This is a genomic window from Polynucleobacter aenigmaticus, assembly GCF_002206635.1.
Taxonomy (GTDB): Bacteria; Pseudomonadota; Gammaproteobacteria; order Burkholderiales; family Burkholderiaceae; genus Polynucleobacter; species Polynucleobacter aenigmaticus.
This window is the reverse complement of record NZ_NGUO01000001.1, coordinates 1-57,671: the sequence shown is the minus strand read 5'-3', so window position 1 is coordinate 57,671 and position 57,671 is coordinate 1. Positions and strand designations below refer to the sequence as shown.

Genomic DNA, 57,671 nt, shown 5'->3' with positions numbered 1-57,671 from the left:
GCACGCCATCGAAATTACCGATGGTTAAGGCACAAGCTGGTCCAGCAGAAAACTGGGTAGGGCCACGGAATACGTTCACTAAATTGCTTTCAGGGTCGCTTTCGGGGTAACCATCAATTATATTGTGGGCATGCCATCAATCGTTACCTTAATCTCAGGCCGTGGATCCAATTTCGAGGCCATTGTCAAAACTGCCCAAAAAGAGGGCTGGCCCGTTAAATTTGCCGGGGTCATTGCTAATTATTCCGCTGCTAAAGGGCTTGATTTTGCACGCTCTCAGGGTATTCCATCCTTTGCCATTGAACATCGGGAGCATGCCACCCGTGAGTCCTTTGACGCCGCCCTGATTCAGAAAATTGATGAATTAGGGGCTGATTTGGTTGTTTTGGCGGGTTTCATGAGAATTCTCACCCCAGGCTTTATCCGTCATTTTGAGGGTCGCCTCATCAATATTCACCCAGCTTTACTGCCTGCTTTCCCAGGTTTACACACCCATGAGCGTGCTTTAGAGGCTGGGGTTACTGAGCATGGAGCTAGCGTGCACTTTGTCACTGAGGGGGTGGATGAGGGTCCGATCATTTGCCAGGCCTCGGTTCCAGTGCTCCCAGATGATGATGCCGACAGTTTGGCGGCCCGAGTTTTGGCTGCTGAGCATCAGATTTACCCGCGGGCCGTAAAATGGTTCCTTGATGGACGATTGCGAATAGAAGGTAATCAAGTTCAGGTACAACCACCGGAGTCGCAATTAATAAAATTATGAGTAAAGAACGTTCATCCCGCGGAGCCAGCACCGGATCAAGATCCGGATCCAGACTAGGCCCACAAAAAAGTTACGCTTCCAAATCAAAAGATCCTTTGCGTCGCCCAGAGCGTCGTAATGCGAGCGGCAATATCATTGCACTAGAAGGTCAAAAAAACTTTTCTAATGCCAAGGCTTTGCCTCAGCATGCCATTCATTTAGAACGATTACTTCCGGAGTTATTAACTTTCGAGCAGCCAGCCGATCGGGTTGTGAGTCGGTATTTCCGCTCTGAGCCACAGTTGGGCAATCGTGATCGCGCCTTGATCGCGGAGAGCGCTTTTGCTATTTTGCGTCGTAAAAATGAGTTCTCACAGTTTGCTTCCAGTGGCGAGGGCTCACAGGCTAGACGCTTAGCTCTATTGGGTTTGATGTCCGCGCTGACTGAAGGCGGTCTCGGTTCAGCTAACCGCGCAGAGAGTGCGATTGCTGATTTGGCTCATGTACTAAAGCCTGGTGAATATGAGTGGTTGCAACGTTTTGCTACCGTTGATCCAACAGCGCTCAATCCATTGGTTCGCAACAATTTGCCTGAATGGCTTTGGGATGCATTTGGAAAATATCCTGGCGAAGAAACGCGTGAAGCGCTAGCTAAATCATTGATGCACCCAGCCCTATTAGATCTACGTGCCAACACCATGAAGACGACTCGTGAGCAATTGCTTGCCGAGATGAATGCACTAGGTGGCCGCTATCAAGCTATCCCAACTCCTTACGCACCTGATGGTGTGCGCATTATGGGTAAACCTGCCTTGCAAAACACAGTTGGCTTTAAAGCGGGGATGTTCGAAGTTCAAGATGAGGGTAGTCAGCTCTTGGCTTACTTGCTTGCGCCTAAGCGTGGCGAGATGGTGGTGGACTTTTGTGCGGGTGCTGGTGGAAAGACCTTGGCGATTGGGGCGCTCATGCGCTCTACAGGGCGCTTGTACGCTCTTGATACGTCTGAGCGTCGCTTAGCCAATTTAAAGCCACGACAAGCCCGTAGTGGCCTCTCTAATGTCCACCCTGTATGGATCGATAGTGAGAATGATGCCAAGATCAAGCGTTTGGCTGGCAAGATCGATCGTGTCTTGGTAGACGCGCCTTGTAGTGGCATGGGAACTCTGCGACGCAATCCAGATCTGAAGTGGCGTCAGACCCCCCAAGGCGTTCTAGAGCTTAATCAAAAGCAGACAAATATTTTAGCCTCAGCAAGTCGCTTATTAAAACCAGGCGGACGCTTGGTTTATGCCACTTGCAGCCTTTTGCCCCAAGAAAATCAACAGATTGCAGAAGATTTTCTGGCAAAACACCCTAATTTTGAGGTGGTTCCAGCTGCCGAAGCTCTCAAGCCTCTATTTCCAAAGGATAAATTGCCTTTAGGTTGTAGTGCAGATAATCCATGGTGGCAGTTATGGCCCCATATCCACAGCACTGACGGTTTCTTTGCTGCGGTTTTCCAAAAGAAAGCTGCCGCACCTGTGGCAAAGGTTGATGATGAGGTTGGAAAAGACGAGGAAAAAGAGATCTATGTCAAAACCAAGAAAGCTGGGAAAGAACTAAAATAAGGGTTTAGACTTTCTAGGATGCCCTTTTGAATACAGCTTCAGCTTTTGAGTTATTCCTTAACTGGCTTTCCCATGGTTATTTAAGTTGGACTTGGTGGCAAATCCTCGTTTTTACTCTGGTTGTCACCCACATCACCATCGCTGGCGTCACGATTTTTTTTACATCGTTGCCAAGCGCATCGTGCTTTGGACTTACATCCCATCATGTCCCATTTTTTCCGTTTCTGGCTTTGGTTAACAACGGGCATGGTTACTAAAGAGTGGGCAGCCATTCATCGCAAGCATCACGCTAAGTGCGAGACGATTGATGATCCACACAGCCCACAAGTGTTGGGCATTGGCACAGTCCTTTCTCGCGGTGCTGAGCTGTATAAAACGGAATCACAAAATCAAGAGACTGTAGATAAGTTTGGTCATGGCACGCCAGATGACTGGCTCGAGCGCAAAATCTATTCCAGATGTTCTTGGCAGGGTCTTGCCTTAATGCTCGTTGTTGATGTGTTCTTGTTTGGTGCAATTGGTTTAACAGTATGGGCCGTCCAAATGCTGTGGATCCCGATTACAGCCGCTGGAATTATTAATGGCATCGGTCACTACTGGGGCTACCGTAATTACGATTGCGAAGATGCTTCAACCAATATTTTTCCTTGGGGAATTTTGATTGGTGGTGAAGAGTTACACAATAATCACCATACTTTCGCTACTAGCGCTAAGTTGTCTAGTAAATGGTATGAGTTCGATATTGGCTGGATGTACATTCAGATGATGAGTGCTGTAGGCTTGGCTAAAGTGAAGAAGACTTCTCCTAAGCCAGTTCTCAGTGACTTGCGTCCCGCAGATCAGGGAACGCTTGAAGCCATCATTGCTAACCGTTACGAAATCATGGCTCGCTACAGCAAGACTTTGCGTAGCTTCTTCAATAATGAAGTTCAGCATATGCAAGTGTTGGCCGCTCATCTTAATGATGCGCGCACTTGGTTGGGTAAGGATGAATCTCGTTTGACCGCAGAAGAAAAGATCAAGCTGGAAGAGTTGATGGCAACGAATTCTCAGTTACGTAAGATGATTGAGATGCGTCGTGATTTACAAGCGATCTGGAGTCGTTCTAATGCCACTGGCGATCAATTGCTATCTCAATTGCACTCATGGTGCCACCGCGCAGAAGATAGCGGCTTATCTAGTTTGCGTGACTTCTCCTTAAGATTGCGTCGTTACATTTAAGTCACTAGCTTCGGAATAACTAAGACAATAAAAAACCCGCTACTAGTAGCGGGTTTTTTATTTGCTGCGAATAAATATCGAATCGATAAATTATTTCAGCTTTGTTTCTTTGTAAGCAACGTGCTTGCGAATAGTGGGATCGAACTTCATAATCTCCATTTTCTCAGGCTTTGTACGCTTGTTTTTTGTAGTTGTATAGAAGTGACCAGTACCAGCTGATGACTCTAATTTGATTTTTTCTCTGCCGCCTTTAGCCATTTTTGTGCTCCTTAAATTTCGCCGCGTGCACGTAGATCAGTCAAAACAGCATCGATGCCGTTTTTGTCGATAACGCGCAAACCAGCATTGGTTAAGCGCAAGCTAATCCAACGGTTTTCAGATTCAACCCAGAAACGACGATTTTGCAAATTCGGCAAAAAGCGACGCTTCGTTTTATTGTTTGCATGGGATACATTGTTGCCAACCATCGGCTTCTTCCCAGTGACTTGGCAAACTTTTGCCATGACATAACTCCATTAATTGCGAAAAAAAAGATTGTATCAGCCTCAGCCCACTTTGATCTACCCCTATTTCGCTTTAGTTATGAGGATTTAGTCAGTAGAGGCTCAATTATGCTAAAAATATCCCACTAAGTTAGTAATCACTATCTTTTTTAGTCATTTTTCATAAGACCTGAATCGAAAAATGAGAAAAAACCACTGCCATTCACAATGCAATGATTTAAAAGCGGAATATCGACCAATTGCAAGGCTTTGGAGAGTGTCTTGGTTAATTCTTGATCGGCAAGGCTAGGAAGCGGGTTTCCACTGGGGTGGTTATGAACCACGATCAGGGCCTAGCATTCCTAAAGAAGGCTTCCTTGAGGATTTCTCGGGGGTAGACAGTCGTATGGGTCAGGGAGCCTCTAAAGAGCTCCTGGCGATCAATTAGGTGTAGGCGGGAGTCAAGGTAGAGACATGGAAAAACTTCATGCGGTAGACACCCAAATTTGGCTTACAGGAACTCTCTCACATAGCCGGGGGATGAAAAAATGGAATCCTGAGTAAGTATTTTCTCAAGACTGCGCTTCACTAGCTCATAGGCAGCCTGAATTTGAGACCACTTGGAAATACCCATGCTTTGAATCTGGGTTAATTTCTCTGGGGTGTTGGACAGTGGGCGCAGCAGATTGCCAAAATGGTGGAGAAGGTCCCCTCCTAAGGCCATGGCAGTTTTTTCTTTAATACCAACTCGCAAGAAGATGGTTAGTAATTCTGCATCGTTCAGAGCGCCTACCCCCTAGGGCACGCAGTTTTTCGCGGGGCTGATCCATTGTGGGCCATTCGGTAATGGGCGAGTGCACGCTGGCGTCAGGCCTAGATACAATTACCTTATGACTAAGATTACGGTTTTGCCTAACTCCTTCCTGACCCTCAACTATCGGCTGACTTTGCCCAGTGGGGATGATTACATCAATACTTTTATCGATCGCCCTGCGACGGTAATGATGGGTTCTGGACAATTTGCGCCTTGTTTTGAGAGGGTGTTGATTGGATTAAGTGTTGGGGAAAAGAAAAGTGCCTTAATGCCGCCTGAAGAGAGTTTTGGTGAGCGCAAAGAAGAGTTAATTCAGTGGGTTTCTCTAGGTGCGCTCAAAGAAGGTCGCGATGATGATGTGGAATTTAATCCGGGTGATGTGATTGAATTTAATGCGCCTGGTGGCGCCCAATACGCTGGTGTCTTGCAATCGATCAATGAAGAGGGCGCTTGGTTTGATTTCAACCACCCGCTTGCTGGAAGGCCTGTGACCTTCGAAGCTGAAATCGTGGCTATTCTCTAACTGATGAATACACCAGATTCTGCAGAAATATTGATGGCGCAACCCCGTGGGTTTTGCGCGGGTGTAGATCGGGCAATCAATATTGTGGATGAAGCGCTGATCCGTTTTGGTGCGCCGATTTATGTGCGTCATGAGATTGTTCACAATGCTTACGTTGTGAATGGCCTGCGTGAGAAGGGCGCGGTATTTGTTGAAGAGCTAGATGAGGTTCCTAAAGGTGGCATTGTGGTATTCAGTGCACATGGCGTCTCTCAAGAGGTTCGTAAAGATGCTGAGGAGCGCGGGCTGCAGGTGTATGACGCCACTTGCCCGTTGGTAACTAAAGTCCATCTTGAGGTAGTGAAGATGTGCAAAGAAGGTTTTACGGTCTTGATGATTGGTCATGCTGGGCATCCAGAAGTGGAAGGCACGATGGGGCAGGTAAATGAAGGCGTTTATCTGATTGAAAAAGTAGCTGATGTTGCTGGCCTGCCTTTTGCTGAGAATGAAAAAATTGCTTTTGTTACCCAAACTACACTCTCTGTCGATGAGACCAAAGAAATCGTTGAGGCCTTAACTCAAAAATTCCCGAATATTGTTCAGCCTCGTAAACAAGATATTTGCTACGCCACACAAAATCGCCAAGATGCTGTGAAATTCATGGCGCCCCAAGTGGAGGTGGTTATTGTGGTGGGAAGTAAGGCGAGCTCGAACTCGAATCGCTTGCGTGAATTGGCTGAAAAGCTGGGGGTACCTGCTTACATGGTGGATGCTCCCGAGCAGTTGCAGGCGGAATGGTTTGTTGGCAAGAGGCGGGTTGGACTTACGGCGGGCGCCTCAGCTCCTGAAAGCTTGGCGCAATCGATTGTCAGTAAGATTCAAGAATTTGGTCCGCGCAGCATTCGCAACCTAGAGGGTGTGGTGGAGGACGTTACATTCTCTTTACCGAAAAATTTGGTTGGTAAGTAAGCGCTTTGATTGATGCGATAAAAGATAAAGGGGCTCAAGGCCCCTTTATTGCATTACCTCTTGGTATTTTTAAGCAACTTGCTTGAGCAGATCTCTCAATGTTTTGCACATGTGACGGATTTCATCATCACTCACATTGAGTGCTGGCATAAAACGTAGCAGATTGGGTCTTGGTGAATTAATCAGCAAACCTTCTGGATTGCGATCACGAGCCAGCTCAACTAATTTGCCACCAATATCACTATTGAGTATGAGTGCGCGCAACAAACCTTTACCGCGCTCGCCATTTAAATTAAATTCTTCAGAGATGGAGAGTAATTCTTTGCTAAGTAACTCACCTTTTTCACGAACTGATTCTAGGAAGCCTGGCGCCAAGAGCTGTTCAATCACGCTGATCCCCACTGCAGTCATAAGTGGATTGCCGTTATAGGTTCCACCCTGATCGCCTGGTACGAAACAAGCAACAGCATCACTTGCCATCAGTGCGGCTAGTGGAACGCCACCACCAATACCTTTACCTAAAGTCATGATATCTGGCTCAATACCATAGTGCTGGTATGCAAAGAGCTTGCCGGTACGACCACAACCAGCTTGCACTTCATCCACGATCAACAGAATATTATTTTCTTTAGTGAATTTGCGCAGGCCTTGCATAAATTCTTTGGTGACTGGAATCACGCCGCCTTCACCTTGCACCGGCTCGAGCATCACTGCAACCGTCTTATCTGTCACGAGTTTCTTAACAGACTCTAAATCATTTAAATCTGCTTTTGGGAAGCCGGGAACTTGTGGGGCAAACATGGTATCCCAACCTGGCTTACCAGAGGCGCTCATGGTTGCTAAGGTTCGGCCATGGAAACTGTGATCAAAGGTAATGATTTCAAAAGCGCCGGATTTATTGAGCTGCCCCCATTTGCGCGCTAATTTAATCGCGCCTTCATTAGCCTCTGCGCCGCTATTGGCAAAAAAAACCTTATTGAAGCAACTATTGTCCGTGAGCAAATTCGATAAACGAATCATCGGCTCGTTATAAAAAGCAGGGCTTGGATTAATCAGCTTCTTGGCTTGCGCATTGAGTGCTTCAATCATCCCTGGATTGCTATGGCCTAGGCAGTTCACTGCCCAGCCTTGCAAGAAGTCCAAGTAGCGCTTGCCATTGTTATCTGTCAGCCACGAACCTTGACCCTCAACCATGACCACTTCTGGTCGTGGGGTAATAAACATCACTGAGTGAGCATCTACGGATTGGGCTGGCTTATTCATATTGTTTGCTTGGTGAGATCAAATCAGGTTTCTATTATCACGCTAACTAACTTAGTTAGTAACTGAGTTAGTTTGTTGCAAGGTCAGCGGCACTAGTAAAGGAGTCCGCATAGAATTCTTCCTCAGGCAGATGACATTCAGATGAAAAGTCCTGACGGGCCGCATTGACCATGACGGGAGCGCCACAAGCGTAGACCTGAAAACCTGCCATATTAGGGTGGTCAGCAATGACCGCTTGATGTACAAAGCCAGATCTTCCTGTCCATCGATCCTCTGGCAAAGCATTCGAAATCACTGGGATATAGGTAAGGCCGGGGATATCTTTTGCCCAAGCTTGGCAGAGTGCATCGAGGTAGAGATCGCTGGGACGACGTCCACCCCAGTACAAATAAATGGGACGCTGGATCTTCTTGATCTGCATTTGTTCCACGATGGACTTAATGGGTGCAAAACCGGTACCTGCGGCAACGAAAATAATCGGTTTCTTGGAGTCTTCTCTTAAGAAGAAGCTGCCCAGCGGCCCCTCAAAACGCAGAATATCTTTCTCTTTAAGCGCAGGCTCTTTTGCACCAAAGACGAAATCGGTAAACAGACCGCCCGGTAAATGACGCAGATGCAACTCGAGAGGGCCATCTTGATTAGGGGCGTTTGCAATGGAGTAGGCACGGCGCTGGCCATCTTTCAGTAGAAATTCTAAATACTGCCCAGCTAGAAATTGAAAGCGCTCCGTTGCCGGAAGCTGTAGCTTGAGAATCGCCACATCTTCACTGGGTTTTGAAATCGAATTCACGCGGCAGGGCACTTTACGGATAGCAATATCGCTAGCCCCCTGAACTTCACGAGCCTCTATGAGGAGATCGGATTTGGGGTGGGCACAGCAAAATAAAGCGCCACCAGAAGCCTCATCAGCTGGGCTAAGAGCAGTAGCGCTATGCTGGCCATGCTCAACCTGACCTTCCAATATTTTGCCCTTGCAGGATCCGCAGGCACCATTTTTACAGCCGTAGGGGAGCGTAATGCCTTGCTGTAGGGCGGCCTCTAGCAGGGTCTCATCCTTCTGGACAGTAAATTGTTTCCCGCTCGCTTTGAGCGTGACTTGGTAAGACACTCTCATTCCTTTCAATAAATCGTTACGATATGACCTATGCAATCTTTTGGTAAATCTCGAATCCTGATTATTGGTTGCGGTGACATTGGTCTGCGCGTGGCCAAGCAGCTTGCGAAAAGTTGCCGCGTTTACGCCTTAACTTCCCAGAAAACACGTTTTCAGGAGTTGAGAGCAGTTGGCGCGATTCCGATTTTGGGGGATCTGGATAAGCTCGACAGCTTGTGGCGCTTGAGTGGATTGGCAGAAACCGTAATTCACTTAGCACCACCCCAAAATGCAGGTCATCGCGATTGCCGAACTCGCAACCTCCTCCGAATTTTAGCCCAAGGCTCTGGTTCCGTCAGGCGCTTGATTTATGTGAGCACTACCGGCGTCTATGGAGATCATGCGGGTGGCAGGGTGAGCGAAGTTACCCCAGTAAATCCGCAAAGTGAGCGCGCTAAGCGACGGGTTGATGCTGAAAGTAGCCTACGTTTATGGGCGCCTGCCCATGGTGTGGCCCTCACCATTCTCCGTGTACCTGGCATCTATGCGGCAGACCGATTACCGGTGGAACGCATTCAGGCGGGTACCCCTGCATTAATTTCGGCTGAAGATGCGTACTCAAATCACATTCAAAGCGATGATTTGGCAAGGCTAGTATGTGCTGCCGTATATCACGGCAAGCCGCAGCGCATCATTAATACGTGTGACGGCGGTGAAACCAAGATGGGTGATTACTTTGATGAAGTGGCAGATGCCTTTGGTTTGGATCGACCGCCAAGATTGCCGAGTACAGAGTTACAGAAAATAGTTTCCCCCATGCTCTGGTCATTTATGCGGGAGTCACGGCGTGTAACGAATGCGCGACTACAAGAATTAAAAACCCCGCTACGCTATCCCAGCGTGGCAGAGTTTCTGAAAACTATTTCCAAGAATCCTTAAGACCAACTGTGCGGTTAAATACCGGCTTACCAGGGGTGGAGTCGTTTTGGTCGGCAACAAAGTAACCGTGACGTTCGAACTGAAAGCGATCCCCAGCCTTCACCTCTTTCATGCAAGGCTCTAAATAAGCTGTAATGGTTTGCTTGGAGTTTGGATTGATTGCTTCCAGGAAATTCTTATCGCCACCGTCGGGATGTGGGTCATTAAATAAGTGGTCATAGAGACGCACTTGCGCAGGCACAGCCTCTGCAGCGCTTACCCAATGAATATTCCCTTTAACTTTATAGTTATTTGAACCGGGGGTTCCGCTCTTGCTATCAGGGAAATGAGTAGCGTTGACTTGAGTCACATTACCATTGGCATCGACTTCAAAGCCAGTGCATTCAATAACGAAGCCATGACGCAAGCGTACTCGTCCACCAAGTTGATCGCCAATCGGTGGGTAGAGTCTGAAGAAGCCCTTAATTGGCTCTTTCATGAAGTCATCTTCTTCAATCCACAATTCTCTTGTGAAATGAAAATCGCGATTACCCCACTCGGGGTGCTGCGGATGACGTGGTGCAGAGCAAGACTCACTTGCAGAGGCATCAAAGTTTTCAATCACGAGCTTGAGTGGTTTGAGTACCGCAGTAGCGCGCGGTGCTTTTGCCTCCAGATCATCCCGCAAGGCTTGATCGAGAGTACTCATATCAATCCAGCTATCGGCCTTGGATACGCCAATGCGTTCACAGAATAGGCGAATACTCTCTGGTGTATATCCTCTACGGCGTATGCCTACGATGGTCGGCATACGGGGATCATCCCAGCCCTCAACATGCTTCTCTTCTACCAATTGCAGAAGCTTGCGCTTGCTGGTGATGGTGTAAGTCAAATTGAGGCGAGCGAATTCATACTGGTGGGGCACAGGATTTTTGAAGACTCCCAATTCAGCTAATGAAGCGACGATCCAGTCATACAGCGGACGATTATTCTCAAACTCCAAAGTGCAAATAGAGTGCGAGACATTCTCCAGCGCATCAGAAATGCAGTGCGTGAAATCATATAGAGGGTAGATGCACCACTTGCTGCCAGTGCGGTGATGATCGGTATGGCGAATACGGTAAACCACAGGATCGCGCATCACAATATTTGGATGCGCCATATCAATCTTCAGGCGAAGAACATGTTCACCATCTTTGTATTTGCCATCGCGCATCTCGCGAAAGAGCGCCAGATTTTCATCGGGGGTGCGGTCGCGATAGGGGCTATTTTTTCCCGCTTGACCAAAGTTACCGCGATTGGTGTGAATATCATCAGCACTTTGACTGTCGACATACGCTTTGCCATTCTGAATCAGAATCTCTGCAAACTCATAGAGTTGATCGAAGTAATCGCTCGCATGATAAAGATGCGTGCCCCAATCAAAACCAAGCCATTTAACTGCATCCAAAATGCTGTCTGCGTACTCGACATCCTCTTTAACGGGATTAGTGTCATCTAGGCGCATATTGCAACGCGCACCACCTGCTTGTTGGTTGTAGTCGGCAGCTAAGCCAAAGTTGAGGCAGATACTCTTAGCATGACCAATATGTAGATAGCCGTTTGGCTCAGGTGGAAAGCGCGTAATGATCGAGGGAATAGCTTCACCGTCTTGATTGCTGCGGTTCTGATATGCACCACTTGCCAGGTCGTGATCGATGATCTGGCGTAAAAAATTGGATGGCTCGGTAACTGCGCCGGGAGGTGTTTTGGATGGTTTGCTATCTTGGGACATGGCTCATTGTAGAGAAAACCCCGCCCATAAAGAAAAAAGCCCGCAAACTGCTGCGGGCTCGTTTCTGAGAAGCAATTGAGAATTAATCTTCTACAAAAGCCTCTTCACGGGTTTTCTTCACTGCAGGTAAGGCCACGATCACAACTAAAAGGGCTGCTGCGATGAGCAAACCTAAAGACAGTGGACGGGTTAAAAAGGTTGTGAAATCACCACGTGACAACAGTAGGGCGCGACGGAAGTTCTCTTCCATCATTGGTCCGAGCACGAAGCCGAGGAGCAATGGAGGGGGTTCGCAACCGAGTTTAAAGAAGAGGTAGCCAATCAAGCCAAAGGCTGCGGTGACATAAACGTCAAATACGGCGTTATTAACGGTGTACACACCGATACAGCAGAACACCAAAATGGCTGGGTACATAAATCGATAAGGAATCTTCAAGAGCTTTACCCAAATACCGATGAGTGGCAAGTTCAAGAGAATCAACATTACGTTACCAATCCACATCGAAGCGATCAGACCCCAGAACAAGGCTGGATTACTGGTCATTACTTGTGGGCCTGGCTGAATGTTGTGGATTGTCATCGCACCAACCATCAGAGCCATCACGGCATTTGGTGGGATGCCTAAGGTGAGCAATGGAATGAAGGATGTTTGAGCAGCAGCGTTGTTAGCTGCTTCAGGACCTGCTACACCCTCAATTGCGCCTTTACCAAACTCATGGCTGTACTTGGAGGATTTTTTCTCGACCGAGTAGGCGCCAAATGCCGCCAAAGCAGCGCCACCGCCTGGCAAGATCCCTAAAATCGAACCAATGGTTGTGCCGCGCAAGATTGAAGGAATCATGCGCTTCACGTCTTGCTTGGTTGGAATCATGGTGGTCATCTTGTTTAAGAAGCCCTCATCCTCCCCCTTTTTCTCGAGGTTACCCATGATTTCTGCAAAGCCGAAAACACCCATTGCTACGGCTACGAATCCAATGCCATCGCTTAATTCAGGAATATCAAAGGCATAGCGGGAAACGCCAGAGTTCACATCGGTACCAATCAAGCCCATCAACAGACCCAAAATGATCATGCCGATCGCTTTGATTAAGGAGCCTGATGCCAAGACAACTGCACCAATTAACCCTAGAATCATTAAGGAAAAGTATTCGGCTGGACCGAACTTAAACGCCAATTGCGAGAGGGGCGCAGCAAAAGCGGCTAATACCAAGGTAGCTACGCAACCAGCGAAGAAAGAGCCCATACCAGCGGTAAAGAGCGCTACACCTGCTCGACCATTTCGGGCCATTTGATAACCATCGATTGCGGTCACCACCGAGGACGTTTCTCCTGGGATGTTGAGCAAAATCGCGGTTGTAGATCCGCCATACTGTGAGCCGTAATAAATACCAGCCAACATAATCAAGGCGGCAATTGGAGGCAAGGCGTAGGTTGCTGGCAAAAGCATGGCAATCGTAGCGATTGGACCAAGACCTGGCAAAACACCAATGAGGGTACCCAAAATACAACCAATGAGGCAATAGAGCAGGTTTTGTAAAGTAAATGCGGTATCGAAACCGAGGGCTAAATTAGCAAATAAATCCATTTTTCAGTATCCCGGTCCGTTATTGAAGGAAGAAAGGCAGTAATGGGAACTGAAGCTTCAGTCCTAATACAAACACCGAGTAGGTAAATATAACCAAGAAGGTGGCATTGATTAAAGTGCCCTTCCAGTGAAACTCATGACTCGCGCTGGCCGACATGAAGACCAGAACAAATACCGCTACAACAAAGCCCATGGTTGGCAAAAGGATGCCGTAAAGGACTACGGAGCCAGTAATTAAGCCGATGATGCGCCAGTTAAATTTGGGAATGCTTTCAATTGCAGCTTTTGCCCCTAAAGATTTAATGAGCACCAGCAGACCTAAAAATGACATCAAGATGCCGAGGAAGAATGGGAAATAACCGGGCCCCATCTTGGCTGCAGTACCCATTGGGTATTGCGTGGCAACTATTGTGAAGAATAGGCCGATAACCATATACATGATTCCAGCGCCAAAATCCCGTTGATTGCGAATTTTCAACTTGAGCTCCTTGTGTATCGACTTAAATATGTCGATCTATTTATTAATGTTACGGGATTGTAAGGCAGGATTGGGGAGCTTTGCCTAGGGTTTGCCCCTGACTAGTGCCAATGCGATAATTATTCGCATGAAAGTCTCCCAAATTCGCCAGGCATACCTGGACTACTTCGCCCAAAAAGGCCACCAAATTGTCCCATCCAGCCCGGTAGTGCCTGGAGATGACCCAACCTTGCTATTTACTAATGCGGGGATGAATCAGTTTAAGGACGTTTTTCTAGGCTTTGATAAGCGTCCATATCACCGTGCTACTACAGCCCAGAAATGCATTCGGGCTGGCGGCAAACATAATGACCTGGATAACGTTGGCTATACAGCCCGACACCACACCTTCTTTGAGATGCTGGGTAACTTCTCCTTTGGGGATTACTTTAAGAAAGAGGCGATTCAGTTTGCATGGGAGTTATTGACTGAAGTTTTTAAGCTCCCCAAGGATAAGTTGCTCGTTACGGTTTATGCGGAAGATGATGAGGCATACGAGATTTGGAATAAGCAAATTGGTGTGCCTGCTGAACGCATTATTCGTATTGGTGATAACAAAGGGGCCCGCTACGCCTCAGATAATTTCTGGATGATGGGCGATACAGGGCCATGCGGTCCTTGTACTGAGATCTTCTATGACCATGGCCCTCATATTGCTGGAGGCCCTCCTGGTAGCCCAGACGAAGATGGCGATCGCTATATTGAGATCTGGAATAACGTCTTCATGCAATTTAATCGCGATGAAGCCGGCAATATGAATCCGCTGCCTAAACCTAGCGTTGATACAGGTATGGGTCTTGAGCGGATTGCCGCAGTCTTGCAGCATGTTCACTCTAACTATGAGATCGACCTCTTTGTTCATTTACTCAAAGCTGCCAAAGAAGCGGTTGATGCTGCTGGTGGTGAGAATTGCGACCCAGCGAGCCCATCGCTAAAGGTGATTGCAGACCATATCCGCGCTTGTAGCTTTATTGTGGTGGATGGCGTGATTCCTGGAAACGCTGGCCGCGGTTATGTGCTGCGTCGCATTGCTCGTCGCGCGATTCGTCACGGTTATAAATTAGGTGCCCGTAAGCCATTCTTCTATCAACTCGTTCCAGCCCTGGTGAAAGAGATGGGCACAGCTTATCCAGAATTACTGGCAGCGAAAGATAAAGTCAGTGAAGTGATTAAACAAGAGGAAGAACGCTTCTTTCAGACAATTGCCAATGGCATGGAGATTTTGGACGGTGCGCTTGCTGGTGGCGTCAAGACAGTTGACGGTGAAACCGCTTTCCGTTTACATGACACCTTTGGTTTCCCATTGGATCTGACCGCTGACGTTTGCCGTGAACGTGATGTCACAGTGGATGCTGAAGGTTTTGAATTGGCAATGCAAAAGCAACGTGATCAAGCAAGAGCGGCTGGTAAGTTCAAGGTAGCCCAAGGCTTGGAATACTCTGGCAAGCCAACGCAATTTCATGGCTATGACACCTTGAAGCATGAAGGCGCCAAAGTGACCGCGCTTTATGTGGATGGCTCTGCTGTGCAGTCCGTGAAGGCTGGCGATGCTGCAGTGATCGTATTAGATAACACGCCTTTTTATGCTGAGTCAGGCGGGCAGGTTGGTGATAAGGGCGAGTTGCGTAATGAGTCAGTTCGCTTTACTGTTGAAGATACTTTCAAGATTCAGGCGGATGTATTTGGCCATCAGGGCGAAGTTCATGAAGGCGAGCTTAAAGTGGGTGATGTACTTAATGCCTTGGTGGATGTTCAGCAAAGAACAGAAATTATGCGTAATCACAGCGCCACGCACATTTTGCATAAAGCATTGCGTGAAGTGCTTGGCGATCATGTACAGCAAAAGGGTTCTTTGGTAGATGCTAGCAAAACCCGTTTTGACTTCACTCACAATGCGCCCATTACTGCAGCTGAGATTCGTCGTGTGGAAGATATTGTGAATGCCGAGATCTTGGCCAATACCGCAACTTCTGGAAAAGTGATGTCATTAGATGATGCTCAGAAAACGGGCGCCATGATGCTCTTCGGTGAGAAGTATGGTGACGAGGTTCGTGTATTAGAAATCGGTAGCTCTAAAGAGCTCTGTGGCGGCACTCACGTAGGTCGCACAGGTGATATTGGTAGCTTGAAGATTGTTTCTGAAGGTGGCGTTGCTGCAGGTATTCGCCGTATTGAAGCGGTTACTGGTAGAAATGCATTGAACTTCTTACAGGGCCTAGAAGACAGGATTAATGAAGCAGCGGCGATTCTGAAAACCCATCCGGGTGATTTGGTGAATCGCGTTGCCCAACTACAAGAAAGCCTGCGTCAGGCTGAACGTGAGTTGGACAAAGTGAACTCCAAGTTCGCTGCAAGTCAGGGCGATGAGTTGGCAACCCAAGCAATTGATGTCAATGGCCTTAAAGTATTGGCTGCTCGCCTGGATGGCGCTGATGCGCAAGTATTGCGTGAGACCATGGATGCCCTGAAAGCGAAACTAAAAACTGCAGCCATTGTTTTAGCCTCAGTGCAGGGCGATAAAGTAAGTTTGATCGCTGGCGTGACTGCAGACTCGATTGCTAAAGTAAAGGCGGGTGACCTTGTGAACTTTGTTGCCCAACAGGTTGGCGGTAAGGGCGGGGGCAAGCCGGAGATGGCAATGGCTGGCGGTACTGATCCCAGTAAGTTGGGCGCGGCATTAGCTAGCGTTAAAGATTGGGTGGCATCTAAATGAGTGATGCCATTGAATTTAATCTCGAGGTAGATGCCATTGGTATGAATTGCCCACTCCCAATTTTGCGCACCAAGAAAGCCTTGGCTACCATGCAATCAGGCGAAATCCTCAAAATAAAAGCGACCGATGCAGGTGCAGCCCATGACTTCCCTGCGTTTGCTAAACAGACTGGTAATGAGCTCCTATCTAGCACTACCGAAGGTGATGTTTTGGTCTTCTTTATGAAGAGAAGATAAGGGTTAATCGGTCCAGGAAGTACAGGCAGATGCAGTGCTGAGTACTAAAAAGAAAAAGCGGAAATATTTCCGCTTTTTCTTTTTCATCTCTCAAGAGATCAAAGGGTCTAGGCCTAAAGTAAAGAGCGGCTCTTTAAATAGGCTGCAAACTCAGTATTGACTTCGGGGTGACGCAAAGCAAACTCAACAGAAGCCTTGAGATAGCCCAGCTTGCTGCCGCAGTCATAGCGCACACCATCGTATTCATAAGCGAAGACTGGTTCTTCTTTGAGCAAAGAGGCGATCGCATCTGTTAGTTGAATTTCACCGCCAGCACCAGGCTTGAGATTGCGAATATGTTTGAAGATGTCCGATGAAAGAACATAGCGGCCCACCACCGCTAAGTTAGAAGGGGCGTCTTTGGGTTGTGGTTTTTCCACAATCCCATTTAAGCGATAGATGCCCTTACTCACTTCAATACCATCAACAATTCCATAGGAACTACTTTTGGCAGGATCAATTTTTTCGACAGCCAAGACCGAACCATTTTGCTCGTCAAATACCTTGAGCATTTGTTTTAGTACTGGTGTCTTGCCGTCGAGCAAGTCATCTGCAAGAATGATGGCAAAGGGCTCATCACGTACGAGTTTTTCTGCACACAAGACAGCATGACCAAGACCTAATGCTTCGGGTTGGCGGACATAAACGCAATCCACATGACTTGGTTTAACGCTGCGCACAATCTCTAGCAAGGCAGTTTTATTTTTGGCTTCGAGCTCAGCCTCTAATTCATAGGCTTTATCAAAGTGATCCTCAATTGCACGTTTGCTGCGACCGGTAACGAAAATCATTTCGGTAATGCCGGCAGCAATCGCCTCTTCAACCGCATATTGGATGAGCGGCTTATCCACCACATTGAGCATCTCTTTCGGACTAGCCTTAGTGGCTGGCAGGAAGCGAGTTCCTAGTCCTGCAACCGGGAAGACGGCCTTGGTAACGGCTTTAGTGCTTAATTGCATGGAAATTCCGATCGCTTTAGACTTTACTTTAGTTGGCTATTTTTATTTGAGTCGCTCTAATTGTGCAACAAGCTTCTCATGATTTTGCTCAAAGCCAGCAAGGCGTTGCTTTTCCTGAGCTACAACCTCTTCTGGAGCTCTAGCCACAAAGCTTTCATTACCCAGCTTACTGCGTGCCTTTGTGATTTCATTGGCCAAGCGCTCAATTTCCTTGCTCAGGCGAATTCTTTCAGTCGCAACATCCACTTCAATTTTGAGTAATAACTTCAAGTTACCAACCAGAGCCATTGGTGCGTCAGGCGCATCTTTCTCTAGAGCGGATTCATCATCATAGATTTTGACTTCTGAAAGCTTAGCCAATGCCGTGAGGTAAGGGCTTGCCTTATTTAGGAAATCCTGTGGTCCGCTAATCCACAAAGGCACCTTGAGCGCAGGGGAAACTTGCATCTCGCCACGTAGATTACGGCAGGCATCCACGATGGATTTAATTTGAGCAACCCAGGCCTCGCTTTGCTCGTCAATCTTGTCGAGTTGAGCAACAGGGTAAGGTTGAAGTGCAATGGTTTGTTTATCTTGCTTTGCCAATTCTTTACCAACCTTTGGTCCAACAGTCTGCCAAAGTGTTTCAGTGATAAATGGAATCAGTGGGTGAGCCATGCGCAAGATGGTTTCTAAAACGCGCAAGAGCGTACGGCGGGTAGCTCGTTGCTGTGCGGGGGTCCCAGTCTGCAATTGAACCTTTGCAAGTTCTAGGTACCAATCGCAATACTCATCCCAAACAAATTGATAAATGCTGGTGGCGATATTATCAAAGCGGTAGTTCTGGAAGCCCTTGGCTATATCAGCCTCCGTTCTTTGCAGTAGCGAAACAATCCATCTGTCTGCAGGAGAAAAGTCTAACTGGCCCTCAGGACCACATTCGTTATCGCACGGTGCAAAGCCATTTTCTTCATTGGTGCCTGGGCAGTTCATTAGAACAAAGCGCGTTGCATTCCACAGCTTGTTACAGAAATTGCGATAGCCTTCGCAGCGCTTCTGATCAAAGTTAATATTGCGACCGAGTGAGGCGAGTGAGGCGAAGGTAAAACGCAGCGCATCTGTACCAAACGCTGGAATGCCATCCGGAAACTCTTTCTTGGTTTTCTTACCAATGCTTTCAGCTTGCTTGGGATTCATCAAGCCGGTTGTACGCTTGGCAACTAAGTCCTCAATCTGGATGCCATCAATCAAATCGATTGGATCTAAAGTATTGCCTTTGGACTTACTCATCTTCTGGCCTTCGGCATCACGCACTAAGCCGTGTACATATACCGTATTAAATGGTACCTTGCCCGTGAAGTGGCAAGTCATCATCACCATGCGGGCAACCCAGAAGAAGATGATGTCAAATCCAGTCACCAATACTGATGAAGGTAAGAAGTGCTTGAGCGCAGGCGTCTCTTCAGGCCAGCCTAAAGAGCTAAATGGCACTAGTGCTGAGCTAAACCAAGTGTCTAAGACATCGGGATCACGATTGAGTTGGCCTGTATAGCCAGCGGTTGATGCTTTGACTTTGGCTTCTTCTTCAGAGCGCGCTACAAAGATTTGGCCGTCATCGCCATACCAGGCGGGGATTTGATGGCCCCACCAGAGTTGTCGAGAGATGCACCAGTCCTGAATATTTTCAAGCCATTGGGTGTAGGTGCTAATCCAGTTTTCCGGAACAAGTTTGATATCACCCTTAGTCACGGCTTCTAAAGCGGCGCCGGCAATGGATGAGCCAGGTTGATATTTGTTATCAGGACTTGGTTTGGATACTGCAACAAACCACTGATCAGTGAGCATAGGCTCAATGATAGTTTGAGTGCGATCGCCGCGCGGCACCATTAATTTGTGAGGCTGTACTTTATCTAACAGTCCTGCAGTCTCTAAATCAGCAACTACTTGCTTGCGCGCCACAAAACGCTCTAAGCCTTGATATACAGCGGGTGCGTTCTCATTGATCTTCGCATCGAGAGTCAGAATATTAATGAGCGGTAATTGATGTCGCTGGCCAACGGCATAGTCATTGAAATCATGTGCTGGCGTGACTTTAACAACGCCGGTACCAAAATCTAAATCCACATAATCATCTGCAATGATAGGGATCTCACGATTACAAAGTGGTAGTTGTACGGACTTGCCGATGAGATGTTTGTAGCGTTCGTCATCTGGGTTGACCATGACAGCAACGTCACCCAATAAAGTTTCTGGGCGAGTCGTGGCAACGGTCAGGTGTCCAGAGCCATCGGCTAAGGGGTAGCGGATGTGCCACATCGAGCCATCTTCTTCTTCGCTTACCACTTCTAAATCTGAAACCGCAGTGCCAAGGACTGGATCCCAGTTCACCAGACGTTTGCCGCGGTAGATTAAACCTTGCTCATGCAGGCGTACAAATACTTCCACAACGGCCTTGGACATTTTGCTGTCCATGGTGAAATATTCTTTACCCCAATCAATCGATGCACCTAAGCGACGAATCTGACGGGTAATGGTGGAGCCTGAAGTTTCTTTCCATTCCCAGACTTTTTCTAAGAATTTCTCGCGACCTAGATCATGGCGAGAAACTTTTTTCGCATCGAGTTGGCGTTCAACAACAATTTGCGTGGCGATACCGGCATGATCTGTGCCCGGTACCCACAAGGTATTTTTCCCAGACATGCGAGCGTGACGTACCAAACCATCCATGATGGTTTGGTTGAAGGCATGACCCATATGCAAGGTGCCGGTCACGTTCGGTGGGGGCAACTGGATGGAGAAATCCACTTTGCCTTCATCTAGAGTGGCATCGGCAATGCCTCGGCGCTCCCATTCCAGGCCCCAATAAGCTTCAATTGGAGCGGGTTCGTAGGATTTGGCTAGTTCGTCTAAAGAACTGGCTAATTGAGAATTGGGTAAATTAGGGGTATTCGAAGCATTTGGCATAAGAGGCAAATTATAATTGGGGCGATGTACTCAGACCTCCTCGCAAACCTTAATCCAGAACAACGCGAGGCAGTGACCCTCCCGCCCGTCAATCAACATGCTCAGGCCCAGTCCGCCCTGATCCTGGCTGGCGCTGGTAGCGGAAAGACCCGCGTACTCACTACCCGTATAGCTTGGCTGATCCAAACAGGCCAGGTTTCACCTATTGGGGTCTTAGCGGTCACCTTCACTAATAAGGCTGCCAAGGAGATGATGCTGCGCTTAAGCGCCATGTTGCCCATCAATACCCGCGGCATGTGGATCGGCACTTTTCATGGTCTTTGTAACCGTTTATTGCGTGCGCACCATAAAGAAGCTGGTTTGCCGTCTACTTTTCAGATTTTGGATACCCAAGATCAGTTATCTGCCATTAAGCGTCTTTTAAAGGGTTTAAAGGTCGATGATGAGAAATATCCCCCTAAGCAGCTGCAATACTTCATTGCGCATGCCAAAGAGCGTGGTCAGCGTGCTCGTGAACTATCCGTAGGGGATGATTTCCAGGCCAAGATGGCTCAGCTATACGAAGCCTACGATGAGCAGTGCCAGCGTGAAGGCGTAGTCGACTTTGCGGAACTCTTATTGCGCAGCTATGAATTGCTCAAGCATAACGAAGCGATTCGCACGCATTACCAAGAGCGTTTCCGTCACATCTTGATTGATGAGTTCCAAGACACCAATGCCTTGCAGTACGCTTGGCTCAAATTGCTTTCTGGGCACGATGCCAGTCGCGTCAATGTCAGCAGTGCTGGCAGTAGTGCAGTCTTCGCAGTGGGCGATGACGATCAAAGTATTTATGCCTTCCGTGGTGCTGACGTCGAAAACATGCGTCTCTACGAAAAGCAATACCACCCGATGATGGTCAAGCTCGAGCAGAACTATCGCTCGCATGGCCACATCTTAGATACTGCGAACTACCTGATTTCGAATAACACTGATCGCCTTGGGAAAAACCTTCGCACTGATGCGGGGCATGGCGAGCCAGTCCGCATCTACGATGCGCCAAGCGATCACGCTGAAGCAGCTTGGCTCGTTGATGAAATCAAAGCGCTAGTCAATAGCGGTATCAAGCGTACTGAAATCGCCTTACTTTATCGAAGCAATGCGCAGTCACGCATCATTGAGCACGCCTTATTTTCTGCAGCGATTCCCTATCGTGTTTATGGTGGATTACGCTTTTTTGAGCGCGCTGAGATCAAGCATGCCTTAGCTTACTTACGTCTTTTGGAAAACCCCAACGACGACACCTCATTCTCACGAGTGGTCAATTTCCCGACACGCGGTATTGGTGCGAGATCCATTGAGGCTGTGCAAGATGCGGCTCGCGCTCAGAATAGCTCCTTGTATTTAGCAGCATCGACTCTGGATGGCAAAGCAGGTGCAGCGCTCGGCGGCTTTGTGCGTTTGGTTGATCACATGCGCGAAGCAACTCGCCACAACACCTTACCCGAGACGGTGGAGTTCGTGATTCAGCATAGTGGCCTCATTCAGCACTACCTCTCAGAGCGTGAAGGTCAAGACCGGGTAGAGAACTTACAAGAATTGATTAATGCGGCCACTGCATTTATTGCAGAAGAGGGTTATGGTCAAGATGCAAGTGCTGCTACTCTGCCGGGTGAGAATGCCCCTGGTATGGTGGAGGTATCACCCTTAGCAGCATTCCTCTCACATGCATCATTGGAGGCTGGCGACAACCAAGCGCAAGCAGGTCAAGACGCCGTTCAACTCATGACTGTTCACTCTGCCAAGGGCTTGGAGTTCACGGCAGTATTTATTACTGGCCTAGAAGAGGGCTTGTTTCCGCATGAGAACAGCATTAATGAGCAGAACGGCTTAGAAGAAGAGCGCCGCTTGATGTACGTAGCGATTACCCGCGCCAAAGAGCGCCTCTATCTCTCTCATACCCAATCCAGAATGCTGCATGGTCAGGTGCGCTACAACATGCCATCTCGCTTCTTGGAAGAGTTGCCATCCGATTCATTGAAGTGGCTCACTCCGAAGGTGAAAGATGCTCGCTGGAATGGCGGTAATAGTTACGGTAATGCCGGTCGTTCAGGATCCGCCTGGCAAGATGGCTATACCCGTCAGCGTGACTCAGAGACTAATGATTTTTTTGACTCTGGTAGTGATCGTCAGCGACCTGCTAAGCAGCTTGGGCGTGTTGGCTCTGCCTCTACAACCGTGACCAGAATGGCTTCGCCGCCACGAGGCAATTACCCATTCACTATTGGTCAAAATGTTTTCCACACCAAGTTTGGTGAGGGGCGCGTGACAGGTTTAGAGGGTAATGATGCAGATGCCCGAGCTCAAGTGAACTTCAAGCGTCATGGTGTGAAGTGGCTGCAGCTCAGTATTGCCAAGCTTGCAGCGATAGACTGATCGGCTAACTAAGCAATCAGAGTTGCTGACTCTTTTTCGGCAAAGCACGCTTTCCAGGTCGCAAAGAAAGAGCAGTGCATTACTGTTAGTCCGGCCATTGACAGTGGGGCGATGATGAAGGATGCGGCTTGACCTAAATCCAGTGCATCAAGGATAGATCCAATCGTTAAGGGAATGGCGATCAAGATCGCACCCCAAATAGCGATATACAAAAAGAACGCACCACGGTTTGCCCAGCAAGCAATTGCGCTTGAAAAGAGCGCTTGCGGTACAGACATCTCGGCCCAAGCAATTAGCACCGGTGAGAACCACATCAACATGGCTACGGGTACGTAGAGCAAACCACCAAAAAATAGAATCAGGTAGATCTCGCGCACCGCTTCAGGCGTAATCGGCTTATCACCAGTCATAAGTGGTAGAAGTAACTCAAAATCCACCAACATGCTTAAGATAAAGCTGAGAGCCAGAATAAGGGCCGAGTACACCAAGCCTAATTGCAGAATGCGTTTACGAATCACGGGTGTTGATTGCAGGGCAATTAGATATACCGTTGGACGAATACGTTCTTTTTGGATCGCTTGTCGACAGGCCGTCATGAAACCAACCGATAAGGTTGGTGTGAGCAATAGCACTGCAAAAACGCCAATCACCGGTACGAGTACCGCTAACTGTGCAACAAAAACATACATAAATACCAGCATCAGAAAACCCAAAGGATTTTGTTTAAATAACCAAATGCCTTGGCGTATCCAGGTGTAACCCTCTTTATGGGCGACAGAATTTAGTTTCATATTGCTTTGCGACTTAGGAGAATATTTTCAAAATGACGGGGGTCATGCGGGGTAAGCATGTGAGCGTCGCGCGGTAGGTAAAAATCCCACAGGCGTGAGATCCAAAATCGGAGAGCTGCTGCGCGCACCATTAGCGGCCAACTTTGTTTCTCGTTGTCAGTGAGTGGACGAACAGACTGATAGGCATCCATCAGAGCCTTAAAACGTACAGGATCTAAGTCTTGTTTATTTTCCGCAAGACACCAATCATTTGCAGTTACTGCTAAATCAAATAACCACTTATCGGTGCCAGCGAAATAAAAGTCGAAGAAACCACCCAGCTGATCCTGCGAGCTATCGCTCGCATCTTGAGAATCAAAAAGGACGTTGTCTCTAAACAGGTCGCAATGGCTTGCACCCTGTGGCAGCGACGCATAAGCCTCTGAGGTAAAAAATTGCTCTTGGGTGGCGAGTTCGCTTATTAGCAATTCTTTTTGAGTGTTGCTGAGGTATGACAAAACTTGCGGCACTGTTTTTTGCCACCAAGAAAGGCTGCGAAGATTTTCTTGGGCGCGCTGAAAGTCTGCGCTAGCCAAATGCATCTTTGCTAAATTTTCACCGACTAATTCACAGTGCCTTGCTTCTGGTGTCAGTCTGGACAGACCTGGGAGCTTGCTGACAATTGCCGCTGGCTTGCCCTTTAGAGAAAATAAAATTTCTCCATTGATATTTTCTAATGGCTTGGGCACGGGAATGCCTTTATTGGCCAAGTGACGCATCAACTCTAAATAGTAAGGCAGCTGCGCTGCTGACAGCCTCTCAAAAATCGTCAGTACATATTCATACTTCTTGCCATCTTTTTCGGTATCGAGAAAAAAGTTGGAATTCTCAATGCCGCCATGTATTCCACGAATATCTATGGCTCTACCAATATCAAAATCGGTTGCGATCCAGTTGGAGATATCACTCAGCTCAATGGGTGTGAATACGGCCATGACTAATTAAACAATGAGGTACAGAGGGAATGGAATAATTCAGCTTAGAAAGGGATGCTGATGCTGGGCACGCTGATGAGATCAGTTTCTTTTGGTACGCCCGGCATGACCGTTGCTGGAGGTGCCATTTCGTAGCTGGTATAGCGGGTCTTTACATCCACCTGAGTTGGTGAATTGGTATCTTTGTATTCGGTAACTTCAGTACCCGTCACTTCTTTGTGTTGAAAGCTCGGTTTACGGCCTTGAGGGGCGTTGGTTGCTTCGGCTGCGCTCACTGTTGGCGCTAATGGCTGGTTATTAATCCGTTGCAGCTCTGATGGGCTCAAGGCTTGGCTATTGCTCTGCGCATTTGCTGAATGCAGGCCAAAAGAGGCGAAAGCCGCTAAAAAGCCTGCAAGAACAAGGGCTTGGCTCAATGAAGAGTGGAGTAAGTTAGTTAGAGCGTGCATCATTTTTCACCTTTTTAGGCCTCTTTTCAGGAGGATTTAAACCTGATCTGTAGGCAGTTAGCAACTAGATTGTACGATTGCGGTATGACTAAACATAGACTCTTGTTGGTAGACGGTTCTAGCTACCTCTACCGCGCCTTTCACGCCATGCCAGACCTTCGAAATGGGGCCGGCGACCCAACGGGGGCGATCTATGGGATGGTGAATATGATGCGCCGAGCTCGGTCGGAACTCAAGGCCGACCATATTGCCTGTGTTTTCGATGCCAAAGGGAAGACTTTCCGGGATGAAATGTACCCCGAGTACAAGGCGCACCGATCTCCTATGCCCGAGGATTTAGTAAGGCAGATAGAGCCGATTCATGCCATGGTGAAGGCCTTGGGCTGGCCAGTATTGATGGTTTCTGGGGTTGAGGCGGATGACGTCATTGCTACCTTGGCTTGCCAGGCAACCCAAGCTGGATGGGAAACCATTATTTCCACGGGCGACAAAGATTTAGCTCAATTGGTGAACCCCTCTGTCACCTTGATTAATACGATGACCAATGAAAAGCTGGACATTGCGGGGGTGATCGAAAAATTTGGCGTGCCCCCGGAGCGGATTGTGGATTACCTCTCCATCATTGGTGACACGGTAGATAACGTCCCCGGGGTTCCTAAGGCTGGCCCAAAAACCGCAAACAAATGGTTGGCTGAGTTTGGCGACCTGGATAACTTGATGGCGAATGCCGATCAAGTGAAAGGCGTTGTGGGAGAGAACTTGCGCAATAGTTTGCAGTGGCTTCCGCAGGCCCGACAGTTAATTACCGTTAAAACGGACTGTGATTTATCCCCCCATTTGCCCGGGCTAGATGACCTTCATGCAAAACCAGAAGACGCGCCACTCTTACGGGAATTATTTGAGCGCTACGCATTTAAAACTTGGCTACGTGATGTGGAGAGGCAGCTTGGTGGGTCAGCTCCGGAAGTCAGCGGTGGTTTTGATTTAGCAGGGAGTCCAATCAAGAGCGCACCAGAACTTAAGGAAAAAACTTCTAGTAATCCATTTGGACCTACAGCTACTGCAGCTACCACAGCACTATCTCAAGAGACTACAGACTTGCAGAGTGCCATCGAAAAAAGTTACGAGTGCGTCGTGGATGAGATCGCATTAGAGCGCTGGTTAAAAAAGATTGAGAGTGCAACGTTAACGGCCGTAGATACAGAGACTACCGGCTTAGACGCGCTCACCGCAGAGTTAGTCGGCATCTCATTGTGCGTGACTCCAGGAGAGGCTTGCTATATACCAGTAGCGCATCGTAACGGAGAAGATCAACTTAGTCGTGAGATGGTCTTGGCGAAGCTAAAGCCTTGGCTTGAGAGTTCTACGCATTTAAAAGTCGGCCAAAACTTAAAGTACGATGCGCATATTTTTGCAAACTACGAAATTACTTTGCAAGGCATTCAATTCGATACCTTGCTCGAGTCCTACGTGCTTGAATCGCATATGCCGCACAACATGGATAGCTTGGCTGAGCGCCATCTTGGCATGAAGACCATTCGCTATGAAGAGGTTTGCGGTAAAGGCGTTCATCAAATTTGCTTTGACCAAGTCGATCTGAAGATTGCCACAGATTACGCTGCTGAAGATGCTGACATTACCTTGCGCCTGCATTTAGTTTTATGGCCACAAATTCAGGGAAGCCCTGGACTGCTCTACGTTTATGAAACGATTGAGATGCCAGCGATGCGTGTCTTGGGAATCATGGAGCGCAATGGTATTCGGATTGATTCAGCATTGCTTTCTCAGCAAGGTCAAGAGGTTGGTAAGCGTCTTCTCGCATTGGAGGGTGAGATTCACAAGCTAGCAGGTCAGCCGTTCAATATTCAATCGCCCAAGCAGATTGCAGAAATTTTATTTGGACAGTTAGAGTTACCCGTCATCAAGAAGACGCCATCGGGTGCGCCATCAACTGATGAAGAGGTTTTGCAGAAGTTGGCCGAAGATTACCCTTTGCCGGCGCGCATCTTGGATTACCGCAGCTTAGCTAAATTGATGTCGACTTATATTGAAAAACTGCCACGCATGGCAGATCCCAAGACTGGGCGCGTACACACCAATTTTTCTCAAGCGACTGCGGTGACGGGACGTTTGGCCTCGAGTGAGCCGAATTTGCAAAATATTCCCGTACGAACAGAAGAGGGTCGTCGCATTCGTGAGGCATTTATTCCGGCAGATGGTTGTAAGTTGTTATCGGCCGACTATTCTCAAATTGAATTACGCATCATGGCGCATATTGCCGAGGATGAAAATTTGCTAGCTGCGTTTGCCGCTGGTAAAGATGTTCACCAGGCCACTGCTGCGGAGATTTTTGGTGTGCCTCTAGAGGCCGTCACCTCAGAACAGCGTCGTTATGCCAAGGTGATTAACTTTGGCCTCATCTATGGCATGAGCGCTTTTGGTCTGGCTAGCAACTTGGGTATTGAGCGCTCAGCGGCGCAAAACTACATTGCCAAGTATTTCGATCGCTATCCAGGGGTGGCTCAATACATGGAGCGCACCCGCGTAGAAGCCCGAGAGAATGGCTATGTAGAGACGGTTTTTGGCAGACGTCTGTGGTTGCCAGAGATCAAAGGCTCAAATGGCCCTCGTCGCCAAGGCGCAGAGCGCGCAGCGATTAATGCGCCGATGCAAGGTACTGCTGCTGACTTAATCAAGTTAGCCATGATTGCGGTTGAGAACTGGCTTGAAAAAGAGCAGTTAAAGACCCGTATGCTGCTTCAGGTACACGATGAATTGGTATTTGACGTACCCTTGGATGAGCTTGAGCTGTTACAGGCAAAATTACCTGACTTGATGTGCAAGGTGGCAGAACTTAAGGTTCCTTTGGTAGTTGGTATTGGAATTGGCGATAATTGGGAAGAAGCCCATTAAGCGGAGATCAGAAAAAATGGTAGATAAAAAAAATCAAGACTTAAAACCAGTGTCTGGCGATAGAAGAAGTTTTATGAAGGCTTCCGCCATTACTGCCACCACCATGGGCATTGGATTTGTAGCTGCTTCTGAGCCGGTCATGGCTGCTGCGATTGAAACGGATTTCACTGGCATTAAAGCAGGCGAGCAAATGATTCCAGTGGGAAGCTTTCAGATGCCGGCTTATGTTTCTCGTCCAGAGAAAGCAAAAGGCTCTCTGCCTATTATTATTGTTGCGAGCGAAATCTTTGGCGTGCATGAATATATCGCTGACGTCACAAGACGTTTCGCTAAATTAGGCTATCTTGCTATTGCCCCAGAATTCTTTACCCGCGCTGGTGATCCCAATACCTTCGGTACTGTTGCTGAGATTCAAAAAAATATCGTGGCTCCAACTTCGGATACGCAAGTCTTAAATGATTTGCAGGCCGCATTAGTTTGGGCTGGAAAAAATGGCGGTGACTTGAAAAAAGTCGGCGTAACTGGATTTTGCTGGGGTGGCCGCATTACTTGGCTAGCAGCCACACTGCCACAGGTTAAGGCTGGTGTAGCCTGGTACGGTCGAGTCATCGGTGAAAAAACAGAAGGCAACCCTCGCCACCCAGTCGATATTGCTGCTGAGCTCAAGGCTCCCGTCTTAGGCTTGTATGGTGGCGCTGATACCGGCATCTCCCTGGAGAGTGTTGAGCAAATGCGTGAGGCACTTGCAAAAGTAGCCCCAAAAAATCCAGCAGCCAAAGCCTGTCGTTTTGAAATTTACCCGGATACACCCCATGCTTTCCATGCAGACTATCGCGCTACTTATCGTGAGGGTCCAGCTAAAGACGGCTGGGAAAAGTGTGTTGCTTGGTTTAAACAAAACGGGGTAGCGTAATTTATATGTCAGTACTGCAAAGCATATTGTTGGTAACAGCGCTAGCTGGAACGGCGAGCGTCCTGGTTGCTGCGAGTTTTTCATTATCTTTGCTGTCGAAAATGGTACACGGCATGGTGAGTGTGTCAGTAGGTATTTTGCTAGCAACGGCCCTGCTACATTCTTTGCCTGAGGCTTTTACGATGCCCGGGACAAGTCCTCAGTTGTTATTTGCTACCTTGCTTGCAGGCCTCCTTGGCTTCTTCTTGCTTGAGAAAATTGCCCTATTGCGTCACAACCATCATCATGAGGGTGATGGTCATGGCCACCACCATGGTCATGATGCTGAAGTGGCGGGTCGAAGTGGCTGGATGATTCTGGTGGGTGATGGCCTGCATAATTTTGTTGATGGTGTTTTGATTGCTGCCGCATTCATGGCAGATTACCAAGTGGGTATTTTTACTGCCATTGCCATCATCGCCCATGAGATTCCGCAAGAGATTGGGGATTTTATTGTGCTGCTCAATGCAGGCTTTTCCCGCACTCGCGCTTTGTTCTACAACTTCATTTGTGGCTTGTCTGCAGTGCTAGGTGGGGTGCTGGCTTATTTCTTTTTGGAAAAAGCCCAGGGAGCAATGCCCTATTTACTGGTGATTGCTTCAAGCAGTTTTATTTACATTGCAGTAAGTGATCTCATTCCACAAATGCATCGTCGCCCACATTGGGCCGAGTCTTTGCGTCAAACGATCTTGATTGCTTGTGGCGTTGGTTTTGTAATCCTGCTGTCGCTACTGCATTAAAGCGCCACTGGCCTACTAGGGTCGGCGCACCATTCACTCCAACTACCCGCATAAAGTCGTGAGCCTTTGAGGCCAGCGATTTCCATCGCCAGCAGGTTGTGACAGGCTGTTACTCCAGAGCCGCATTGGTGAATGACTTCAGAGGCTTTGGTGGAGCCCAAGAGCTCATGAAAATCTTTATACAGTTGTTCGGGAGTCTTAAACAATTTTCCGGATAGGTTATCTCTAAAGAAATAATTAATCGCATCGGGAATATGCCCCCCAATAGGATCTAGGGTCTCGTTTTGACCGTGGAAGCGATCGTTTGCGCGGGCATCGATCACTACACTCTTTTTGGTTTGGAGATTTTCAACAATACCCCCCACTGGCACTAAGCCAACATATGGCATTGCGGGTACTGGCGTATCCGTGGGCTTTGCTTGGCGAGGCATGGTGCCAATCGGGCCGTTCCAGCTATCTAGACCTCCATCTAAGACTTGCACCTTAGCGTGACCAGTTGCCTTGAGCATCCACCATAAGCGACTGGCATATACGGAGCCTTGACCGTCATAGGCAACCACCAAAGTTTTAGAGTCCATTCCTAAGCGCGATTTAGTTTGCGCCCAAGCTTCAGGGGTGGGTAGTGGGTGACGACCATTTTTTCCGGTTTTGGGGCCGGATAGATCCTGATCAAGATCGACATAAACGGCGCCCGGAATGTGACCTTCTTCGTATGCTTTTTTCCCTGCTTGCGGATCGACTAAATCAAAACGGCAATCGCACAGTAAAACATTCTCGCCGCTGTTGATGATTTCTTCTAACTGGTTTGCAGTAATGAGAGGCGTCATGAGGGCTTCCTATTGAGGGCGAGTTGGGTGTTACTGGATTATGCGCCTTGATAGTTCATGGCGCGACGGTACCATTCATGAAAATGTTGCATGCCGTCTTCCATGGGGCTTTGATAAGGACCCACTTCATTTTCATTACGAGCCAGTAGGGCTGCACGTCCAGCATCCATGCGTTCTGCAATCTCGTCATCCTCGATACACGTTTCCATATAGGCTGCGCGCTCTGCCTCAACATAATCGCGCTCAAAGAGGGCGATTTCTTCAGGGTAGTAGAACTCAACAATATTGCGCGTTTTGTTTGGGCCCATGGGATGCAAAGTGGAAACGCACAGGACACCTGGATACCACTCGACCATCACATTAGGGTAGTAGGTAAGCCAGATCGCGCCGTGGCGCGGTGCCTTTCCTTCGTGGTAGCGCAATACGGCTTCATGCCATTTTTGGTAAACCGGTGAGCCTGGCTTCTCTAGGTCTTTGTGAATACCAACAGTTTGGACGCTATGCCAGTCGCCGAATTCCCAGCGCAAGTCTTCGCAAGAAACAAACTTGCCCAGTCCTGGATGAAACGGCACCACATGGTAGTCCTCGAGATAGACCTCGATAAAAGTTTTCCAGTTGTAATTACATTCATGGACTTCAACGTGATCGAGAACATAGCCTTCAAACTTGAGGTCATCGGCTACGCCAAGTTGGGCGAGGTCAGTGCGCACATCGCGAGGGCCCTCAAACAATAGCCCTTGCCAGTTCTGTAAGGGGGATTTGCCAAGATTGAGGCAAGGCTTATCTTCAAAATGGGGCGCACCCAATAATTCGCCATGTAAATCGTATGTCCAGCGATGCAGGGGGCAAACGATGTTGTCTGCCTTACCGGAGCCATTGAGCATGAGGGCTTGACGATGGCGGCATACATTGGAGAGGAGTTCAACGCCTTGCTGGTTGCGAACCAGTAAACGACCTTCATTTTCAGAGATCAAGGTTTGATAGGAGCCCACTTCAGGCACAATGAGTTCGTGGCCTACATAGCCTGGGCCCTGCTTAAAAAGCAGTTCAATTTCGCGCTGATAGAGATCAACGTCAAAATATGCCGAAACCGGCAGTTGTAAGTTGGACGGCGCAAGCAACTGCGCGGTAGCCAGATTAGTCATTCTCCCCACCCCCGAAAACGTCAGCCGAAGCTAAGCGGAACAACCAATCCAACCATCGACGGATCGATATTGGAAAGGAAGGAAGGGATTATACCCATCTGACCCCCGTCTCGCTTTAATATGTAGGGCTATACCTGTAAGAAATATGATGGAAAGAAGCCAATGCCAGCAAAGAAATCTGAGAGTCAGAAACCCGGTCTTGAGGTTCATATCGACCCTAACTTGCGTTATGAGCAGGCGGTAAAGGAGTTGGAAAAGCTTATTACTGACATGGAATCCGGCAAATTTTCCTTGGAAGAGACGCTTTTAGCCTATCAACGTGGCGCTGCCCTCTTGAAGCATTGTCAGGGCATGCTGGCTCAGGTCGAGCAGCAAGTTCGCGTATTTGAAGCTTAAATTGCCCTTAGATTTGGACTTGATGAACAGCAAATTGCAATTCGAGGGATGGCTTCGCACCTATGGTGAGCGCTCTGAATTAGCCTTGGAGCGTCTGCTTGATGCTGCCAATACCAATCCCGCCCGCTTGCATGAGGCGATGCGCTACGCCGCTCAAGGTGGTGGCAAACGCATTCGTCCTTTATTGGTTTATGCCGCCGGGGAATTGGGTGATAACGCCAGCACAGAAACACAAGCTGCTTTAGATGCCGCTGCCGCTGCGATTGAATGTATTCATGCTTACTCCTTAGTACATGATGACTTGCCCTGTATGGATGACGATGACTTACGTCGTGGGCGACCTACGGTTCACAAGGCATATGACGAAGCGACTGCTTTGCTAGTGGGGGATGCCTTGCAAACACGTGCATTTGAGATCTTGGCAAATGTTCAGTGTGATGTGAATATCCGCCTGGAAATGATTAGTGCATTAGCCAGTGCATCAGGTTCACGTGGCATGGCGGGTGGCCAAGCGATTGATCTGGATAGTGTCGGTAAAAAATTAGATCTCGCTGGCTTAAAACAAATGCATGCAATGAAGACGGGCGCTTTGCTTTCTTGTTCGGTGCAGCTGGGTGGTATTGCCACTCAACTTCACCCAAGCCAGATGCAGCATCTCGCAAATTACTCTGAAGCTTTGGGTTTGGCCTTTCAAATTGTGGATGACGTCCTCGATGCGACTGCTGATAGCCAAACCCTGGGTAAAACCGCAGGTAAAGACGCCGCAAACGATAAGCCGACCTACGTGACCTTGATGGGTTTAGACTATGCCAAGCAGGCAGCGAAAGATTTACAAGAAACAGCTCTTGCTAGCCTAGAGAGTTTTGGCCCTAAAGCCCGGACTCTGAAAGATTTGGCTCTGTTAGTGGTTAACAGGGGCAAATAAGATTACTGAAGATTTGATGACTTTAAATTCCATTCATTCTCCTGCAGACTTAAAAAAACTCTCTCGTGAGCAGCTACCTGCGCTTGCTGATGAGTTGCGTCAGTTTGTACTAGATTCCGTCTCCAAAACTGGCGGACACCTTTCCTCCAATTTGGGAACGGTTGAGTTGTCGATTGCTCTGCACTATGTGTTTGATACGCCACATGACCGAGTTGTGTGGGATGTGGGTCATCAAAGTTATCCGCATAAAATTTTGACTGGCCGTCGCGATCGTATGAATACCTTGCGTCAGTTCAATGGACTGTCTGGTTTTCCGCGTCGCTCTGAAAGTGAATACGATGCCTTTGGTACCGGACATTCTTCGACCAGTATTTCTGCGGCGATGGGAATGGCGCGGGCTTTTCAGACCAAGGGTGAAAAACAAGTTGCTGTAGCGGTGATTGGCGATAGCGCAATGACTGGCGGCATGGCCTTTGAGGCGATGAACAATGCTGGCGTCTACGACGATCTGCCTTTAATAGTTATTTTGAACGACAACGATATGTCGATCTCTCCAGCAGTGGGTGCACTAAATCGTCACTTGGCGAGATTGCTGAGTGGCAACATCTATTCCGCCACTAAAAAAGGAATCGACAGCGTCTTATCGATTGCCCCACCGTTGCGAGAATTTGCCAAACGCCTAGAAGATCACGCCAAAGGCATGGTCTCACCCTCGACGATTTTTCAAGAGTTTGGTTTCAATTACTTTGGCCCGATTGATGGCCATGATTTGGATGCTTTGATTCCTATGCTACTGAATGTCCGTCGCTTAGCGCTCGAGGGTCGTGGCCCACAATTCTTGCATGTAGTGACTCGTAAGGGTCAGGGCTATGAGTTGGCAGAAGCCGATCCAGTGCTGTATCACGGTCCAAGTAAGTTCAATCCAGAAGAGGGCGTGAAGAAATCAACGAGCCCCGCTCAGAAAACCTTTACTCAAGTATTCGGCGAGTGGTTGTGTGATATGGCGCATGCCGATCCATTGTTGGTTGGTATTACTCCAGCAATGCGTGAAGGCTCCGGCTTAGTTGAGTTCGAAAAGAATTTCCCGAAGCGCTATTACGACGTGGGTATCGCCGAGCAACACGCAGTCACATTCGCGGCAGGCATGGCATGCGAAGGTATGAAGCCGGTCGTGGCAATTTATTCCACCTTCTTGCAGCGTGCTTACGATCAACTCATTCATGATGTAGCGATTCAAGATCTGCCCGTGTTGTTTGCGTTGGATCGCGCCGGCTTAGTGGGCGCTGATGGTGCAACCCATGCGGGTGCGTATGACATTCCATTTCTGCGCTGCATTCCGAATATGCTGGTCTTGACACCTGCTGACGAAGCAGAGTGTCGTGATTTACTAACGACGGCATTTCATCAACCGCATCCAAGTGCAGTGCGCTACCCGCGTGGCGCTGGTGTTGGCACCATTCCATCTAAAGAGTTACGCACTGTTCCATTAGGTAAGGGTGAGTTGCGTCGTAAATCCAACGCGCCAGCTGGTCAGCGTTTAGCCATTTTGGCCTTTGGAACGCTACTGTATCCAGCTCTCGAGCTTGCGGGACAGTTTGATGCCTCGGTTGCCAATATGCGTTTTGTAAAACCACTAGATGTCGAACTCCTTAAATCGTTGGCGCAGGATCATGATTATTTTGTGACGATTGAGGATGGTGCAATTCAGGGTGGTGCAGGCAGTGCCTGCCTAGAAGCGCTCTCTGCTATGGGTATTAACAAGCCCTTACTGCAATTAGGTCTTCCGGACAAGTTCGTGGAACATGGTGATTACAAACTCTTAATGAGTCAGTGTGGCCTTGATTCTGCTGGGATCGCTCAGGCGATTTCGCAACGTTTTCCAGGGGTAAATTCCGCTAAAGCGGAAGCAAATGCTGTGGTCGTGGGCAAATAAGTCATTTTTGTCTGAAAATATACTCATGAACGATATCAATACCGCTTTTCTCAAACCGCAAACTATGCCGGATGTGCAGTCATCGCATGATGAGCGTGCATTGCCAATTGAGCAGGTAGGTATTCGGGGATTGCGTCATCCTCTGACTATCCGAACTAAGACGGGCGTGATGCCAGCTGTTGGTAATTTTGAGATGGATGTGGCTTTGCCCGCCCATGTGAAGGGTACGCATATGTCCCGCTTCATTGCGCTCTTGCAAAAATACAATGAGCCGATTGACAGTGCTTCAGTCGTTTCTATGGTGCGCGAGATGCTGCCACTACTCGATGCCACTGAAGGCCGGATTCAATTTACTTATACGCACTTCGTAAAAAAAGCAGCACCAGTATCTGGGGTGGAAAGCTTGATGGATTACGAAGTGACTTGGATGGCCAAGGCTAAACAAAATGCAATGGGCTCAATCGATGTTGAATTAAATCTTCGCGCTTTAGTTCCAGTCATGAGTTTGTGCCCTTGCTCGAAAGAGATTTCTGAGTATGGGGCACACAATCAACGCTCCCATGTCACGATGTCGGTAGAGCTTGATTCGCAGACCAAGATGACTGTGGAAGATCTGGTAGCAGCCGCTGAGAGCCAAGCCTCTAGCGAGTTGTGGGGCTTGCTCAAGCGCCCTGATGAGAAGTGGGTTACTGAGCGTGCTTACGACAATCCCAAGTTTGTGGAAGACTTAGTGCGCGATGTGGCTGGCCAACTCAAAGATGATCAACGGATACTGTCTTTAGTGGTTGAAGCTGAGAATTTTGAGTCTATTCACAATCACAGTGCCTACGCCAAAATCAGCTTAGCAAAGTAATCAGTAGGCATTTCTTAAGCAAGATTGTTGCTCGCTAAGTCCCAACGAGGTTTGATATCAAATGCCCCTGATGTTGTGGAGCCATTATTTTCCGCCAACATCCGCAGTGCTCCAGCAAAAGCAATCATCACGCCGTTATCAGTACATAAATCTACTGGCGGGTAGTGCACTTCAAATCGATTCTTTTTAGCGCTCGCATTTAAAGCGGCACGCAATTGCAGGTTTGCACCCACACCACCGGCAAGCACCAAATGTTTGCAATCTGATTGCTTGAGGGCTTTTTCTGACTTACTGACCAACACAGCCACCAAAGAATCTACAAACCCTCTCGCGAGATCCGCCTGAAATGTCGCAATCTCTGCGGCATCAGAAATACCCAGTACCTCAAATTTTTTCACCTGGTTCAAAACGGCTGTTTTGAGCCCGGAGAAGGAGAAATCCAAATCTCCTGAGTGCAGCATCGGTTTGGGGAGGTTAAATCGCCCAGGCTGCCCTTTTTCTGCCAATTTGGAGATTGCGGCACCGCCCGGGTAGTCCAGGCCGAGTAATTTAGCTGTTTTATCAAAGGCTTCGCCAGCGGCATCATCCAAGGTTTCGCCTAAAAGTTGGTATTTGCCAACCCCGCTCACCAACATCAGCTGGGTATGCCCGCCCGAGACTAGTAGGGCGATAAAGGGAAATTCCGGTACAGAAGTCCCCAGCAGCGGTGAAAGCAGGTGCCCTTCAAGGTGATGAACTCCAATGGAGGGTAAATTGAGGCCTTGGGCGAGGGATTTGGCAAATGCGCTACCCACTAGCAGGGCGCCTGCTAATCCAGGGCCCTGGGTGTATGCCACGGCATCGATATCCTTTAATTGGAGCTTAGCCTCATGCAAAGCGTCATCTAGAAGAGGTAAAACCCGTCGTATATGGTCTCTAGAGGCTAGTTCAGGGACAACGCCACCATACTCTTGGTGCATAGCAATTTGGGAGTGCAGCGCCTGACCTAGAATGCCCTGATGGGCTGGGGCGCGGTTTTCCCAAGGGGTGGTGTTATATAAAGCCACCCCGGTTTCGTCACAAGAAGTTTCTATGCCTAAAACAATCATTTTTTGCTTGGTCGTGCTAGAATCGCGTTTCAGTTAATTTTTCGATATTTTTCGAGCATATACGAGTTAAACAAGTATGACTACAGTCCGCCTACGTGAGAACGAACCTTTTGAAGTGGCATTGCGCCGTTTCAAGCGCACCATTGAAAAAAATGGCCTATTGACCGACTTGCGTGCCCGCGAGTTCTACGAGAAGCCAACAGCTGAACGTAAGCGCAAGAAGGCAGCTGCTGCTAAACGCCATTACAAGCGTATTCGCAGCCAGATGTTGCCTAAAAAGCTTTATTAATAGAATTTAAAAGCTCTCCTCACCGAGAGGCTTTGAAACCCGCTGACGGTGAAACGTAGCGGGTTTTTGCTTTTTAAGATATTCACAAAAAGCCAATACACTAAACATTGAATCAGCATTAAACCTATTAGGAGTGAATTCCATGAGTCTTAAAGATCAAATTACTGAGGATATGAAAAACGCTATGCGCGCAAAAGAAGTAGCGCGCTTAGGAACGATTCGTCTTTTGTTAGCAGCCATCAAGCAACGTGAAGTGGATGAGCGCATTGAGATGGATGATGCCTCTGTGATTGCGACGGTTGAAAAAATGATCAAGCAACGCAAAGACTCGATCTCCCAGTTTGAAAAAGCAAATCGTGATGATTTGGTAGCGATCGAAGCTGCCGAGATGGTGATCTTGCAAAATTACTTGCCGGCGCAGTTTTCGGATGCTGAAGTAGAAGCTGCGGTAGCTGCCGCTGTAGCATCAACGGGTGCAACTGGTCCTCAAGATATGGGTAAAGTGATTGGTGCCCTTAAAGCTCAACTGGCTGGTAAAGCAGATATGGGCAAAGTTTCTGGTTTGGTAAAAGCCGCTCTTGCTAAGTAAGCACCCACAACACTAAGCTAAGCCCAATCAAGTACTGATGGCTCTCATACCCCAATCCTTCATTGCCGATCTATTAAATCGGGTCGACATTGTTGATGTGGTTGGGCAGCACGTGAAATTAAAAAAAGCGGGCGCGAACTTTCAAGGTTTGTGCCCCTTCCATTCAGAAAAATCTCCCTCATTTTCAGTTTCCCCAACTAAGCAGTTCTATCACTGCTTTGGTTGTGGAGCTCATGGCTCTGCGATTAGTTTTCTCATGGAGTACTCCGGCCTTGGTTACGTAGATGCCATCGAAGACTTGGCGCGTTCTGCAGGTTTAGATGTGCCGCGCGAAGAGCGCACCGCCAATGACGTTGCACGCCAACAGCAAACGATGGCCTTGAGTGAGGTGATGAGCGCAGCAGCAGATTGGTATCGCCAGCAACTCAAAGCAACCCCCCGCGCAGTGGAATATCTCAAGGGTCGTGGTCTGACCGGTGAGATCGCTAAGCGCTATACCTTGGGTTATGCGCCCGATGGTTGGCAAGGTCTTGAAGCGGTCTTTGGTACTTATGCCAATGATGAAGTGGCCAAGACTTTATTAGAAGGCGGTTTACTTATTCAGAGTGAGCCTAGTGGTGACAATCAAACTGCAAGCCAAACAACTCGGCGCTACGATCGTTTTCGTGATCGCATTATGTTTCCCATTCGCAATCCGAAAGGTCAGACTATTGGCTTTGGTGGGCGCATCTTGGATCAAGGTGAGCCCAAGTACTTAAATTCTCCCGAGACGCCACTGTTCTCTAAGGGCAATACGCTCTACGGATTATTTGAGGCTAGGCAGGCGATTCGCTCTCAAGAGTATGTTCTCGTGTGCGAAGGTTATATGGATGTTGTAGCGCTCGCACAGTTAGGTTTCCCAAATGCAGTGGCGACATTAGGCACTGCCTGTACCGCTAATCACGTGCGCATGTTGTTGCGCCAAACCGATCGCATTGTGTTTTCATTTGATGGCGATGCTGCAGGTCAGCGTGCTGCGCAACGCGCATTAGAGGCATGTCTGCCATTAATGTCGGATGACAAGGAGATTCGCTTCCTGTTCTTGCCTACAGAACATGATCCTGATAGTTATGTCCGTGCTTATGGCGCACCGGCTTTTGAGAAGGTAATTAAAGAAGCGATGTCGATCTCCAGCTTCTTCTTTAAGATCGCTAGTCAAGAACATGAGCTCACTACTCCTGAGGGTAGGGCGCAAACACATCATGCTGCTAAGCCATTATTACTCTCGATGCCCCCCATAGCTTTGCGTACGCAAATTTTGCGTGAGCTAGCAATTCGGACCAACTCTACACCCGCTGAATTAGAGTCTTTTTGTGGTTTAACTGTGGCGCCTGCACCCGTGCAGCAGGGCTCTTATGCAACTACAAATCAGCGCGCACCGAACTTTGTACAGGCCAATAGCGGTAATAGAACTCAGGGCGCACCTTGGCAAGCATCTAAAGGCTCAGCGAAGAGGGTGGCAACGCAAAATATTGCACCCCCTCAAGCCCCAACGGATTTAGCAGAGCAGATGTTGCGTGTCTTAATTCAGTTTCCGCACTTAGGAAAGGCATTGGATGCCAATAAGAGGGCGCTTGCCCTGAAAGCCTCTGAGTTGCGATCCGCAAAAGCATTGGAGCTAATGAAAGACTTGCTGGCTCAGTGTGATTTAGTCGAATTGATCCCAGGTGAGAGCGGTAAGCCGCCAGCCGTTGGTGCAGGGGCTTTTGCTTTATTCCAAGAGCAACTATCCCGTAGTGAGCTAGCGCCACTCTATGAGGTACTGAGAAAGCGTGTCATGGGCTCTGATTTGGAGATTGAAGGGGCAATTGCGGATCTGGATGGCGCCTTTAAAAAGCTGGAACTCACTCACCTCAAAACAGAGATGACAGAGATTGCTCAAAAGATCGCTGGAAGTACTGCCACAGAGCAAGATCGAGCCCGCTATCGTGAATTAGGTGAAAGATTGAAGTTCGCTTAAGAATTTTTTGAATAAGCCCTCGAAAAACCTGAAATTGACCCCCCATTTTTAGTGTTTGCGGGGGTAAAAAAGTTGCAATCGACTATAATCCTCTATTCCCAGAAAAAAACCGATTTAATTCAGCCACTTGCGCTTTATTTTGAAGAAATTTGGGGCAAGTGGACAACGAGGCTGTGCTTAATCAGTCGTGATCAATCATCAGTAATGTGAGTAAGTGCTAATAAATGCCAAATATCAAGAAAAAACCAGCTAAACCAGCCGCCAAAGCACCAGCAAAAGCAGCCAAGCCAGTCGTAAAAGCGAAGGCTCCTGCCAAGCCAATTGTGAAAGCTAAGGCACCAGCTAAACCAGTTGCTAAGGCGGTTGCAAAAGCGGTGAAAGCACCAACCAAGCCAGTCGCCAAAGCGAAGGCTCCAGCCAAACCAGCCGTGAACGCTAAACCAGTTGCTAAAGTGGTTGCAAAAGCAGTGAAGGCTCCAGCTAAACCAGTCGCCAAAGCGAAGGCTCCTACCAAGCCAGTTGCAAAAGTAGTGAAGGCGCCAGCCAAGCCGGCAGCTAAGGTTGCGGCAAAAGCACCAGTAAAAGCAGCTAAGCCAGTCGTAAAAGCGGCTGTAAAGCCAGAAGTTAAAGTGGATGCGCCTAAAAAAGGTAAAGCTGCTGCTCCAAAAGCTGAAGTAGAAAAAGATACCAAGGAAGCTAAAGGCAAAAAAGCTAAGGTCGTTGAAATTGAGGTTGTAGCGACTGAAGAAGTTAAAAAAGGACGCAAGCCAAAGGCTGATGCTCCTGCTGAAGGTGCTGAACCAGTTTTGACGGATCGTCAAAAAGCGCGTGAGCGTAAGGCAAAAGAAAAGGCGCTCTTAAAAGAATTCGCAGCACAACAGTTGGGCTCTGAAGAGCAGCAAGAATTACGCCGTACTCGTCTGAAGACATTGATCAAGATGGGTAAGTCCAAGGGTTACTTAACTCATGGTGAAATGAATGACGTGATGTCAGATGAGTTGTCTGATGCTGATGCATTAGAAACGCTGATTAGCCTCTTAAATGACATCAACATTACTGTTTACGAGCAAGCCCCTGATGCCGAAACATTGCTGCTTAATGAAAATGCTTCAGCAACAACTTCTGAAGAAGAGGCCGAAGAAGAAGCAGAAGCCGCTTTAGCTACTGTTGATTCAGAGTTTGGTCGTACAACCGATCCAGTGCGTATGTATATGCGCGAGATGGGCACCGTTGATTTGCTGACTCGCGAAGGCGAGATCGTGATTGCGAAGAAGATTGAAGCTGGTCTTAAAGACATGGTGATGGCTTTAGCTGCCTGCCCTGTCACGATCAGTGAGATTCTTGCTAACGTAGATAAGATCGCCAGTGGTGAGATGGAAATCGATCAATTTGTAGATGGATTGGTTGATCCTAATGCGGAAGATATCAAGCTAGGACCTGAAGAGCCAGAAGTTGACCCTGATGCAGAAGAGGGTGACGAAGAAGGCGCTGAGGACGAAGGCAGCGGCGGTGGCGGTGCGGCTACAGCTAACGCTAAGCAATTAGAAGAATTAAAGCAAATCTCTTTAGAGAAGTTTGCGATTGTTCGTACGCAAGCTGACAAGATGCGTCGTGCCTTTGATAAAGAGGGCTATAACTGCCCAGCTTATATCAAAGCGCAAGAGGCGATTCGTGGTGAGTTACTTGGTTTCCGCTTGACCGCAAAGAGTGTTGAGAAGTTGTGTGACACCATGCGTTCACAGGTAGACCAAGTATGGAAACTCGAGCGCGGTATTGTGAGTTTATTAGTTGATAAGGTGGGCGTGAACCGTGGTGAAGTATTAAAAGACTTTCCTAAGATGTCGATGAACTTAGAGTGGACAAACAAGTTACTCAAAGAAAACAAGCCATACACAGCGCTATTGCAACGCAACGTTCCAGCAATTCAAGAACTTCAGCAGAAGTTAATTGATATTCAGACTCGCGTTGTATTGCCACTTCCAGAATTAAAAGAAGTGAACAAGCAAATGATCGCAGGCGAGAAGCGTGCACGTGAAGCGAAGCGTGAGATGACAGTAGCCAACTTACGTTTGGTTATCTCGATTGCTAAGAAATACACCAACCGTGGTTTGCAGTTTTTGGATTTGATTCAAGAAGGCAATATCGGATTGATGAAGGCGGTAGATAAGTTTGAATACCGTCGTGGTTATAAGTTTTCTACTTATGCAACTTGGTGGATCCGTCAGGCAATTACCCGTTCGATTGCTGACCAAGCACGTACGATCCGCATCCCAGTTCATATGATTGAAACGATCAATAAGATGAACCGTATTAGCCGTCAAATCTTGCAGGAAACTGGTCATGAGCCAGATGCTGCAACCTTGGCTCTCAAGATGGAAATTCCTGAAGACAAAATTCGCAAGATTATGAAGATTGCTAAAGAGCCAATCTCGATGGAAACACCGATTGGTGACGATGCAGACTCCAATTTGGGTGACTTCATTGAAGATAGCAATACATTGGCTCCAGCAGAAGCGGCATTGCATGAGTCCATGCGCGACGTCGTAAAAGATGTATTGGACTCATTAACACCACGCGAAGCAAAAGTATTGCGCATGCGCTTTGGTGTTGAGATGAGCACAGACCATACCCTCGAAGAAGTAGGTAAGCAGTTTGATGTAACGCGTGAGCGTATTCGTCAGATTGAAGCCAAGGCTTTGAGAAAGATGCGTCATCCAAGTCGTAGCGACAAACTCAAGACCTTCCTCGAAGAGGATTGATCCAAAGACTAACGGGCCTATAGCTCAGTTGGTTAGAGCAGAGGACTCATAATCCTTTGGTCCCAGGTTCAAGTCCTGGTGGGCCCACCAGAAATGAAAATACCAACCTTCGGGTTGGTATTTTTTTGAGCGTTACTTAAAGTAACGCTGGGGGTAAATGCCTAGAGCAATCGATATACGAGCCCTCTAGTATTGGAAGATGTCTCAGCTAATCGAATTAACTTACGTGAGTGAACCAGCGCAAAATATGTCATTTTTGGGCTTGATGAGGCTCTTATATCACTCGTATTCCAATAACCAAGCCTCAGGTATTACTGGCGCGCTCATTTATGAGAATAATAAATTTGGTCAAGTGATTGAAGGACTTGAAATGGATATTGAAGTCTTATGGCAAAAAATTCAAAAAGATACCCGACACAAAAATGTCCGCTTAATAGAATCTAAACACATAAGCGAGCGCAGCTTTAGTAAATGGACAATGGTTTTCCAAGGAAATGAAGAAATTGCTAAAACCTTGCCAGATGTTAGCGCCGCTATTGAGGATGTTGATTTTCCGGTAGATCACCCGTTATTGGTTGCTTTGAGGGACGGCGGCTAGTTCTCGCTGGACTCAATTTAAATCTCATCGTCGATGATGGATTTTACAAGTGTTACTTAAAGTAATGCCTGTTACTCATATTGCGGTTTGGGGCAATGAGGTTTTTAGGTCATTACTCCAAAGCTATTTGATTTTGAAAACCAAAGAGTGAGTAAGCGTTTCTTCTGATCTCGTTAAATTAGTCACGCATACGCTCACACACCGGTAAATAGGAGGCGTAACCTCTTGAAATCCTGATGATTTTCTTTGGTTGCCTGCTCTCATAATCCTTTGGTACCAGGTTCAAGTCCTGGTGGATTCACCAATTAAATCAACAGCTGAGTGAGAAATTCCTCGGTCGTTTGTTTGTGCCGCCAAGTGCGAGTAATCTCCACACACCTTCCATTGCAGCCCCAATAAATGTATAAATTAGGCAGTGGAGCAATGAAGCGCTTCTTGATTTGGAGTTCTACAAAGTCTCAAGCAATTAGCGTCATGCTGAAGATACTTCATCAAACTCTATTTTCAAATAATTTTTCTCAGAGATAGATTCATGACTAATCACTGCAAAGATGGCATCTTCAGTCTTTAAAGGAGCGACTCTCCCAATAAACCAGCGTTTCTTATTGGGAGAGTGGCAAAGATACTTAACGGCAAAGTCTTCTAGCTCGCCTTTGAGTACATTGCGGATACCTAATGCCATGTCCCTAGCAGTTTGTGTCCCAGAGCCTACAGCGTTTTCGCATACTTTTAGATAGTTATATCCTAAGAAAAAATTTTCATCCGGAATTTTAGAATTAGAAGCAGAAAATTTACGCCATGATTTATTAACTTGAACAATCTCTCCGTTAGAGTTGGTTACAGCAATTTGCAAGCTAAGCGAGTCTAATATTTGTTGGGCGCAAACCTTATTTTTCTGATTGGAGTTTATTGCAGGGTTTAAACGAAAAGAGTCAGGTTTATTGCTCTCCATTAATTCGACTAGAAAATCGCTGGGGTTTAGTTTGAGCCATTTAATTAGGATGAATAAATGGCTTGGAGAGGGAAATGCTATTCCATTGGACCACTTTCTGGCAGTTTCGCGACCGACAACACTAGTCCCATGTGCTCGAAGATTAAATTGCATCGAAATAAAATTGGATGATGGGACTTCCCCATACTGTTTTTGCAGGCCCAGCCTAAATGCTATTGAAAATAGTTCAGTTGTTTTTAAACGATTGTTCACATTGAACCTTTAAGTGATTGGTAGAAACCCTACATTAGTTGAAGCTTTCTCCTTTTTTAAATTTGCCCACTTTAAGTAGGCAAATTTAAAAAAGAGACTACTTAAAATCAAAAACAGCATTACAAAATGAAAAAAATTTTCAAGGAGAAGTTATGGAATTGAATCATATAGAGAATAAGTTAAAAGTCGTATTGGGGTCTTGTCTCGGATTAGCCCTTACTAGTTCACCGGTTTGGGCATCCTCTGCTGTTTTGAAGCCAAATGATTTTGTTGGTATTACCTTTTGGTTGATTTCAATGGCCTTGGTTGCTTCAACTGCCTTCTTCTTCTTAGAAAGAGACCGCGTCTCGCCTAAATGGAAAACATCATTAACTGTTTCTGGCCTTGTCACTTTAGTTGCTGCAGTGCACTACTTCTATATGCGTGAAGTCTGGGTAGAAACAGGATCAACACCAACGGTGTATCGTTATATTGACTGGTTAATTACAGTACCTTTGTTGATGATTGAGTTTTATCTCATCCTGTCAGCAATCGCTAAAGTTCCAGCAGGTGTTTTCTGGCGCTTGATGATTGGTACTCTCGTAATGCTCGTAGGCGGGTACTTAGGCGAAGCTGGCTACCTAGCTTTGTGGCCTGCATTTATCATCGGTATGGTTGGTTGGGCATACATTTTGTATGAGATCTTTGCGGGTGAAGCCGGCAAGATTAATTCAAATAGTGCTCCAGCTTCAGTTCAGTCAGCGTTTAAAACAATGCGCTGGATCGTGACCATCGGTTGGGCAATCTATCCTATTGGTTACTACGTTGGCTACCTTACAGGTAGTAGCCCTGCAGATAGTGCTGGCTTACTTAATATTATTTACAACCTAGCTGACGTCTTAAATAAGATTGCATTTGGTTTAATTATTTGGAGTGTTGCTGTTACTGAATCAGAAGCGAAGCACTAATCGTTTTGTTCTTTATCTAAAAATCTCCGGTTAATGCCGGAGATTTTTTTTCTTAGGCTGAAATAAAGTGACTTATAACGTTCAACTAGAGATTCAGAGTAGCTTCTTAGCTGAAGAGGCAACTCCAAGCTATTTAATTAGCAAACCAGATGCTTTATTGGAAAAAGTTGAGGACTACATGACGGAGGCCCTAGTGAGTGGCTTTGAGATGAATGTAGATGGCTCTGCTATTTTGAATGAGGCAATTGAGCATCACCTTAGTTCTGGGGGGCAAAGGCTGCGAGCTTGTCTTGCCTTGAGTGCGGGGCAAGCTATTGGCTTAAGTGAGAATGACTGTATTTGTATAGCATCTGCTGTTGAGTTATTGCATAACGCCTCGTTAATTCACGATGATCTTCAAGATGGGGATCAATTCCGCCGAGGTCAAGAATCGGTCTGGAGCAAGTTTGGAGGCAATACAGCAATTAGCTGTGGAGATTATTATCTGTCGACTGCCTACGCAGCTCTTGCTTTGATAAGTAAAACTGATTTATTGCCTCAAATGATTCAAATAATGCATCAGAGGGTGTCTCAAGCAAGCCATGGGCAGTCTGCGGATTTATCTACTACGCTAGATCAGATGACGCTTGAATCTTATCTTGAGATAGTGATGGCTAAATCAGGGGCTTTATTAAGTCTGCCATTGGAGTTTGTATTGTTGCTCGGCGGTCATCATCAAAGTATGCCTATTGCGCGTCAGGCCTGCAGAGATTTTGCAGTAGGATTCCAGATATATGATGACGTGCGAGATATTTCAACAGATTCTGGCCAGGCAGCAGATGGAGGAGATCGACTTAATATCATCTCGATATTTGAACATTTGAATCGGGGCTTAGATATTTCTTGTGATCCCGTTGTTATCTCTAAAGATATTGCAATTACGCACCTCGAAAGATCTCAGCTTTGTTTAGTTCAGTTACCAGCGCAATCGGGTCAGCTTTTAGAAGAATGTACTAAAAATATTAGTAATCTGGTAAAGGCAATTCATTCATAGAGAGAAAGATATGCACGCCATAGTAATCGGCGCAGGATTTGGAGGCATTGCTAGTGCTTTACGCCTCAGAGCTAAAGGCTATAAAGTCACCGTAATTGATCGCTGTGAGCAATTAGGGGGGAGAGCTCAATCTTTTGAGCGCAAGGGCTTTCGCCATGATGCGGGACCTACTGTTATTACAGCTCCTTTTTTATTTGAGGAGCTCTTTGAGCTCTTTGACGAGCAGCTTTCTGATTATATTAATTTAGTCCCTCTGCAGCCTTGGTATCGCTTTGTTTATGCTGATGGTGAGCATTTTGACTATGGCGGCAGTCTGGAGGAAACGCTAGCGGAAATTAAGAGAATTGAACCAAGTGACTGTGATGGTTATCTGAGATTACTAGAGCATTCTAAGCGCATCTTCGATGTGGGTTTTACCCAATTGTCAGCCCAATCTTTTGATAGCTTCTGGGTCATGCTAAAGCAAATTCCAAGACTAGTGCGTCTGCAAAGTTATAAAACAGTTTGGCAACTAGTCACTGGATATCTAAAAAATGACAAACTGCGTCAGGCCTTTTCTATTCAGCCTTTGTTGGTGGGCGGCAATCCATTTAATACAACAAGTATTTATGGCTTAATTCATTATCTAGAGCGCGCTTACGGGGTTCACTTTGCCATGGGCGGAACAAGCGCCATCATTGCGGCGCTCGAAAATTTGATGATTCGACAAGGCATTGATCTTCAGTTAGGAAAGACGGTGAAGTCTTTGATAATTGAAGATGCTTGCGTTAAAGGAGTGATATTAGAAAGCGGCAAAATATTAACTGCCGATATAGTTGTTTCAAATGCTGATCCTGTGCATTTATATCGCCACATGATTGAACCAAAGAAACAGTCTTTTATGACCCGCCTTAAGTCAAAGAAACCTCAATTTTCCATGGGCCTCTTTGTGCTTTACTTTGGGACAACGCAGACATACCCTGATGTTGCTCACCATACCATTTGGCTTGGGAAGCGCTACAAAGAATTGCTCGAGGATATCTTTGATCACAAGGTTTTATCTGAGGATTTTTCTCTCTATTTACATCGTCCCACAGCAACGGACCCTAGTTTTGCCCCATCGGGCTGCGACAGTTTCTATGTACTATGTCCAGTACCAAACTTATTAGGTGGTCAAAACTGGGCAATTGAAGGCCCAAAATTACGAGATCAAATAATAAAAGCTCTTGATAAAACAATCTTGCCAAATTTAGCGCAAACCATTACTGAAGATTTTTATAAGACACCAAAAGATTTTGAGACAAACTATTTGAGTGAGCATGGCGCAGGATTTTCAATTGCCCCCATATTCAGTCAGTCTGCCTGGTTTCGTTTTCATAATCGTGCAGAAGGATTGCAGAACCTGTATGTAGTTGGGGCAGGAACGCACCCCGGAGCGGGATTACCTGGCGTAATTTCTTCAGCTAAAGTGATTGACTCTCTGATCCCAAGTGTTAAATAAAGTGGCTACTCAATCAAATTTCTCCAGCGCTGACAGTGTGCTTGCCAACAAGGGAAGAAGTTTTCATTGGGCTCGTCGTTTGCTGGGAAAAATTCATGCAGATCGTGCGACACGTTTATATCGTTTGTGTCGTTATATCGATGATCTGGGAGACGAGGAAAATTCAGTAGAAGCTTCTAGGAAAAAGTTGTTAGATGCAAGAAATGCAATTAGCTTAAGACATTCGGACAACGAAATATTGCTTGATGGTGTGGGTCTTCTCAATGAATGCCAGATTGATAAAGTGATCCTTTTAGATTTAATTGCAGGAGTAGAGTCCGACACTCAATTAGTCAGAGTGGAAGATCAAGGCGCCTTATTAAGATACTGCTACCAGGTTGCAGGAACGGTTGGGTTGATGATGAGCAAAGCATTGGATACGCACGATGAAGTTGCTTATCCATTTGCAATTGATCTAGGCATTGCAATGCAGCTCACTAATATTTGCCGCGATATAAAAGTCGATGCTTTAGCTAATCGACGCTACATTCCCACCAATTTAGTGAGGGATCTAGAGCCGATTTCACTCATTCATCCCAATGCGCAGCAAGAGAATTTAGTGAAAGATGCCGTCGCTAATTTGCTCAATTGTGCTGAAAAATATTATGCTAGTGGCGAAATGGGTCTCGCTTATCTACCGCTACAAGCAAGATTATCTATTTTAGTAGCGGCGCGAGTGTATAGAGAAATCGGTGTGGAGCTTAAAAACCAAGATTATGAATATTGGCATCGCCGCATTGTGGTATCAACTCCAAGAAAGATAGTGGTTACCTTCAAAGCTTTAATCTCGATATTGTTCACCTTGAATTTTTGGCGTCATCCCAAAAAACACGATGCCAATCTTCACAGGGCCTTATTCAGTCAAAGCTCTCCCGTATTAAGCTCACTGAAAAATTATGCAAGCTGACCTAGATTTAATCATTATTGGTGCTGGTTGTGCTGGCCTCAGTTTGGGGGTGCAGTTAGCCAAAATGGGGGAGGGGGCTCCAAAAACGCTTTTATTGGAGCAGAGAAAAGTGTATGAAAATGATCGAACTTGGTGTTTTTGGGGGCAGCAAGGTAATACTCATTCTGATCTAGCAAATCATCAATGGACTAAATTGCTAGTGCAATCAGAAAAAAAGAAGATTGCTTTGGAGTGCTCTTTTGCCCCCTATCAAATGCTGGCTTCCCAAATTTTTTACGACAGTGCGCATCAAGCAATTGGACTTAATTCATTGATCGAACTAAGGATGGATGCAGCATTATTAAATGAGCCTGAATTTCACCAAGGCTGGTGGCAATTTGAAACCTCATTCGGTCTCCTGCGGGCTAAATCTGTAGTGGATACTCGTCCTAAAGTACTCAGTGCAGTTAGGGGAGCCAAACTGTGGCAATCATTCTTCGGGTATGAAATTGAATGTGAGCAAGCTATATTTGATCCTACTACTGCAACTCTAATGGATTTTTATAAGGCTAACTCAGAGTTTGTCGGATTTAACTATGTATTGCCACAATCAGAAAAGAGGGCATTAATTGAGTTTACGGTGTTTGCTAAGCGACCTTATATTCAAGATGATTTGGTAAGCAGGCTTGATGAGTCGGTAGCCCGATATCTTGATGGAAAAAATTTCACAATATTGAGAAAAGAGTTCGGGCTTATTCCCATGGGACTTCACACTGGCAATGACATTGTGAATGCTACTCGCACTCATTCTACTTATGTTCATGCAGGGTTAACAGCGGGAGCTGCAAGACCTGCAACTGGATATGCATTTCAAAGAATTCAGGAGTGGGCTGTTCAGTGTGCAAACTCTTTTTCTAAAAGTGGTTTGCCAATCAACCATGCAAAAGATTCTTTCCTGCTGAGAAAAATGGATGACGTATTTCTCAATGTCATTCGTAACAATCCAGAATTAGGACCAGGGCTATTCTTGGATTTATTTACCAAAGTAGATGGCAGGAAATTAGTGCGATTCTTATCAGACAGAGGGCGCTTACTAGATTATCTTGCCATTGTGAAGGCTTTGCCAGCAGCCCCTTTCCTCAAAGATGTTTTTAGCTTTTCAAGTAACCAATGAATAAAATTCAGATACAGGGCCTCGTTTTTAGTTTGATAACTATTTTTATTGCCTTAATTTCGGTATTTCTGCCCCAACAAACCCCCACTTCTTTGTTATATATTTTGGCCGCCTTGATTTTCTTCCTGGGAGTCCCTCACGGAGCACTAGATCCAGTGTTTGCTCAAAAACTGTACTTCTTAAAAGGCTTGAAAGATTGGTCAAAGTTCATCTTTATTTATATCACCTTGTCAGTAATAGTCGTTTTGGTATGGTGGCAGTTGCCATTGTTTTTTATGGCTAGTTTTTTAGTCTGCTCCATGATGCATTTTTCTAGAGATTTGAGTGGAAAAATATCTAAAATCACTAGGCTTATATATGGCGGCTCAATAATTGCTCTGCCCACAATCTTTCACTTTAATGAGATGCAAGATCTTTTCTCTGCAATTCTTGATTCAAATACTGGTTTACAGATTACAAACTTTTTACATTTGTTAGCTTGGCCTTGGCTAATAGGCAGTCTTATCAGCATCTATCTTGGGCTTGTAAGGGATTGGGTTGTTGGCTTGGAGATTCTGGCAGTCAGTCTTTTATCAACTTTTGCGCCTCCATTGATTGCATTTACAGTCTATTTTTGTGGCATGCATAGTGTGAGGCATATTTTACGGACTAAAGACTATGCAGACGCCACATTCATGCGCTTGAGTTTTATTTCCATGGCGCCGATGTTGGGCGTTCTTTTCATGGCAGTATTGGGCTGGCATTATTTGCCTGATTTACCTAATTATGAAAAATTGCTGAGATTTATATTTGTCGGTTTAGCAGCCTTAACGGTGCCCCATATGCTTCTCATTGATCGGGTTTCTTATCGCTTATAAGTGAGTTATTTGATGGATTACTTGAGGCATCAAAGACCCTCCCGAGTATTTAATAGCCTCAAATAGTCATAAATGTTATGATTTTTTACGGCACTATTCCACCTACATTTAAGGATTGCTAATGAAACGGGAAATGATCAAAAAAATAATTTCAGCATCAGTATCAGCGACTCTAGCCCTTAGCCCGCTAGTGAGTGACGCATGCACTGCTGTTAATGTAGTAGCAAAGGATGGTTCTGTTGTTGCCGGCAGGACGATGGAGTGGGCTTTTGATATGAAGTGGGAGCTAGTTGCAAATCCTAAGGGATCAACCATATCAATGACTGCACCAGCTTCAATGAAGCTGCCTGCAACAAATTTATCTAGCAAGTATGCATTTGCTGCTATAGCGCCAGGAGTTTTGCAGGGATCTCCAGCATATCTGGAGGGGCAAAATGAGCTGGGGCTTGCCATAAGTGGCAATTTCTTACCAGGTTTTACTGAATATCAAACTGTAACTCCACAAGATAAGAAATACGTCTCAGTAATCAATTTTGGAGGTTTTATTTTAGGAATGTTTGGGTCGGTAAAAGAGGCGCGAGCTGAAATTCCAAAATATAAAGTATGGTACGACCCAAGTGAAGTTAAGGGCATCCCAACTCCACCCTGGATACATTACGTGTTAACAGATCGCAGTGGTGACAGTATTGTTGTGGAATTTGTTAAGGGTCAAATGATGATTCATGACAATGTGGCCGGCGTGTTGACTAACTCACCAACCTATGACTGGCATATTAATAATGTCAGAAACTATCTATCACTTACATCTACCGCAACGTCATCGGTCACCATCAATGGAACAAACGTTACTGAGTTAGGCCAAGGAGGCGGCTTAGTTGGAATGCCTGCAGATTACACGCCACCCTCGCGATTTGTAAGGCAGGCTTATCTCAAGCAATTTGCATATAAGCCCAATAATAGTATTGACGCCTTTCAGTTAGCCGGACATCTTTTAAATAACGTTGATATTCCAGTGGGTGTTGCTCGGTCTACAGATGGCAAACAAGTTTTTTCTGATTACACACAGTGGGTTAATTTGAAGGACTTAAAAAATAACCGAATGAAAATTGCAAACTATGCAAATCGCACAAACTTCATAGAAATTGATCTTAATCAGGTGTTTAAATCTGGAAAGTCAAAGACTTGGCAGATTGATAAATTGCCATACCCACAAAATGACTTAACAGCGGAACTCTTGAAATAAGATTTTTCAGAAACCACCTTCGGGTGGTTTTTCTTTGGTGATTAATAACGGGCATAGGCTTTGCATATTATTGATGTAATGCCCTTCATATAACACTACACACTGCTTTGACTGCCTGCAAATCTCCTGTTTATGAAGCTCTATCCTGATCTCCTGCTCTAATAATTCTTTGGCCCCGGGTTAAAGTCCTGGTGCGTCCACCAGAAAAGTAAACCCTCGTTGCAAATGGTGGGGGTGTTGTATTTTGGGGGTTACTTTAAATGACGGTGAGAGGTTTGCTTTTGGACAGAAAAAGTTATTGGGTATTTATTTCTACCCAAGCCATTTTCTTCTGTAGGTTAATTTAACCAACTCGTACCAAACCAATCCTACAAATCCAGAAGCGAAAATTACTAGGGCGCCCTCAAGTGAAGGCTCGGCGAATTGAAACCGCTCACGAAGAAATGGAATTGTAACTAGAAATCCAAACGAGATAATCCCAATACCGATAATCCATTTTTGTGATGGATTAGTTTTTTGTAAAATTTTGAAGAAGTGATCATTCTTAGATCTACTAACAATAATTAATGAGATATTACCAAGTACTAGACAGCCAAATGATAGAGTGGTGCTAACTGCATGGGAGTAATTCATATGCAAGAGTGTGAGATAAATACCAATAACAATGAAGGTTAATCCCGCTCCTTGGAATAAAGCCATTGAAATATTTTTTATGCTGAAGAGTTTTTGATTGATGCTTCTGGGTGGCTTTAGCATCACATTGCTCTCAGGAGCTTCCATTTCAAAAACAATCGCACAAGCTGGATCGATTACCATTTGTAAAAAAACAATATGTATTGGGTCTAAGATTGGAGGTATTCCAAAAATAATCGGGATAAAGACGGCTCCAGCCATGGGTATATGAATAGCAACTACATAAATAATGGCCTTATGCAAGTTGTCGTAGATTTGTCTTCCCTGTTGAATGGTATTGACTATGGATGAAAAATCATCATTTAATAGCACAAGTGATGCGGCCTCTCTAGCCACATCTGTACCTCGTTGCCCCATAGCAATTCCAACATGAGCAGCCTTTAGGGCTGGCGCATCGTTTACTCCGTCACCCGTCATAGCGACAACTTCATTATTGGCCTGTAATGCCTGTACGAGCCTCAATTTTGCAGTGGGCTTAATTCGTACATATACAGAGATCTTCTTTACTACTTCGCGGAGTTCAAGATCACTTAAATGATCGATATCGCTACCTGATAGAACCTTAGAGCTATCAATCCCAGCCTGTTTTGCAATCGCTTGTGCTGTAATGGTGTGATCCCCGGTAATCATAATGACGCGAATACCAGCCTTATGACATTTCTGAATAGATGCTGGTACCTCTTCCCGTATTGGATCCTTCAGACCCACAAGACCGAGCCAAGTAAATTCAAAAGACTCTAAAGTATCTGGCCAAGCTGAGAGGTGCTTTATGTATTGGGATTTTGCAATGCCGAGTAAACGTAAGCCTTGGGATGCAAGATCTTCTATTTGCCTCTCAATTACTGCTTTCTGAGTTTGCGTTAAGTTGCATCGCTTTAGAACTACCTCTGGAGCACCCTTAATTGCAACTATGCATTCATTTGAGTTTTGTGTCCGCCAAAGATGGGTCATGGCCGGAAGTTCAGCTGATAATCCATATTCATGAACTAATTCATAATCGCCGTATAAATTTTGATATTCAGGAACGAGATAGCTTTTCTCATGAAATGCTTTCTCCATAGGATCAAAAGGTTTTACCGCGCTTGCAAGTATGCAATAACTTAAAAGCTCTCTTTGCGCTAGATTTATAAGGCTATCTTTCTGGCGCAGTATCAATATGCCCTCGGGCGTGGCAAGCGCCTCAAGAGACATCGTATTGAGCGTGAGGGTGCCAGTCTTATCAACACATAGGGCAGTGATACTCCCTAGCGTTTCAATGACGGGCGCATACCTCGTAAGCACTTTTTGGCGGGATATTCTCCAAACCCCAAGCGCCATAAATACCGTCAGAATTACTGTGAATTCTTCAGGCAGTAACGCCATTGTTAAGCTAATAGCAGTTAGCGCACCTTCAAGCCAGTTGTCATGTATTAATCCATAGATGATTAAAACAATGATGGAGAGCGCGACTCCAAAAATCATAAATCTTTTAATCAAGATCTTAATATCATCTTGCAGTGGGCTATTTACATTAATAATTTGTTTAAGACTGTCACCGATCTTGCCTAGTTCGGTTTGCATGCCTATTGCGGTGACTTGGGCTATGCTTCCACCGCGAACAACCATGCATCCAGCGTGAACATGATTAGCTTCATCCTTTTTAACTGGTTCAGACTCGCCAGTTAATAATGATTCATCGACAAGTAGGTCATGGGATTCAAGCAATAAGGCATCCGCAGGAATTCTGTCGCCTTCTTCAAGAATGAGAATGTCTCCAACGACAATATCTCTGCTGGCAATTCTTTGGGTAATGCCATCCCTAACGACAATCGCTCTTGGGCTTGATAACGCTTTAAGGGCGCCAATCGCTTTTTCACTTTTTCGCTCTTGGAAGAATGTGATGCCAACCGAAATAAAAATGAATACAAACAGAATCAACGTGTCATCTATTTTCCCGATTACCAAATAAAGTGTCCCAGCCATCAATAGAAGGGCAAATGTGGGTTCAGACAAAATACGGAAAAGAAGCTTGAAAACGGTTTTTTTATCTGCGACTAAAAGCTCATTAAATCCATGCTGTACTTGAAGCAGATTAACTTGAGATTTCGTAAGACCCTGCGGGGTTGATAGCATTCGTATGACTGCCTTGCTATGCAAGAGAAAAATTTAAATAGCCGTGATCAGCGACCATCTAGGGAGATTACTTCACTAACAAAACAGGTTGTTTCGCCAAGCTTGATACTCGCTGTGCAACTGACCCAATCAAAATATCCAAGATGCCACCTCGCCCCTTTACGCCCATAACGATCAAGTCAACCTTATCTTTATTGGCTAAAGCCATGATTTCCTCAGCAACATGCCCGCGCAGGATGGCCATATTGTGTTTAACGCAAGCCGTATCTAACACTTTTTGTGCGGCTTTCAACTCTTTCTCGCTTACTTCTCGTAAGTAATCATCAATAACGCTTTTAGCAACGAATTGCTTGACATGCCCAAGTCCCGCATCGTCATGAACGCTAACTAAAGTAACGGTAGTTGGGTTGCGAGAATTTTTAGCCAACTTGGCCACATACTTCGCTGCATTAAGAGATGATTTAGAGCCATCGATTGGTAATAGTATTTTCATGGGATCCTCTTTTAATATAAAAACTATATATTAAATATAATTATATTGGTCTAGACTTACAAGCCATTATCAGTATATTTTTAATTTCAGGGGTGCTAGCGTGTTTCATTTATTGGAAAAAGAAAGAACAATTGCCGGCCCAGGCTTTAATCGCTGGCTTGTGCCACCAGCAGCACTTGCAATTCACTTATGCATTGGCATGGCTTATGGTTTCTCTGTTTTCTGGTTGCCACTATCTAAAGCTTTAGGTGTATCTAAAGGCTTAACTGAAGCAATAAAATGCGCCCCTAATGCAGGTTTTATTACTCAACTATTTACAAGGTCTTGTGACTGGGAAATATCCACTTTAGGGTGGATGTATATATTATTCTTCGTTTTTCTCGGCGGCGCTGCTGCAATGTGGGGTGGTTGGTTAGAGCGTGCTGGTCCTCGTAAGGCAGGTGCTGTTTCTGCAATTTGTTGGTGTGGCGGCATGCTGTTCTCGGCCTTAGGTATTCACCTTCACCAGTTTTGGATGATGATTTTAGGGGCTGGTGTTATCGGTGGGATTGGCTTGGGTCTTGGTTATATCTCTCCAGTTTCCACTCTCATTAAGTGGTTCCCTGATCGCCGAGGTATGGCAACCGGTATGGCCATCATGGGGTTTGGTGGTGGCGCGATGATTGGCTCACCATTAGCCGCAAACCTCATGAAGTATTTTGCTACTCCAACTAGCGTGGGTGTTGCGCAGACCTTCGTGGTGATGGCCCTCGGTTATTTTGTATACATGATGGCCGGTGCATTTGGCTATCGAATCCCAGCGAGTGACTGGATACCTCCTGGCTGGACGCCACCAGTAGCACAAACCAACAATGCCATGATTACTAAGCGCAGCGTTAATGTGAAAAAAGTTTGGGGCATTCCACAGTTCTGGTTGGTATGGATGGTTCTATGTATGAACGTGTCTGCTGGTATTGGCTTGATTGGCATGGCATCACCAATGCTGCAAGAAGTGTTTGCCGGCAGCTTGATTGGCGTTCAAAAAACCTTTACCGAATTAGATAAGGCGCAACTCACTGCTATTGCTGGCGTAGCTGCAGGTTTCACTGCGCTACTAAGCCTATTTAATATTGGCGGTCGTTTTTTCTGGGCAAGTTTGTCAGACGTACTAGGGCGTAAGCTGACTTATGCATTGCTCTTTGTGCTTGGCGGCTTAATGTACTGCAGCGTTCCAAGTAGTGCACAGTCAGGCAGCCTCGCTTTATTCGTGGGTGCTTTCTGCATCATTTTGAGTATATATGGTGGTGGCTTTGCTACTGTTCCAGCTTATCTTGCCGATTTATTTGGCTCACAAATGGTTGGTGCAATTCATGGCCGCTTATTAACTGCATGGGCTACGGCAGGTATTCTAGGGCCAGTAGTGGTGAACTACATGCGCGATTATCAATTAAGCATAGGCTTACCAAGAGCTCAGGTATATAACCAAACAATGTATATCCTGACAGGAATGTTGTTGGTTGGATTGATCTGTAACTTGATGATTCGTCCAGTAGCCGATCAGTGGTTTATGACTGATGCTGAATTGGCTGAAGAGAAGAGGCTGGCCCATGAAAAGGTTCTTGATTCTGTTATTAAGGAATCAGGTAGTCATGAGCACACCTCTATCGCCACAATTATCTTAGCTTGGATGGCGGTTGGAATCCCTCTAGCTTGGGGGGCCTACAAAACGTTCCAAAGTGCATTGCAGTTATTTGTATAAAAGTTAGTTTGTAATTTCAACTATCTTCGACGGCCTACTTTATTTCATTAGTGGCCCGTCACCATCAGCGTTACTTAAAGTAACGCTGGGATAATCGGTATTCTATTGGCCAAATGCAGGGACGAGATGCGATCAATTCGATTCGTGCAGTGTGGCCGCTTAAGAAATAGGCGCCCATAAAACTAGTAGATCAAGTACTCCCGCCTTTTAGGCCCCAGATTCAAGGTTTGGCGGACTGACCAGAAAAAATACCAACCGAGTTGAACTGACCCCCAGTAGTTGGACAGTTTAGTTAGGTTAGCACGAGGGATTGAGTTCGGTAATTTACCGGGCTCAATCCCTTTAGTTTTTGTTTGATTCGATCATGGTTGTAGTAATGGATATATTCCTTTAGCTGGGTTTTAAATGATTGAACATCGTCAAACTTTTGTTGGTAGAAGAACTCAGTTTTCATAATCCCAAACCAGTTCTCCATCACGGCGTTATCTAAGCAATTCCCTTTTCTAGACATGCTTTGAGTAACGCCTTGTTCTTGCAGGGCCTGTTGATACAGCCCCATTTGGTATTGCCAGCCTTGGTCGGAGTGCAATACTGGCCTGCCTTCATTCTTGAGTCGTTTGAAGGCGCTCTTTAGCATCTGCATTACAGAGCTGATCTGCGGCCGATCAGCAAGCTCATAGGAGATGATCTCTTGGTTATACAGATCTAAGATCGGTGATAAGTACACTCGCTCGCCCTTGATGTTGAACTCGGTGACATCGGT

Annotated in this window: 51 protein-coding genes, 1 tRNA gene and 1 pseudogene (1 of these 53 running past the window's edge); 30 read left to right on the top strand and 23 right to left on the bottom strand. The window is 46.5% G+C overall.

Features of this window, described 5'->3' with window-relative positions; genetic code table 11:
- Window positions 1-79: the 5' portion of a bifunctional riboflavin kinase/FAD synthetase gene (locus CBI30_RS00255; protein WP_088526349.1), read on the bottom strand. 872 nt of this gene lie to the left of the window's left edge; 79 of the gene's 951 nt are visible here — the first part of the coding sequence; it begins with the start codon at window positions 77-79; its stop codon lies off the left edge, out of view.
- A 51-nt stretch (window positions 80-130) separates the two neighbouring features.
- Here CBI30_RS00255 and purN point away from each other — a divergent pair, with 51 nt between their 5' ends.
- From purN to CBI30_RS00240, 3 genes and pseudogenes are all read left to right on the top strand, one after another.
- Window positions 131-760: a phosphoribosylglycinamide formyltransferase gene (purN, locus tag CBI30_RS00250; RefSeq protein ID WP_088526348.1), complete on the top strand. Its 630-nt coding sequence runs from the start codon at window positions 131-133 to the stop codon at window positions 758-760.
- Window positions 757-2,346 (top strand): RsmB/NOP family class I SAM-dependent RNA methyltransferase, encoded by a 1,590-nt coding sequence (locus CBI30_RS00245; protein WP_088526347.1) that lies wholly within the window; start codon window positions 757-759, stop codon window positions 2,344-2,346. The genes purN and CBI30_RS00245 overlap by 4 nt, the downstream gene beginning before the upstream one ends.
- Window positions 2,347-2,372: 26 nt before the next feature.
- Window positions 2,373-3,567: pseudogene (locus CBI30_RS00240) on the top strand (DesA family fatty acid desaturase).
- Between the two features lie 90 nt (window positions 3,568-3,657).
- Here the strand turns inward: CBI30_RS00240 and rpmG are convergent.
- From rpmG to CBI30_RS11185, 5 genes are all read right to left on the bottom strand, one after another.
- Entirely contained in the window at window positions 3,658-3,825 is a 168-nt protein-coding gene (gene rpmG, locus CBI30_RS00235; RefSeq protein ID WP_088526346.1) for a 50S ribosomal protein L33, read from the bottom strand.
- Window positions 3,826-3,836: 11 nt separating this feature from the next.
- Window positions 3,837-4,070, bottom strand: coding sequence for a 50S ribosomal protein L28 (gene rpmB, locus CBI30_RS00230; RefSeq protein WP_088526345.1), 234 nt, complete (start codon window positions 4,068-4,070; stop codon window positions 3,837-3,839).
- A gap of 149 nt (window positions 4,071-4,219) precedes the next feature.
- On the bottom strand, window positions 4,220-4,393 hold the full coding sequence (locus tag CBI30_RS11345) for a JAB domain-containing protein (protein WP_206075507.1): 174 nt from the start codon (window positions 4,391-4,393) through the stop codon (window positions 4,220-4,222).
- A 2-nt stretch (window positions 4,394-4,395) separates the two neighbouring features.
- On the bottom strand, window positions 4,396-4,494 hold the full coding sequence (locus tag CBI30_RS11405; protein ID WP_420812029.1) for a JAB domain-containing protein: 99 nt from the start codon (window positions 4,492-4,494) through the stop codon (window positions 4,396-4,398).
- A gap of 66 nt (window positions 4,495-4,560) precedes the next feature.
- Complete coding sequence (locus CBI30_RS11185) at window positions 4,561-4,803, bottom strand: Mov34/MPN/PAD-1 family protein (RefSeq protein ID WP_338046834.1); 243 nt, start codon at window positions 4,801-4,803, stop codon at window positions 4,561-4,563.
- A 136-nt stretch (window positions 4,804-4,939) separates the two neighbouring features.
- Between CBI30_RS11185 and CBI30_RS00220 the strand changes: the two genes are divergently transcribed.
- Both CBI30_RS00220 and ispH read left to right on the top strand, forming a co-directional pair.
- Window positions 4,940-5,386 carry an FKBP-type peptidyl-prolyl cis-trans isomerase gene (locus CBI30_RS00220; RefSeq protein WP_088526344.1) on the top strand — a complete coding sequence of 149 codons (447 nt, stop codon included), beginning with the start codon at window positions 4,940-4,942 and terminating at the stop codon, window positions 5,384-5,386.
- 3 nt (window positions 5,387-5,389) lie between these two features.
- Window positions 5,390-6,334, top strand: a complete 945-nt coding sequence (gene ispH / locus CBI30_RS00215) for a 4-hydroxy-3-methylbut-2-enyl diphosphate reductase (RefSeq protein WP_088526343.1) — start codon at window positions 5,390-5,392, stop codon at window positions 6,332-6,334.
- 69 nt (window positions 6,335-6,403) lie between these two features.
- Here ispH and CBI30_RS00210 read toward each other — a convergent pair whose 3' ends face one another.
- Window positions 6,404-7,597, bottom strand: coding sequence for an acetylornithine transaminase (locus tag CBI30_RS00210; RefSeq protein WP_088526342.1), 1,194 nt, complete (start codon window positions 7,595-7,597; stop codon window positions 6,404-6,406).
- A 67-nt stretch (window positions 7,598-7,664) separates the two neighbouring features.
- Window positions 7,665-8,705, bottom strand: a complete 1,041-nt coding sequence (locus tag CBI30_RS00205) for a CDP-6-deoxy-delta-3,4-glucoseen reductase (RefSeq protein ID WP_088526341.1) — start codon at window positions 8,703-8,705, stop codon at window positions 7,665-7,667.
- A gap of 36 nt (window positions 8,706-8,741) precedes the next feature.
- Here CBI30_RS00205 and CBI30_RS00200 point away from each other — a divergent pair, with 36 nt between their 5' ends.
- Window positions 8,742-9,629: an SDR family oxidoreductase gene (locus tag CBI30_RS00200; RefSeq protein WP_088526340.1), complete on the top strand. Its 888-nt coding sequence runs from the start codon at window positions 8,742-8,744 to the stop codon at window positions 9,627-9,629.
- Here the strand turns inward: CBI30_RS00200 and CBI30_RS00195 are convergent.
- The 3 genes from CBI30_RS00195 to CBI30_RS00185 form a co-directional block, all read right to left on the bottom strand.
- Window positions 9,610-11,382: a glutamine--tRNA ligase/YqeY domain fusion protein gene (locus CBI30_RS00195; protein ID WP_088526339.1), complete on the bottom strand. Its 1,773-nt coding sequence runs from the start codon at window positions 11,380-11,382 to the stop codon at window positions 9,610-9,612. The genes CBI30_RS00200 and CBI30_RS00195 overlap by 20 nt on opposite strands.
- A gap of 82 nt (window positions 11,383-11,464) precedes the next feature.
- Window positions 11,465-12,967, bottom strand: coding sequence for a tripartite tricarboxylate transporter permease (locus CBI30_RS00190; RefSeq protein WP_088526338.1), 1,503 nt, complete (start codon window positions 12,965-12,967; stop codon window positions 11,465-11,467).
- 19 nt (window positions 12,968-12,986) lie between these two features.
- Window positions 12,987-13,445 (bottom strand): tripartite tricarboxylate transporter TctB family protein, encoded by a 459-nt coding sequence (locus tag CBI30_RS00185; protein ID WP_088526337.1) that lies wholly within the window; start codon window positions 13,443-13,445, stop codon window positions 12,987-12,989.
- Window positions 13,446-13,572: 127 nt separating this feature from the next.
- Here CBI30_RS00185 and alaS point away from each other — a divergent pair, with 127 nt between their 5' ends.
- Together alaS and CBI30_RS00175 are read left to right on the top strand one after the other, a co-directional pair.
- Complete coding sequence (gene alaS, locus CBI30_RS00180; protein WP_088526336.1) at window positions 13,573-16,197, top strand: alanine--tRNA ligase; 2,625 nt, start codon at window positions 13,573-13,575, stop codon at window positions 16,195-16,197.
- 8 nt (window positions 16,198-16,205) lie between these two features.
- Complete coding sequence (locus tag CBI30_RS00175) at window positions 16,206-16,433, top strand: sulfurtransferase TusA family protein (RefSeq protein ID WP_088526407.1); 228 nt, start codon at window positions 16,206-16,208, stop codon at window positions 16,431-16,433.
- 113 nt (window positions 16,434-16,546) lie between these two features.
- On the opposite strand, the gene galU is transcribed toward CBI30_RS00175, so the two are convergent.
- Together galU and CBI30_RS00165 are read right to left on the bottom strand one after the other, a co-directional pair.
- Entirely contained in the window at window positions 16,547-17,431 is an 885-nt protein-coding gene (gene galU / locus CBI30_RS00170) for a UTP--glucose-1-phosphate uridylyltransferase GalU (RefSeq protein WP_088526335.1), read from the bottom strand.
- Between the two features lie 42 nt (window positions 17,432-17,473).
- Window positions 17,474-20,374 (bottom strand): valine--tRNA ligase, encoded by a 2,901-nt coding sequence (locus CBI30_RS00165; RefSeq protein ID WP_088526334.1) that lies wholly within the window; start codon window positions 20,372-20,374, stop codon window positions 17,474-17,476.
- A 24-nt stretch (window positions 20,375-20,398) separates the two neighbouring features.
- Between CBI30_RS00165 and CBI30_RS00160 the strand changes: the two genes are divergently transcribed.
- Window positions 20,399-22,789 (top strand): UvrD-helicase domain-containing protein, encoded by a 2,391-nt coding sequence (locus tag CBI30_RS00160; protein WP_088526333.1) that lies wholly within the window; start codon window positions 20,399-20,401, stop codon window positions 22,787-22,789.
- Between the two features lie 8 nt (window positions 22,790-22,797).
- On the opposite strand, the gene CBI30_RS00155 is transcribed toward CBI30_RS00160, so the two are convergent.
- The 3 genes from CBI30_RS00155 to CBI30_RS00145 are packed head-to-tail and all read right to left on the bottom strand — an operon-like array spanning window position 22,798 to window position 25,006.
- The gene (locus CBI30_RS00155; RefSeq protein ID WP_088526332.1) at window positions 22,798-23,580 is read right to left on the bottom strand and encodes a BPSS1780 family membrane protein; all 783 of its coding nucleotides are present in this window, start codon (window positions 23,578-23,580) and stop codon (window positions 22,798-22,800) included.
- Complete coding sequence (locus CBI30_RS00150) at window positions 23,577-24,554, bottom strand: homoserine kinase (protein WP_088526331.1); 978 nt, start codon at window positions 24,552-24,554, stop codon at window positions 23,577-23,579. The genes CBI30_RS00155 and CBI30_RS00150 overlap by 4 nt, the downstream gene beginning before the upstream one ends.
- Window positions 24,555-24,598: 44 nt before the next feature.
- Entirely contained in the window at window positions 24,599-25,006 is a 408-nt protein-coding gene (locus tag CBI30_RS00145; RefSeq protein WP_240553449.1) for a hypothetical protein, read from the bottom strand.
- An 81-nt stretch (window positions 25,007-25,087) separates the two neighbouring features.
- On the opposite strand from CBI30_RS00145, the gene polA reads away from it, so the two are divergent.
- The 3 genes from polA to CBI30_RS00130 are packed head-to-tail and all read left to right on the top strand — an operon-like array spanning window position 25,088 to window position 29,608.
- Window positions 25,088-27,916: a DNA polymerase I gene (gene polA / locus CBI30_RS00140; protein WP_088526330.1), complete on the top strand. Its 2,829-nt coding sequence runs from the start codon at window positions 25,088-25,090 to the stop codon at window positions 27,914-27,916.
- A 16-nt stretch (window positions 27,917-27,932) separates the two neighbouring features.
- Window positions 27,933-28,829: a dienelactone hydrolase family protein gene (locus CBI30_RS00135; protein WP_088526329.1), complete on the top strand. Its 897-nt coding sequence runs from the start codon at window positions 27,933-27,935 to the stop codon at window positions 28,827-28,829.
- A gap of 5 nt (window positions 28,830-28,834) precedes the next feature.
- Entirely contained in the window at window positions 28,835-29,608 is a 774-nt protein-coding gene (locus CBI30_RS00130; RefSeq protein ID WP_088526328.1) for a ZIP family metal transporter, read from the top strand.
- Here the strand turns inward: CBI30_RS00130 and CBI30_RS00125 are convergent.
- Both CBI30_RS00125 and CBI30_RS00120 read right to left on the bottom strand, forming a co-directional pair.
- Entirely contained in the window at window positions 29,605-30,435 is an 831-nt protein-coding gene (locus tag CBI30_RS00125; protein WP_088526327.1) for a sulfurtransferase, read from the bottom strand. The two genes, CBI30_RS00130 and CBI30_RS00125, sit on opposite strands and share 4 nt — an antisense overlap.
- Before the next feature lie 38 nt (window positions 30,436-30,473).
- Window positions 30,474-31,580 carry an aromatic ring-hydroxylating oxygenase subunit alpha gene (locus tag CBI30_RS00120; RefSeq protein WP_088526326.1) on the bottom strand — a complete coding sequence of 369 codons (1,107 nt, stop codon included), beginning with the start codon at window positions 31,578-31,580 and terminating at the stop codon, window positions 30,474-30,476.
- Between the two features lie 162 nt (window positions 31,581-31,742).
- On the opposite strand from CBI30_RS00120, the gene xseB reads away from it, so the two are divergent.
- The 4 genes from xseB to folE2 are packed head-to-tail and all read left to right on the top strand — an operon-like array spanning window position 31,743 to window position 35,687.
- Complete coding sequence (gene xseB, locus CBI30_RS00115; RefSeq protein ID WP_088526325.1) at window positions 31,743-31,976, top strand: exodeoxyribonuclease VII small subunit; 234 nt, start codon at window positions 31,743-31,745, stop codon at window positions 31,974-31,976.
- Window positions 31,977-31,998: 22 nt separating this feature from the next.
- Window positions 31,999-32,901 carry a polyprenyl synthetase family protein gene (locus CBI30_RS00110; protein ID WP_088526405.1) on the top strand — a complete coding sequence of 301 codons (903 nt, stop codon included), beginning with the start codon at window positions 31,999-32,001 and terminating at the stop codon, window positions 32,899-32,901.
- A 16-nt stretch (window positions 32,902-32,917) separates the two neighbouring features.
- Window positions 32,918-34,834 (top strand): 1-deoxy-D-xylulose-5-phosphate synthase, encoded by a 1,917-nt coding sequence (dxs, locus tag CBI30_RS00105; protein WP_088526324.1) that lies wholly within the window; start codon window positions 32,918-32,920, stop codon window positions 34,832-34,834.
- Between the two features lie 25 nt (window positions 34,835-34,859).
- Window positions 34,860-35,687, top strand: coding sequence for a GTP cyclohydrolase FolE2 (gene folE2, locus CBI30_RS00100; protein ID WP_088526404.1), 828 nt, complete (start codon window positions 34,860-34,862; stop codon window positions 35,685-35,687).
- Window positions 35,688-35,701: 14 nt separating this feature from the next.
- Here folE2 and tsaD read toward each other — a convergent pair whose 3' ends face one another.
- On the bottom strand, window positions 35,702-36,775 hold the full coding sequence (gene tsaD / locus CBI30_RS00095; protein WP_088526323.1) for a tRNA (adenosine(37)-N6)-threonylcarbamoyltransferase complex transferase subunit TsaD: 1,074 nt from the start codon (window positions 36,773-36,775) through the stop codon (window positions 35,702-35,704).
- Between the two features lie 76 nt (window positions 36,776-36,851).
- Between tsaD and rpsU the strand changes: the two genes are divergently transcribed.
- The 6 genes from rpsU (at window position 36,852) to CBI30_RS00065 (ending at window position 43,009) form a co-directional block, all read left to right on the top strand.
- Entirely contained in the window at window positions 36,852-37,064 is a 213-nt protein-coding gene (rpsU, locus tag CBI30_RS00090; RefSeq protein ID WP_011903537.1) for a 30S ribosomal protein S21, read from the top strand.
- 142 nt (window positions 37,065-37,206) lie between these two features.
- Window positions 37,207-37,653, top strand: a complete 447-nt coding sequence (locus CBI30_RS00085; protein ID WP_088526322.1) for a GatB/YqeY domain-containing protein — start codon at window positions 37,207-37,209, stop codon at window positions 37,651-37,653.
- Between the two features lie 37 nt (window positions 37,654-37,690).
- Window positions 37,691-39,652 carry a DNA primase gene (gene dnaG, locus CBI30_RS00080; RefSeq protein ID WP_088526321.1) on the top strand — a complete coding sequence of 654 codons (1,962 nt, stop codon included), beginning with the start codon at window positions 37,691-37,693 and terminating at the stop codon, window positions 39,650-39,652.
- 224 nt (window positions 39,653-39,876) lie between these two features.
- On the top strand, window positions 39,877-42,411 hold the full coding sequence (gene rpoD / locus CBI30_RS00075) for an RNA polymerase sigma factor RpoD (protein WP_088526320.1): 2,535 nt from the start codon (window positions 39,877-39,879) through the stop codon (window positions 42,409-42,411).
- A gap of 13 nt (window positions 42,412-42,424) precedes the next feature.
- Window positions 42,425-42,501 (top strand) — tRNA-Ile (locus CBI30_RS00070).
- A gap of 109 nt (window positions 42,502-42,610) precedes the next feature.
- Window positions 42,611-43,009: a BLUF domain-containing protein gene (locus tag CBI30_RS00065; RefSeq protein WP_088526319.1), complete on the top strand. Its 399-nt coding sequence runs from the start codon at window positions 42,611-42,613 to the stop codon at window positions 43,007-43,009.
- A 472-nt stretch (window positions 43,010-43,481) separates the two neighbouring features.
- Here CBI30_RS00065 and CBI30_RS00060 read toward each other — a convergent pair whose 3' ends face one another.
- Window positions 43,482-44,213, bottom strand: coding sequence for a hypothetical protein (locus tag CBI30_RS00060; RefSeq protein ID WP_143744331.1), 732 nt, complete (start codon window positions 44,211-44,213; stop codon window positions 43,482-43,484).
- 152 nt (window positions 44,214-44,365) lie between these two features.
- On the opposite strand from CBI30_RS00060, the gene CBI30_RS00055 reads away from it, so the two are divergent.
- From CBI30_RS00055 to CBI30_RS00025, 7 genes are all read left to right on the top strand, one after another.
- The gene (locus CBI30_RS00055; RefSeq protein WP_088526317.1) at window positions 44,366-45,160 is read left to right on the top strand and encodes a bacteriorhodopsin-like; all 795 of its coding nucleotides are present in this window, start codon (window positions 44,366-44,368) and stop codon (window positions 45,158-45,160) included.
- A 67-nt stretch (window positions 45,161-45,227) separates the two neighbouring features.
- Complete coding sequence (locus CBI30_RS00050) at window positions 45,228-46,193, top strand: polyprenyl synthetase family protein (protein WP_088526316.1); 966 nt, start codon at window positions 45,228-45,230, stop codon at window positions 46,191-46,193.
- Window positions 46,194-46,203: 10 nt separating this feature from the next.
- A complete protein-coding gene (crtI, locus tag CBI30_RS00045; protein ID WP_088526315.1) occupies window positions 46,204-47,673 on the top strand; it encodes a phytoene desaturase family protein in 1,470 nt (489 codons plus the stop codon).
- 1 nt (window position 47,674) lies between these two features.
- The gene (locus tag CBI30_RS00040) at window positions 47,675-48,619 is read left to right on the top strand and encodes a phytoene/squalene synthase family protein (RefSeq protein ID WP_240553448.1); all 945 of its coding nucleotides are present in this window, start codon (window positions 47,675-47,677) and stop codon (window positions 48,617-48,619) included.
- The gene (locus tag CBI30_RS00035; RefSeq protein WP_088526313.1) at window positions 48,609-49,772 is read left to right on the top strand and encodes a lycopene cyclase family protein; all 1,164 of its coding nucleotides are present in this window, start codon (window positions 48,609-48,611) and stop codon (window positions 49,770-49,772) included. Before CBI30_RS00040 ends, CBI30_RS00035 begins: the two co-directional genes overlap by 11 nt.
- Window positions 49,769-50,629 (top strand): Brp/Blh family beta-carotene 15,15'-dioxygenase, encoded by an 861-nt coding sequence (locus CBI30_RS00030; RefSeq protein ID WP_088526312.1) that lies wholly within the window; start codon window positions 49,769-49,771, stop codon window positions 50,627-50,629. Before CBI30_RS00035 ends, CBI30_RS00030 begins: the two co-directional genes overlap by 4 nt.
- Window positions 50,630-50,750: 121 nt before the next feature.
- The gene (locus tag CBI30_RS00025) at window positions 50,751-51,872 is read left to right on the top strand and encodes a choloylglycine hydrolase family protein (RefSeq protein WP_206075505.1); all 1,122 of its coding nucleotides are present in this window, start codon (window positions 50,751-50,753) and stop codon (window positions 51,870-51,872) included.
- 312 nt (window positions 51,873-52,184) lie between these two features.
- On the opposite strand, the gene CBI30_RS00020 is transcribed toward CBI30_RS00025, so the two are convergent.
- Entirely contained in the window at window positions 52,185-54,677 is a 2,493-nt protein-coding gene (locus tag CBI30_RS00020) for a cation-translocating P-type ATPase (RefSeq protein ID WP_088526311.1), read from the bottom strand.
- A 67-nt stretch (window positions 54,678-54,744) separates the two neighbouring features.
- Window positions 54,745-55,170 (bottom strand): universal stress protein, encoded by a 426-nt coding sequence (locus CBI30_RS00015; RefSeq protein WP_088526310.1) that lies wholly within the window; start codon window positions 55,168-55,170, stop codon window positions 54,745-54,747.
- A 100-nt stretch (window positions 55,171-55,270) separates the two neighbouring features.
- On the opposite strand from CBI30_RS00015, the gene CBI30_RS00010 reads away from it, so the two are divergent.
- Complete coding sequence (locus CBI30_RS00010; RefSeq protein ID WP_088526309.1) at window positions 55,271-56,908, top strand: OFA family MFS transporter; 1,638 nt, start codon at window positions 55,271-55,273, stop codon at window positions 56,906-56,908.
- A 292-nt stretch (window positions 56,909-57,200) separates the two neighbouring features.
- Here CBI30_RS00010 and CBI30_RS00005 read toward each other — a convergent pair.
- Window positions 57,201-57,671: IS3 family transposase (locus CBI30_RS00005; RefSeq protein WP_143744329.1), on the bottom strand; the 471-nt coding region annotated here is incomplete at its 5' end.

Bases quoted from the DNA above. Each gene is read 5' to 3' on its own strand.
- CBI30_RS00160 (WP_088526333.1), top strand. From the start codon at position 20,399: ATGTACTCAGACCTCCTCGCAAACCTTAATCCAGAACAACGCGAGGCA.
- CBI30_RS00245 (WP_088526347.1), top strand. From the start codon at position 757: ATGAGTAAAGAACGTTCATCCCGCGGAGCCAGCACCGGATCAAGATCC.
- rpoD (WP_088526320.1), top strand. From the start codon at position 39,877: ATGCCAAATATCAAGAAAAAACCAGCTAAACCAGCCGCCAAAGCACCA.
- CBI30_RS00055 (WP_088526317.1), top strand. From the start codon at position 44,366: ATGGAATTGAATCATATAGAGAATAAGTTAAAAGTCGTATTGGGGTCT.
- CBI30_RS00220 (WP_088526344.1), top strand. From the start codon at position 4,940: ATGACTAAGATTACGGTTTTGCCTAACTCCTTCCTGACCCTCAACTAT.
- ispH (WP_088526343.1), top strand. From the start codon at position 5,390: ATGAATACACCAGATTCTGCAGAAATATTGATGGCGCAACCCCGTGGG.
- CBI30_RS00030 (WP_088526312.1), top strand. From the start codon at position 49,769: ATGAATAAAATTCAGATACAGGGCCTCGTTTTTAGTTTGATAACTATT.
- CBI30_RS00190 (WP_088526338.1), bottom strand. From the start codon at position 12,967: ATGGATTTATTTGCTAATTTAGCCCTCGGTTTCGATACCGCATTTACT.
- CBI30_RS00085 (WP_088526322.1), top strand. From the start codon at position 37,207: ATGAGTCTTAAAGATCAAATTACTGAGGATATGAAAAACGCTATGCGC.
- purN (WP_088526348.1), top strand. From the start codon at position 131: ATGCCATCAATCGTTACCTTAATCTCAGGCCGTGGATCCAATTTCGAG.
- CBI30_RS00120 (WP_088526326.1), bottom strand. From the start codon at position 31,580: ATGACTAATCTGGCTACCGCGCAGTTGCTTGCGCCGTCCAACTTACAA.
- CBI30_RS00200 (WP_088526340.1), top strand. From the start codon at position 8,742: ATGCAATCTTTTGGTAAATCTCGAATCCTGATTATTGGTTGCGGTGAC.
- CBI30_RS00195 (WP_088526339.1), bottom strand. From the start codon at position 11,382: ATGTCCCAAGATAGCAAACCATCCAAAACACCTCCCGGCGCAGTTACC.
- CBI30_RS00150 (WP_088526331.1), bottom strand. From the start codon at position 24,554: ATGGCCGTATTCACACCCATTGAGCTGAGTGATATCTCCAACTGGATC.
- CBI30_RS00145 (WP_240553449.1), bottom strand. From the start codon at position 25,006: ATGATGCACGCTCTAACTAACTTACTCCACTCTTCATTGAGCCAAGCC.
- rpmG (WP_088526346.1), bottom strand. From the start codon at position 3,825: ATGGCTAAAGGCGGCAGAGAAAAAATCAAATTAGAGTCATCAGCTGGT.
- CBI30_RS00015 (WP_088526310.1), bottom strand. From the start codon at position 55,170: ATGAAAATACTATTACCAATCGATGGCTCTAAATCATCTCTTAATGCA.
- rpsU (WP_011903537.1), top strand. From the start codon at position 36,852: ATGACTACAGTCCGCCTACGTGAGAACGAACCTTTTGAAGTGGCATTG.
- CBI30_RS00130 (WP_088526328.1), top strand. From the start codon at position 28,835: ATGTCAGTACTGCAAAGCATATTGTTGGTAACAGCGCTAGCTGGAACG.
- CBI30_RS00210 (WP_088526342.1), bottom strand. From the start codon at position 7,597: ATGAATAAGCCAGCCCAATCCGTAGATGCTCACTCAGTGATGTTTATT.
- galU (WP_088526335.1), bottom strand. From the start codon at position 17,431: ATGCAATTAAGCACTAAAGCCGTTACCAAGGCCGTCTTCCCGGTTGCA.
- polA (WP_088526330.1), top strand. From the start codon at position 25,088: ATGACTAAACATAGACTCTTGTTGGTAGACGGTTCTAGCTACCTCTAC.
- rpmB (WP_088526345.1), bottom strand. From the start codon at position 4,070: ATGGCAAAAGTTTGCCAAGTCACTGGGAAGAAGCCGATGGTTGGCAAC.
- CBI30_RS00165 (WP_088526334.1), bottom strand. From the start codon at position 20,374: ATGCCAAATGCTTCGAATACCCCTAATTTACCCAATTCTCAATTAGCC.
- CBI30_RS00020 (WP_088526311.1), bottom strand. From the start codon at position 54,677: ATGCTATCAACCCCGCAGGGTCTTACGAAATCTCAAGTTAATCTGCTT.
- alaS (WP_088526336.1), top strand. From the start codon at position 13,573: ATGAAAGTCTCCCAAATTCGCCAGGCATACCTGGACTACTTCGCCCAA.
- CBI30_RS00155 (WP_088526332.1), bottom strand. From the start codon at position 23,580: ATGAAACTAAATTCTGTCGCCCATAAAGAGGGTTACACCTGGATACGC.
- CBI30_RS00125 (WP_088526327.1), bottom strand. From the start codon at position 30,435: ATGACGCCTCTCATTACTGCAAACCAGTTAGAAGAAATCATCAACAGC.
- dnaG (WP_088526321.1), top strand. From the start codon at position 37,691: ATGGCTCTCATACCCCAATCCTTCATTGCCGATCTATTAAATCGGGTC.
- CBI30_RS00135 (WP_088526329.1), top strand. From the start codon at position 27,933: ATGGTAGATAAAAAAAATCAAGACTTAAAACCAGTGTCTGGCGATAGA.
- xseB (WP_088526325.1), top strand. From the start codon at position 31,743: ATGCCAGCAAAGAAATCTGAGAGTCAGAAACCCGGTCTTGAGGTTCAT.
- tsaD (WP_088526323.1), bottom strand. From the start codon at position 36,775: ATGATTGTTTTAGGCATAGAAACTTCTTGTGACGAAACCGGGGTGGCT.
- CBI30_RS00035 (WP_088526313.1), top strand. From the start codon at position 48,609: ATGCAAGCTGACCTAGATTTAATCATTATTGGTGCTGGTTGTGCTGGC.
- CBI30_RS00025 (WP_206075505.1), top strand. From the start codon at position 50,751: ATGAAACGGGAAATGATCAAAAAAATAATTTCAGCATCAGTATCAGCG.
- dxs (WP_088526324.1), top strand. From the start codon at position 32,918: ATGACTTTAAATTCCATTCATTCTCCTGCAGACTTAAAAAAACTCTCT.
- crtI (WP_088526315.1), top strand. From the start codon at position 46,204: ATGCACGCCATAGTAATCGGCGCAGGATTTGGAGGCATTGCTAGTGCT.
- folE2 (WP_088526404.1), top strand. From the start codon at position 34,860: ATGAACGATATCAATACCGCTTTTCTCAAACCGCAAACTATGCCGGAT.
- CBI30_RS00110 (WP_088526405.1), top strand. From the start codon at position 31,999: ATGAACAGCAAATTGCAATTCGAGGGATGGCTTCGCACCTATGGTGAG.
- CBI30_RS00065 (WP_088526319.1), top strand. From the start codon at position 42,611: ATGTCTCAGCTAATCGAATTAACTTACGTGAGTGAACCAGCGCAAAAT.